At 62.4% G+C, this 55,916-nt stretch carries 57 protein-coding genes and 1 tRNA gene (2 of these 58 only partly in view); 31 read left to right on the forward strand and 27 right to left on the reverse strand.

The window, feature by feature from the left end; genetic code table 11:
- From NKI24_RS06180 to hisB, 14 genes are all read right to left on the reverse strand, one after another.
- Positions 1–570, reverse strand: partial view of a hypothetical protein gene (locus NKI24_RS06180; protein ID WP_352743926.1) — the 5' end (the start) only. Its footprint begins 864 nt before the window's first position; 570 of the gene's 1,434 nt are visible here — the first part of the coding sequence; the start codon lies at positions 568–570; its stop codon lies beyond the left edge, outside the window.
- A gap of 270 nt (positions 571–840) precedes the next feature.
- Complete coding sequence (locus NKI24_RS06185) at positions 841–2,415, reverse strand: hypothetical protein (protein ID WP_352743928.1); 1,575 nt, start codon at positions 2,413–2,415, stop codon at positions 841–843.
- Positions 2,405–2,800, reverse strand: coding sequence for a GtrA family protein (locus tag NKI24_RS06190; protein WP_023677541.1), 396 nt, complete (start codon positions 2,798–2,800; stop codon positions 2,405–2,407). The genes NKI24_RS06185 and NKI24_RS06190 overlap by 11 nt, the downstream gene beginning before the upstream one ends.
- Before the next feature lie 7 nt (positions 2,801–2,807).
- Entirely contained in the window at positions 2,808–3,578 is a 771-nt protein-coding gene (locus NKI24_RS06195; protein WP_352743930.1) for a class I SAM-dependent methyltransferase, read from the reverse strand.
- Positions 3,578–4,585 carry a glycosyltransferase family 2 protein gene (locus tag NKI24_RS06200; RefSeq protein WP_352454814.1) on the reverse strand — a complete coding sequence of 336 codons (1,008 nt, stop codon included), beginning with the start codon at positions 4,583–4,585 and terminating at the stop codon, positions 3,578–3,580. Before NKI24_RS06200 ends, NKI24_RS06195 begins: the two co-directional genes overlap by 1 nt.
- A 77-nt stretch (positions 4,586–4,662) precedes the next feature.
- A complete protein-coding gene (gene coaA / locus NKI24_RS06205; RefSeq protein ID WP_352451662.1) occupies positions 4,663–5,622 on the reverse strand; it encodes a type I pantothenate kinase in 960 nt (319 codons plus the stop codon).
- Positions 5,623–5,640: 18 nt separating this feature from the next.
- Entirely contained in the window at positions 5,641–5,967 is a 327-nt protein-coding gene (locus NKI24_RS06210; RefSeq protein ID WP_352576337.1) for a phosphoribosyl-ATP diphosphatase, read from the reverse strand.
- Positions 5,968–6,003: 36 nt separating this feature from the next.
- Complete coding sequence (gene hisF, locus NKI24_RS06215; RefSeq protein WP_023677537.1) at positions 6,004–6,798, reverse strand: imidazole glycerol phosphate synthase subunit HisF; 795 nt, start codon at positions 6,796–6,798, stop codon at positions 6,004–6,006.
- Positions 6,795–7,631 (reverse strand): arginase family protein, encoded by an 837-nt coding sequence (locus NKI24_RS06220; RefSeq protein ID WP_352743933.1) that lies wholly within the window; start codon positions 7,629–7,631, stop codon positions 6,795–6,797. Before NKI24_RS06220 ends, hisF begins: the two co-directional genes overlap by 4 nt.
- Before the next feature lie 3 nt (positions 7,632–7,634).
- A complete protein-coding gene (gene hisA, locus NKI24_RS06225) occupies positions 7,635–8,378 on the reverse strand; it encodes a 1-(5-phosphoribosyl)-5-[(5-phosphoribosylamino)methylideneamino]imidazole-4-carboxamide isomerase (RefSeq protein WP_352454816.1) in 744 nt (247 codons plus the stop codon).
- Positions 8,379–8,380: 2 nt separating this feature from the next.
- The gene (locus NKI24_RS06230) at positions 8,381–8,671 is read right to left on the reverse strand and encodes a DUF1330 domain-containing protein (protein ID WP_352743935.1); all 291 of its coding nucleotides are present in this window, start codon (positions 8,669–8,671) and stop codon (positions 8,381–8,383) included.
- A gap of 3 nt (positions 8,672–8,674) precedes the next feature.
- Positions 8,675–9,325 carry an imidazole glycerol phosphate synthase subunit HisH gene (gene hisH, locus NKI24_RS06235; RefSeq protein ID WP_352505976.1) on the reverse strand — a complete coding sequence of 217 codons (651 nt, stop codon included), beginning with the start codon at positions 9,323–9,325 and terminating at the stop codon, positions 8,675–8,677.
- Position 9,326: 1 nt separating this feature from the next.
- Complete coding sequence (locus NKI24_RS06240; RefSeq protein WP_352743937.1) at positions 9,327–9,800, reverse strand: DUF2628 domain-containing protein; 474 nt, start codon at positions 9,798–9,800, stop codon at positions 9,327–9,329.
- A 4-nt stretch (positions 9,801–9,804) separates the two neighbouring features.
- Complete coding sequence (gene hisB / locus NKI24_RS06245) at positions 9,805–10,404, reverse strand: imidazoleglycerol-phosphate dehydratase HisB (RefSeq protein ID WP_352454820.1); 600 nt, start codon at positions 10,402–10,404, stop codon at positions 9,805–9,807.
- Positions 10,405–10,630: 226 nt separating this feature from the next.
- Here hisB and hslV point away from each other — a divergent pair, with 226 nt between their 5' ends.
- From hslV to NKI24_RS06270, 5 genes are all read left to right on the forward strand, one after another.
- Complete coding sequence (gene hslV / locus NKI24_RS06250) at positions 10,631–11,182, forward strand: ATP-dependent protease subunit HslV (RefSeq protein WP_352743939.1); 552 nt, start codon at positions 10,631–10,633, stop codon at positions 11,180–11,182.
- Positions 11,172–11,714 (forward strand): GNAT family N-acetyltransferase, encoded by a 543-nt coding sequence (locus NKI24_RS06255; RefSeq protein WP_352743941.1) that lies wholly within the window; start codon positions 11,172–11,174, stop codon positions 11,712–11,714. The genes hslV and NKI24_RS06255 overlap by 11 nt, the downstream gene beginning before the upstream one ends.
- Positions 11,715–11,718: 4 nt before the next feature.
- Positions 11,719–12,315 carry a DUF2585 domain-containing protein gene (locus NKI24_RS06260; protein ID WP_023677528.1) on the forward strand — a complete coding sequence of 199 codons (597 nt, stop codon included), beginning with the start codon at positions 11,719–11,721 and terminating at the stop codon, positions 12,313–12,315.
- Between the two features lie 4 nt (positions 12,316–12,319).
- Complete coding sequence (gene hslU / locus NKI24_RS06265; RefSeq protein WP_352454824.1) at positions 12,320–13,633, forward strand: ATP-dependent protease ATPase subunit HslU; 1,314 nt, start codon at positions 12,320–12,322, stop codon at positions 13,631–13,633.
- A gap of 182 nt (positions 13,634–13,815) precedes the next feature.
- Entirely contained in the window at positions 13,816–14,775 is a 960-nt protein-coding gene (locus NKI24_RS06270) for a DUF1402 family protein (RefSeq protein ID WP_352743943.1), read from the forward strand.
- Between the two features lie 34 nt (positions 14,776–14,809).
- On the opposite strand, the gene NKI24_RS06275 is transcribed toward NKI24_RS06270, so the two are convergent.
- Genes NKI24_RS06275 through NKI24_RS06285 form a run of 3 tightly spaced genes read right to left on the reverse strand, consistent with a single transcriptional unit; the run spans position 14,810 to position 17,545 of the window.
- The gene (locus NKI24_RS06275; RefSeq protein ID WP_352744007.1) at positions 14,810–16,039 is read right to left on the reverse strand and encodes an NAD(P)/FAD-dependent oxidoreductase; all 1,230 of its coding nucleotides are present in this window, start codon (positions 16,037–16,039) and stop codon (positions 14,810–14,812) included.
- Positions 16,040–16,041: 2 nt separating this feature from the next.
- Positions 16,042–16,356 carry a MocE family 2Fe-2S type ferredoxin gene (locus NKI24_RS06280; protein ID WP_352472320.1) on the reverse strand — a complete coding sequence of 105 codons (315 nt, stop codon included), beginning with the start codon at positions 16,354–16,356 and terminating at the stop codon, positions 16,042–16,044.
- A gap of 40 nt (positions 16,357–16,396) precedes the next feature.
- Positions 16,397–17,545: a fatty acid desaturase family protein gene (locus tag NKI24_RS06285; protein WP_502901436.1), complete on the reverse strand. Its 1,149-nt coding sequence runs from the start codon at positions 17,543–17,545 to the stop codon at positions 16,397–16,399.
- 116 nt (positions 17,546–17,661) lie between these two features.
- Here NKI24_RS06285 and NKI24_RS06290 point away from each other — a divergent pair, with 116 nt between their 5' ends.
- The 7 genes from NKI24_RS06290 to NKI24_RS06320 all read left to right on the forward strand — a co-directional run bounded on the left by NKI24_RS06290 (position 17,662) and on the right by NKI24_RS06320 (position 25,234).
- On the forward strand, positions 17,662–18,693 hold the full coding sequence (locus tag NKI24_RS06290; protein WP_023677522.1) for a LacI family DNA-binding transcriptional regulator: 1,032 nt from the start codon (positions 17,662–17,664) through the stop codon (positions 18,691–18,693).
- 309 nt (positions 18,694–19,002) lie between these two features.
- Positions 19,003–19,944, forward strand: a complete 942-nt coding sequence (locus tag NKI24_RS06295) for a sugar ABC transporter substrate-binding protein (protein WP_352451673.1) — start codon at positions 19,003–19,005, stop codon at positions 19,942–19,944.
- A 114-nt stretch (positions 19,945–20,058) separates the two neighbouring features.
- Positions 20,059–21,135, forward strand: a complete 1,077-nt coding sequence (locus tag NKI24_RS06300; protein WP_352743946.1) for an ABC transporter permease — start codon at positions 20,059–20,061, stop codon at positions 21,133–21,135.
- A 2-nt stretch (positions 21,136–21,137) separates the two neighbouring features.
- Complete coding sequence (locus NKI24_RS06305) at positions 21,138–21,905, forward strand: ATP-binding cassette domain-containing protein (protein ID WP_352743948.1); 768 nt, start codon at positions 21,138–21,140, stop codon at positions 21,903–21,905.
- A 68-nt stretch (positions 21,906–21,973) separates the two neighbouring features.
- Complete coding sequence (iolG, locus tag NKI24_RS06310) at positions 21,974–22,975, forward strand: inositol 2-dehydrogenase (RefSeq protein WP_352743950.1); 1,002 nt, start codon at positions 21,974–21,976, stop codon at positions 22,973–22,975.
- A 23-nt stretch (positions 22,976–22,998) separates the two neighbouring features.
- Entirely contained in the window at positions 22,999–23,793 is a 795-nt protein-coding gene (locus NKI24_RS06315) for an SDR family oxidoreductase (RefSeq protein WP_352743952.1), read from the forward strand.
- Positions 23,794–24,142: 349 nt separating this feature from the next.
- Positions 24,143–25,234 (forward strand): 3-deoxy-7-phosphoheptulonate synthase, encoded by a 1,092-nt coding sequence (locus NKI24_RS06320; protein WP_352743954.1) that lies wholly within the window; start codon positions 24,143–24,145, stop codon positions 25,232–25,234.
- Between the two features lie 226 nt (positions 25,235–25,460).
- On the opposite strand, the gene NKI24_RS06325 is transcribed toward NKI24_RS06320, so the two are convergent.
- Positions 25,461–26,570 carry a Gfo/Idh/MocA family protein gene (locus tag NKI24_RS06325; RefSeq protein ID WP_352453015.1) on the reverse strand — a complete coding sequence of 370 codons (1,110 nt, stop codon included), beginning with the start codon at positions 26,568–26,570 and terminating at the stop codon, positions 25,461–25,463.
- Positions 26,571–26,723: 153 nt separating this feature from the next.
- On the opposite strand from NKI24_RS06325, the gene NKI24_RS06330 reads away from it, so the two are divergent.
- Positions 26,724–27,569 carry a MurR/RpiR family transcriptional regulator gene (locus NKI24_RS06330; RefSeq protein ID WP_023677514.1) on the forward strand — a complete coding sequence of 282 codons (846 nt, stop codon included), beginning with the start codon at positions 26,724–26,726 and terminating at the stop codon, positions 27,567–27,569.
- Here the strand turns inward: NKI24_RS06330 and NKI24_RS06335 are convergent.
- On the reverse strand, positions 27,566–28,456 hold the full coding sequence (locus NKI24_RS06335; protein WP_352743957.1) for an AraC family transcriptional regulator: 891 nt from the start codon (positions 28,454–28,456) through the stop codon (positions 27,566–27,568). The two genes, NKI24_RS06330 and NKI24_RS06335, sit on opposite strands and share 4 nt — an antisense overlap.
- 138 nt (positions 28,457–28,594) lie before the next feature.
- Between NKI24_RS06335 and NKI24_RS06340 the strand changes: the two genes are divergently transcribed.
- The 9 genes from NKI24_RS06340 to phnN all read left to right on the forward strand — a co-directional run bounded on the left by NKI24_RS06340 (position 28,595) and on the right by phnN (position 38,075).
- The gene (locus tag NKI24_RS06340) at positions 28,595–29,323 is read left to right on the forward strand and encodes an SDR family oxidoreductase (protein ID WP_352453013.1); all 729 of its coding nucleotides are present in this window, start codon (positions 28,595–28,597) and stop codon (positions 29,321–29,323) included.
- A 200-nt stretch (positions 29,324–29,523) separates the two neighbouring features.
- Positions 29,524–31,458, forward strand: a complete 1,935-nt coding sequence (locus tag NKI24_RS06345) for a bifunctional 5-dehydro-2-deoxygluconokinase/5-dehydro-2-deoxyphosphogluconate aldolase (protein ID WP_352743959.1) — start codon at positions 29,524–29,526, stop codon at positions 31,456–31,458.
- A 34-nt stretch (positions 31,459–31,492) separates the two neighbouring features.
- Positions 31,493–33,337: a 3D-(3,5/4)-trihydroxycyclohexane-1,2-dione acylhydrolase (decyclizing) gene (iolD, locus tag NKI24_RS06350; RefSeq protein ID WP_352743961.1), complete on the forward strand. Its 1,845-nt coding sequence runs from the start codon at positions 31,493–31,495 to the stop codon at positions 33,335–33,337.
- Positions 33,338–33,381: 44 nt separating this feature from the next.
- Positions 33,382–34,299, forward strand: a complete 918-nt coding sequence (iolE, locus tag NKI24_RS06355) for a myo-inosose-2 dehydratase (RefSeq protein WP_352743962.1) — start codon at positions 33,382–33,384, stop codon at positions 34,297–34,299.
- A 41-nt stretch (positions 34,300–34,340) separates the two neighbouring features.
- Positions 34,341–34,559: a DUF3329 domain-containing protein gene (locus tag NKI24_RS06360; RefSeq protein ID WP_352453009.1), complete on the forward strand. Its 219-nt coding sequence runs from the start codon at positions 34,341–34,343 to the stop codon at positions 34,557–34,559.
- 2 nt (positions 34,560–34,561) lie between these two features.
- Positions 34,562–35,374 carry a 5-deoxy-glucuronate isomerase gene (gene iolB / locus NKI24_RS06365; RefSeq protein WP_352743965.1) on the forward strand — a complete coding sequence of 271 codons (813 nt, stop codon included), beginning with the start codon at positions 34,562–34,564 and terminating at the stop codon, positions 35,372–35,374.
- Positions 35,375–35,522: 148 nt separating this feature from the next.
- Positions 35,523–36,230 carry a DUF1045 domain-containing protein gene (locus tag NKI24_RS06370; protein ID WP_352453007.1) on the forward strand — a complete coding sequence of 236 codons (708 nt, stop codon included), beginning with the start codon at positions 35,523–35,525 and terminating at the stop codon, positions 36,228–36,230.
- Positions 36,231–36,309: 79 nt separating this feature from the next.
- Positions 36,310–37,449 (forward strand): alpha-D-ribose 1-methylphosphonate 5-triphosphate diphosphatase, encoded by a 1,140-nt coding sequence (locus tag NKI24_RS06375; protein ID WP_352453006.1) that lies wholly within the window; start codon positions 36,310–36,312, stop codon positions 37,447–37,449.
- On the forward strand, positions 37,446–38,075 hold the full coding sequence (gene phnN, locus NKI24_RS06380; protein ID WP_352464731.1) for a phosphonate metabolism protein/1,5-bisphosphokinase (PRPP-forming) PhnN: 630 nt from the start codon (positions 37,446–37,448) through the stop codon (positions 38,073–38,075). The genes NKI24_RS06375 and phnN overlap by 4 nt, the downstream gene beginning before the upstream one ends.
- A 91-nt stretch (positions 38,076–38,166) precedes the next feature.
- Here the strand turns inward: phnN and NKI24_RS06385 are convergent, their stop codons facing one another.
- The 4 genes from NKI24_RS06385 to NKI24_RS06400 form a co-directional block, all read right to left on the reverse strand.
- On the reverse strand, positions 38,167–38,697 hold the full coding sequence (locus NKI24_RS06385) for a DUF2231 domain-containing protein (protein ID WP_352453004.1): 531 nt from the start codon (positions 38,695–38,697) through the stop codon (positions 38,167–38,169).
- Positions 38,698–38,850: 153 nt separating this feature from the next.
- Complete coding sequence (locus NKI24_RS06390; protein WP_023677502.1) at positions 38,851–39,846, reverse strand: ABC transporter permease; 996 nt, start codon at positions 39,844–39,846, stop codon at positions 38,851–38,853.
- Positions 39,847–39,869: 23 nt separating this feature from the next.
- Positions 39,870–41,414 (reverse strand): sugar ABC transporter ATP-binding protein, encoded by a 1,545-nt coding sequence (locus NKI24_RS06395; RefSeq protein WP_352453018.1) that lies wholly within the window; start codon positions 41,412–41,414, stop codon positions 39,870–39,872.
- A gap of 114 nt (positions 41,415–41,528) precedes the next feature.
- Positions 41,529–42,491, reverse strand: coding sequence for a sugar-binding protein (locus NKI24_RS06400; protein WP_352455994.1), 963 nt, complete (start codon positions 42,489–42,491; stop codon positions 41,529–41,531).
- A gap of 544 nt (positions 42,492–43,035) precedes the next feature.
- On the opposite strand from NKI24_RS06400, the gene NKI24_RS06405 reads away from it, so the two are divergent.
- Positions 43,036–44,058: a LacI family DNA-binding transcriptional regulator gene (locus NKI24_RS06405; RefSeq protein ID WP_352744011.1), complete on the forward strand. Its 1,023-nt coding sequence runs from the start codon at positions 43,036–43,038 to the stop codon at positions 44,056–44,058.
- 69 nt (positions 44,059–44,127) lie between these two features.
- Positions 44,128–45,270 (forward strand): alpha-hydroxy acid oxidase, encoded by a 1,143-nt coding sequence (locus NKI24_RS06410; RefSeq protein WP_352743968.1) that lies wholly within the window; start codon positions 44,128–44,130, stop codon positions 45,268–45,270.
- 46 nt (positions 45,271–45,316) lie between these two features.
- On the opposite strand, the gene NKI24_RS06415 is transcribed toward NKI24_RS06410, so the two are convergent.
- The 3 genes from NKI24_RS06415 to NKI24_RS06425 all read right to left on the reverse strand — a co-directional run bounded on the left by NKI24_RS06415 (position 45,317) and on the right by NKI24_RS06425 (position 48,160).
- A complete protein-coding gene (locus NKI24_RS06415) occupies positions 45,317–45,631 on the reverse strand; it encodes an antibiotic biosynthesis monooxygenase family protein (RefSeq protein WP_352453000.1) in 315 nt (104 codons plus the stop codon).
- Between the two features lie 649 nt (positions 45,632–46,280).
- Positions 46,281–46,357, reverse strand: a tRNA-Arg gene (locus NKI24_RS06420).
- A gap of 315 nt (positions 46,358–46,672) precedes the next feature.
- Positions 46,673–48,160 (reverse strand): ATP-binding protein, encoded by a 1,488-nt coding sequence (locus tag NKI24_RS06425; protein ID WP_023677495.1) that lies wholly within the window; start codon positions 48,158–48,160, stop codon positions 46,673–46,675.
- A 334-nt stretch (positions 48,161–48,494) separates the two neighbouring features.
- Here NKI24_RS06425 and rpmH point away from each other — a divergent pair, with 334 nt between their 5' ends.
- From rpmH to yihA, 5 genes are all read left to right on the forward strand, one after another.
- Entirely contained in the window at positions 48,495–48,629 is a 135-nt protein-coding gene (gene rpmH, locus NKI24_RS06430; RefSeq protein WP_008833937.1) for a 50S ribosomal protein L34, read from the forward strand.
- A 23-nt stretch (positions 48,630–48,652) separates the two neighbouring features.
- A complete protein-coding gene (gene rnpA, locus NKI24_RS06435; RefSeq protein ID WP_352539960.1) occupies positions 48,653–49,006 on the forward strand; it encodes a ribonuclease P protein component in 354 nt (117 codons plus the stop codon).
- A gap of 13 nt (positions 49,007–49,019) precedes the next feature.
- Positions 49,020–50,831 (forward strand): membrane protein insertase YidC, encoded by a 1,812-nt coding sequence (gene yidC / locus NKI24_RS06440; RefSeq protein ID WP_352743970.1) that lies wholly within the window; start codon positions 49,020–49,022, stop codon positions 50,829–50,831.
- A gap of 144 nt (positions 50,832–50,975) precedes the next feature.
- The gene (locus NKI24_RS06445; protein ID WP_352452996.1) at positions 50,976–51,614 is read left to right on the forward strand and encodes a CatB-related O-acetyltransferase; all 639 of its coding nucleotides are present in this window, start codon (positions 50,976–50,978) and stop codon (positions 51,612–51,614) included.
- Entirely contained in the window at positions 51,611–52,270 is a 660-nt protein-coding gene (gene yihA, locus NKI24_RS06450; RefSeq protein ID WP_352743973.1) for a ribosome biogenesis GTP-binding protein YihA/YsxC, read from the forward strand. The genes NKI24_RS06445 and yihA overlap by 4 nt, the downstream gene beginning before the upstream one ends.
- Positions 52,271–52,291: 21 nt before the next feature.
- On the opposite strand, the gene NKI24_RS06455 is transcribed toward yihA, so the two are convergent.
- Positions 52,292–53,041 (reverse strand): TetR/AcrR family transcriptional regulator, encoded by a 750-nt coding sequence (locus tag NKI24_RS06455; protein ID WP_352452995.1) that lies wholly within the window; start codon positions 53,039–53,041, stop codon positions 52,292–52,294.
- Positions 53,042–53,184: 143 nt separating this feature from the next.
- Here NKI24_RS06455 and NKI24_RS06460 point away from each other — a divergent pair, with 143 nt between their 5' ends.
- Both NKI24_RS06460 and NKI24_RS06465 read left to right on the forward strand, forming a co-directional pair.
- Positions 53,185–54,363: an HlyD family secretion protein gene (locus tag NKI24_RS06460; RefSeq protein WP_352743975.1), complete on the forward strand. Its 1,179-nt coding sequence runs from the start codon at positions 53,185–53,187 to the stop codon at positions 54,361–54,363.
- A gap of 67 nt (positions 54,364–54,430) precedes the next feature.
- Positions 54,431–55,916, forward strand: partial view of a DHA2 family efflux MFS transporter permease subunit gene (locus NKI24_RS06465; protein ID WP_352682680.1) — the 5' portion only. The gene runs 68 nt beyond the window's last position; 1,486 of the gene's 1,554 nt are visible here — the first part of the coding sequence; its start codon is at positions 54,431–54,433; the stop codon falls past the right edge of the window.

A 55,916-nucleotide genomic window follows, 5' to 3' on the forward strand; every position in this document is an offset into this window, starting at 1 on the left:
CACGAATTCCGGATGGATCAGCGTGACCGTGCTGAGATAGACAACGCAGATGCCGCCAATGACCCAGTGTTCCAGGGCGAAGATCGATTTCAGACTGCGCCGGCGCACTGCAACGACCAGCGCCGGCGCCAACACCATGATCGCATAGTAGGGCTTGACCAGCAGCAGAATGCTGCCCGACAGGCCGGCGAGTACAGCGAGCCCGGGGTCTGGTTGGGCAGCTGCATCTCTGCGCGCGCGCCAGGCATGAAGCGCAAGCAGCGGCATGAAAAGTGCCATGCCGATATGCTCCCGCTCACTGAAAGCATTTCCGGGGAAGACCACCAACATTGCGCAAAACGCTGGCCCCAGTGCAAACAATGATGCAGTTTCGGTGAAACCCGCACGCTTGACGATCACGCCCGAGAGCGAAAGTCCGATAAACACGGCAAGGTATGTCCAGGCCTCAACCAGGATTTCCGGGGCGGTGCCCAGCAATCTGGCCGCAGCCACTGGCGGCAGATAGAGCCAGACGCTGAATGGGGGATTGGTCTCGTAGATTTGCGAGTAAAGCCGCTCACCGGACAGCATACGCTCGCAGACCGTGATCAGCCAGCTAGTGTCGGGAACAGTCCCCCAACGTCGCTGCCAGAAGATCGAAAAGACGGTGACTGCGGCAATGGCCAGGACATTGCGGCTAGGAAGCAGCGACGCCGCAATATCCCGGTCGCGCCAGCGGCTCAAGCCGCCAATGTCGTTCGAGACGCTCATGCTGTTGCACCGAGGCTCTCGAGATCGAGCCATCTGTCGTCCAGCGGAGCGATTGGATCCAGCCGTGTCATGGGTTTCCGGGGCTCCTGCTCAATCGGTTTGGAGCGGCGCAGGCGCCGTGTAACGCAGATAGACAGTGATTTCCGGCTCGGCGTGCAGCAGACGATAGTCGGCCAAGGCGACCTGGATCCGCTTGTCCTGCAGCATCAGGGCAGTCCACGCGGGCGAGCCTGACAGCACGATATCGGGCTTCTTCGCTGATATCTCGGCGGCGTTTTCGCCGATCACCCGATCGCGGATGCTTTCAAGTTCCCGTCTCCGTTCGAGATCGCCGGTGACGCGGGCGAGCGTGTCCGCGTTGGAGACCGCCCAGGCGCTCGGATGGCGTGATATGAACCTGCCGCCAACCAGCCTGGCGAGGGGATGGGCAACCTGCATCTGGTCGGCAATCGACATGATGGTCGGGGTTTCGACCGTTGCGCGGATCGCGGCGACAGACCGGTCGATCGGGCCGTTATCCGTCGTCAGCGCCGCGTACTGTGCCCTGACCGCTATTTGCAGCACCAGCACGCAGCCGAAGATCAGGGCGGCCTTGCGAACGAAGCCTGCACTGCCGAATGTGCCGAACCGCACAAGCTGGATGCCAAATGCAAGTGTCGCAACAACGACCATCGGCAGCGCGTGATTGGGCCAACCCTTGCCCATGACGATGAAGGCCGGAATGAACCCCAGGGCGGTCAGGAGCGGAATCCTGACGTCCCAGTTCGTCTTTCTCAGGCCGCCGGCCGCAAGCACGGTGGCGGCGGCCAGAAGCAGCACCACTTTCGGCCAGTTTGCCAGCATATCGGCGGCAGAGGCCCTCAACGGAAGATAGACCTCCCTGACCAGGGGCAGGACGTCGCTGACGTAAGCGCGGTCGAAGAGCGCAATAGACGCGATATAGGCGGCCACGATCGCAGCGCCCACCAGGTTCTCTGCGACGAAGAGCGGTCTCAGCGACCGCCTTTCAAGCGCAAGACAGAGCGACGGCAACATGAAGGCCAGCACAAAATAGGGCGGCTTGACCATGACCACGACCGCCGCGCCAAAGCCCGCGACCATGTGCTCCAGGCGCGAGCCCGCGCTGAAATCCAGGTTCCGCTGACGTGTGCATTGCAACGCCACCCAAGGCAGAATGGCAATCAATGCGAAGTGCTCGCGTTGGCCGAATTGATCCGGCATGAAACACAGGATCAAAAACAGGGCCGCCGCTGCCGCCCACAGCGCATGGGGCTGCCGGTAGACCGGTTCATCGCGCGCGAGAATGCGGACGGAAACGGAAAGACTGGCCAGGCTCAGGCAAACGACGCCAAGCGTCAGCCAGAATTCCGCACGCATGCCAGTGAGCTTTTCCAGGAGCATGAACGGCATGTAGAGCCAGATCGAGAAAGGGGGGTTGGTCTCCACGATGTCGGTGTTGAGCCGCTCTCCGCCAAGCAGGCGGTCGCAGACGACCAGAAGCCACGACACGTCAACATTGGTCGGAATTGCAACGGTCGATAGCCAGACGGCGTATGTGACGACCAGACTGGCCAGCAGCAACGGAGCACCCGCTACGCCCACAAAGGGCGAGAAGCGGTTGGCGCCGGGCAGCAGTTCACTGAGGGATCGCGCGCTAGAGACCACGAAACACCCACCGCCCGAGGACGACATAGTTGATGACCGGCACGGCAATGCAGGTGAGCAGGATCGGGATTGCGGCAGGGACGCCGAGCATCTGGGTCAAAAGCCCCGGCAGGGCGATCGCGACGGCGAGGCCGGAAGCGGTGAGCAGGAGGAAGCGGGGCAATTCCATAGCGTGGCTGCCGCCCGAGGTGAACGTGAAATATTTATGCCCGGTGTAGGAGAACAGCGCGGCGACGGCGTAGGCCGCAAACGATGTGAGCGCCGCCGGCAGGGCCGCCGTTGCCTGTCCACGCGACAGCAGAAAAGCGCAAACGGCGTAGATCAGCGTCGACGCGATGCCAATCAGCGCAAAGCGCGATAGTCGACGATACGAGCCGGTGCCCATGACGCGGTCAAGCTGCCAATTTCTCGTCGAGGCGAGCGGTTTCGACGGCGCTGTCCTCGCGGAATACTGCCAGCAGCGAAACCCCGAAGGGCAAGCTTGCATTTGGTATGATGCGGCTTTCCGCCGAAAACACTGCCTTCATCGCCGCATTCAGTGGTTTTGGCGGCGTAGCATGGCCGGCTGGCAAGGCCGACTTGCGCAACCTGTCCACCAGTCGTGCCAGCGCCGCTACCGGGAAGAGCGCGGCATTTGTGTAGCTCAGCCGGTCGATCGCGAAACCAGCCCTTTCGATTCGTTCACGCAGCAGATTGCGTGAATAGCGCCGCATATGATGCAGCCCCACATCATGCGTGCTCCACAACCATTGGTGTGCGGGCACAGTGAGGACGACGCTGCCGCCCGGTTTCAGCACTTGGCGGATCGCGGCAAGCGACGCCTCGTCTTCGGCGACATGCTCCAGCACGTCGAACAGGCAGACGAGGTCGCAGCTTTGCGGCGCGACAGGAATGTTGTCCGGCAGATGTCCGGCGAGGAACTCGCGGCCGGTCTTTTCCCAGGCAATCCTGCGTGCGAGATCGCTCATCTCGACTGCCGTCACTGCGCCGAACTGCTCCAGCATCCGGATGTTGCCGCCGGTGCCGGCGCCGATCTCGACGATGCGCGCGTTTTCAGGCAGGCCGATGCTGCGAATGACCGCCTCGGCGATGGCGCGACGCCCGCAGAACCACCAATGCTCGTCTTCGGTGGCAGCCATCTGTCGGTAGGCGTCGATCTCCATCAGCTCATTCCCTCATATTTGCGGCGCACGATGTAGATCGGACGCTGCTTGATCTCGGCGTAGACCCTGCCGAGGTATTGTCCGATGATGCCGATGCCGAGTAACTGGATGCCGCCAAGGAAAAGAACACTGACCAGCAGGGAGGCGTAGCCGGGCACATCAACGCCAAAGATCATTGTCTTGGCGACGATCAGCAGGCCGTAGAGGAACGACAGCGCGGAAATCGTCGCGCCGACATAGGTCCAGATTTCAAGCGGAGCGGTGGAGAAGCTGGTGATGCCTTCGAGCGCGAAGTTCCACAGCTTCCAGCCGGAGAATTTCGACTGGCCGGCGATGCGCTGATCGCGGACATATTCGACGCTTGCGGTGCGGAACCCGACCCAGGCGAACAGGCCCTTCATGAAACGACGGCGTTCGGGCAAAGACCGCAGCGCCTGGATGACCTGGCGGTCGATCAAACGGAAGTCGCCGACATCGTGCGGGATCTTCTGCTGCGCGATCCAGTTGTGAACGCGGTAGAACATCGAGGCGGAGCGCTGCTTGAGAAAGCTGTCGCTCGACCGATTGGCTCGCTTAGCCAGAACAACCTCAAAACCCTCGCGCCACTTTTCCACAAGCAGCGGAATGACATGCGGCGGATCCTGCATATCGACATCCATCGGGATCGCTGCATCGGCATCGCAGCTGTCGAGCCCCGCGGTCATCGCGGCTTCCTTGCCGAAATTGCGTGAAAGGTCGATTACGTGGATGCGTGGATCGGTCTGTTGGGCTTCGATCAGCTTTTCGAGCGTCGTATCGCTGCTGCCGTCGTTGACGAAGATGAACTCGAGGGCAACGCCTTTGTCCTTCAGCGGCGCGGTGCTTTCGCATACCGCCTTCAGGAATGGAGCAATTGCGCCTTCCTCATTGTGGACAGGCACGATCAGGGCAATCGTTGCGCCGCCGCTGCCCGGACGTGCGATGCGGTCAGCTGCCGGCCGATCGATGTTTAGGAATGGCGCATTCATTTGTTTGCCGAGCCCGCAGATCAGGCCCGACAATAGAAAGACTGGGTTAAGATGACTTTAAGGAATGCCCCGGGATTTCACAGTTTCCTGAGCGCCACTTCCTCGACCAGATGGTTGGCGCCCTTGCGCAGGATGAGATCGGCACGGGCGCGGGTCGGCAATATATTCTCGCGCAGATTCTTCAGGTTGATGTTGGTCCACAGGCCCTCGGCGATGGCGCGGGCCGCATCCTCGGAAAGTTGCGAATAGCGGTGAAAGAAGGAGGCCGGGTCGCGGAAGGCGGTTTCGCGCAGCCGCATGAAGCGGGCGATATACCAGTGATGGATCAGCGCCTCCTCGGCATCGATGTAGATGGCAAAGTCGAAGAAATCCGACAGGAAAGGCACGATCTTGCCGTCCTTCGGCAGCTTACCCGGCTGCAGGACATTAATGCCTTCGAAGATCAGGATGTCGGGCCGGTCGATGGTCTGGAACTCGCCCGGAATGACGTCATAGGTCAGGTGCGAATAGACCGGCGCGCGGACGTTGCGCTGCGCCGATTTGATGCCGGACAGGAAGCGCAGCAGCGCGCCGACGTCGTAGCTGTCGGGAAAGCCCTTGCGCTCCATCAGGTTGTTGCGGCGCAGGACTTCGTTCGGCAGCAGGAAGCCGTCGGTGGTGACCAGGTCGACCTTGGGACTCGACGGCCAGCGCGCCAGCAGCTCCTTTAGCACGCGCGCCGTGGTCGATTTGCCGACCGCCACGGAACCGGCAATGCCGATGATGAACGGTGTCTTGGCCGCGTCCAGCGCGTTGAAGAAGGCCTGGCGTTGCCTGAACAGGAGTTGACTGGCTTCGACATGAGCCGACAACAGCCGCGACATCGAAAGATAGATGCGCTCGACCTCGTGGAGATCGACCGGATCGTTCAGCGACCGCAGACGACGGACCTCGTCCTCGGTGAGCGTCATCGGCGTATCGGCGCGGAACCGCGACCATTGCTCGGCCGAGAAGAAACGATAGGGTGAATACTTCTCGGTAGGAGCGAGCTGGTCCATCGAGTTCCTCCGCAGCGATCAGCCCCGGTCCAGCCGAGACGCCTTTTCGGCGATACCCGAACGACCGGTGCGGCGTTCAAGCTCGTTGAGCACATCGCTCAGCGGAATGTCCGCTATGCCGAGAACGACAAGCCAATGATAAATGAGATCGGCGCTTTCCGAAACAAGCGCGGCCCTATCGGCGCTGACGGCTGCGATCACCGTTTCGACCGCCTCTTCGCCGAGTTTCTGCGCTGCCTTGCTCATGCCGCGCTGAAAGAGCTTGGCCGTCCACGAATCCGGATCGCCGGAACGTGCGCGTTCGCCAATAATCTTCTCCAGATCGGAGAGCGAGAACTCGGTCATGACGGCGTTTACAGCCTCTTCTTAGCCGGAAAGGCTCTAGGACCGATTACCCGGCGAGTCCAGCCGCATCGGCAGTCCGGCCTGAGCCATGTGCAGCTTGGCTTCGGCGATGCTGTAGGTGCCGAAATGGAAGATCGACGCCGCCAGCACTGCGCCGGCATGGCCATCGCGAATGCCTTCGACAAGGTGGTCGAGCGTGCCGACGCCACCGGAAGCGATGACCGGCACGCGTACGGCATCGGCGACCGCGCGGGTAAGGGCTATGTCGTAGCCGGCCTTGGTGCCGTCGCGGTCCATCGATGTTAGCAGGATCTCGCCGGCGCCGAGATCGACCACTCGCCGAGCGAACTCGACGGCGTCGATGCCGGTCTTCTCGCGGCCGCCATGGGTGAATATCTCCCAGCGATCAGCCTCGCTCGCAGCGGACACTTTCTTGGCATCGATGGCGACGACGATGCACTGGTTGCCGAATTTGTCGGCAGCCTCGGCGACAAAATTTGGGGTCTTCACCGCCGCCGTGTTGATCGACACCTTGTCGGCGCCGGCCAGTAGCAGCTTCCTGATGTCGGCGACCTGACGGACGCCACCGCCAACGGTCAGCGGCATGAAACATTGTTCGGCGGTGCGGGCGATGACATCGAAAATGGTCTCGCGGTTTTCCGACGAGGCGGTGATGTCGAGAAAGCAGAGCTCGTCGGCGCCGGCCGCGTCATAGGCTTTTGCCGCTTCGACGGGATCGCCGGCATCGACCAGGTCGACGAAATTGACGCCCTTGACGACACGGCCGTTCTTGACGTCGAGACAGGGGATGACGCGGGCTTTCAGCATCAGATCCTCTCGATCGCCGCAAGAAAGTCGACAAGCAGCTGGCCGACGACGGGCGGAACTTCGGACTGGGAATCAAAGGCCGGGTCGTAGGCCGAGAGCGTCACGCCGACGATTGGGATTGACCTGGCCAGTCCGCAGGCAAGCTGCCGTAGCTGTTCCGGACTCGGGCCTCCCGGGTGCGCGTAGCGGTTCACCTGCAACACATCCGGATCGAGGACATCCAAGTCGAGATGCAGATGCGCCCGCACAGTCCCTGTCGCCGTGAGCTTTCCGACCATATCGAGTGCACCGGCACATTCGGTGCGCACGATCGGCAAAGTTTCCAGCAGTCGCTTTTCGTCGGGATCGAGGTCGCGGGCATCGACCAGCATGCAGCGCGCCGGGTCTATCGGCCGGAACCCCGGAATTGCTGCCGCCATCGGATGCCAGCAGAGCCCGAGCGTCGCCGCCAGCGCCATGCCGTCGAGAAAGCCGTAGGAGGACGTCTCCGGCGTGTTGAGATCGCCATGCTGGTCGATCCAGATGATCGAATCCGCAACTTCACCGGCGACCGCACCGGCGGCGGTCAGGCAATTTCCAGCAAGGATAATGGGGAAGCGTCGTCCATCGCGGGCGAGGTTAGCCTTGGTCGCGACGGCGTTGCAGACGGCGAAGCCGGTTGCAATTTCGCGCCCCTGCTCGTCTCCGACCTTGCCGATATCTTCGACGGCGACGTCATGGCCAGCCACGGTCAGGGCTTCGACCAGCCCACCGCCGATGATGGCATCCGGCCCCTGGCCGCACCCTTCGTGATAGTGCCCGCTGTCGTAGGGAGCAACGATAATCGAGACCTTCACGTTTCACACCCCTGCCATCGGTTTGCCGCGCAGGATCGCCAATGCCTCGGCTGGGTCGATGCGGCCGTCGTAGAGGGCGCGTCCGGAGATCGCGCCTTCGAGCTTGCGGGCATCGGGCATGGTCATGCGCACGATGTCGGCGATCGAGGCGAGCCCGCCCGAGGCGATAACCGGGATCGACACCGCGTCGGCGAGATCGATGGTGGCGTCCCAGTTGATACCGGTCAACACACCGTCGCGGTCAATATCGGTGTAGATGATGGCGGCGACGCCGGCACCCTCGAATTTCCTCGCCAGTTCAATGACGCCGAGGCTCGAGGCTTCAGCCCAGCCTTCGACCGCGACCTTGCCGCCCTTGGCGTCGATGCCGACGGCGATCTTGCCCGGGAATGCCTTGCAGGCCTGCCTGACCAGATCCGGATCGCGCACCGCCACGGTGCCAAGAATGACGCGGGCCAGCCCACGGTCGAGCCAGTCCTCGATCTGCGCCAGGGTGCGGATGCCGCCGCCGAGCTGCACCGGATTGCTCGTCGCCTTCAGGATGGCGCCGACCGCGGCGCTGTTGACGCTCTGGCCCTTGAAGGCGCCGTTGAGGTCGACGACGTGCAACCATTCGAAGCCCTGCTCTTCGAAGGCGCGCGCCTGAGCGGCGGGATCGTCATTGTAGATGGTGGCGGTGGCCATGTCGCCATGCCTGAGGCGCACGCATTTGCCGTCCTTGAGGTCTATCGCCGGAAACAGAAACACCTTCAGGCGCCTTCGACGATGACAAAGTGGCCGGTCGAGCCGGCTAGCCTGTACTTCAAGGCCTCCTGGTATTCAGGCGAGCCGTAGCATTCCAGCGCCTTTTCATAGGATTCGAATTCCACCAGCACGTGGCGATTGCCTGCCGGTCCTTCCGGGCTGGTGTACCGCCCGGCGCGCACCGGGAACTTCGCGCCGTATTTCGCGAAAGCCGCGGCATTGGCCTCGATGTACTGCTTGTAGATCTCGGGATCGTGGACATCGACCATTGCCATCCAATAGCCCCTCTTGCTCATGGTTCAGGGCCTCCAGCCTAGGAAATTGGTGATCAGCGCCAGGCCCAGCGCCTGGCTCTTCTCGGGGTGGAACTGCGTTCCGGCTAGGTTGTCGCGGGCGACAGCGGCCGTTACCGGGCCGCCATAGTCGGCAACCGCCAGCACCTCATCCTCCTTCCGTGCATCGAGATGGTAGGAGTGGACGAAATAGGCGTGCAGTCCCTTGCCACCCGTCGCAATGCCGGAAAACAGCGGATGCTTGCGCTTCAGGTCAATCGTGTTCCAGCCGATCTGCGGGATCTTCAGTGTCGGATCGGCCGGCGTGATCTCCTTGACGTCGCCGGCGATCCAGCCAAAGCCCTTTGTGACGGTCTTTTCCAGGCCTCGCTCCGACATCAGCTGCATGCCGACGCAGATGCCGAGGAACGGCCGAGCCTTGGCGATCGCCACCTCCTCGACCGCTTCCCACATGCCGGCGACCGCACGCAGTCCAGCGGCGCAATCGGCATAGGCACCGACGCCGGGCAGGACGATGCGGTCGGCGGTCCTGACCCGCTCGGCATCGGCGGTGAGTTCGATCGCGGCGGCAATGCCGGCTTCATGCGCGGCACGCTCGAAGGCCTTGGTGGCCGAGCGCAGATTGCCCGACCCGTAATCGATGATCGCCACCCTCATCTCAGGGCTTTCCCGGAATATGGTTCAGCCCCAGCGCCAGGCCCATCTGCGCCGACCGGGCATGTGCTGCGTCTGGGACGATGCGTTGCACCGTCGGTTGTTCAGCCGACTGAGCATCGGCTTCCAACGCATAGCGGACGTCTGCGTCGTCGAGCCTGTCGGCCTCGACCACGCCCCATTCATGCCAGCCACGACGACGCAGGGCTGCGATCCGCAAGGCCTGCCCTTCCAGTCCGACAAAGAGCATGACAAGCAGGGATAAAAGCGAGCCGGCTGTTTCCAGGTCCAGCCTTTCGCCCAGCATCGAGAGCAGGCCCATGGCGACAAACGCCAATGCCGCCTCGACCCAGAGCCGGTGCCAGGCCAGCCACAGCGGCGGCACCAAGAAGCCGAGCCAGGCAAAGCCGTCACGGATAAAAGTAGTGTCCACGCTTTCGCTGCGGCCTGGCGGCTCCATCACGACAAAGATGGCCATGACGCTATCCTTTCAGGGATCCCTTGGTGGAGGGAACCGCGTCCGGCTGGCGCGGGTCGCGCTCAAGCGCCGAACGCAGCGCACGCGCCACGGCCTTGAAGCAGGTCTCGGCGACGTGGTGGTTGTTGGCGCCGTAATGATTGGTGACATGAAGCGTGATGCCGGCATTCTGCGCCAGCGCGTGGAAGAATTCGCGCACCAGCTCGGTGTCGAACGTACCGATCTTCGGCGACGAGAATGAAACATTCCAGACCAGAAAAGGCCGGCCGGAGACATCGATTGCCGCCCGCGTCAGTGTCTCGTCCATGGCGAGATCGATCGAGGCGTAGCGCATGATGCCGCGCCGCTCGCCCAATGCCTTGGCCAGCGCCTGGCCGAGCGCAATGCCCGTATCCTCGACCGTGTGGTGGTCGTCTATGTGCAGGTCGCCCTTGGCCTTCACGGTCATGTCGATCAGCGAATGGCGCGACAACTGGTCCAGCATATGGTCGAAGAAGCCGACGCCCGTCGAAACGTCGGATTTGCCCGAGCCGTCGACCTGAACCGACACGGCGATGTCGGTTTCCCTGGTCTTGCGGCTTATCTCGGCGGAACGGGGCGCCATGACCTCATCCTTGTCTCAGATTTTGCACGATTCAGGCGTTCACATGCCTGAAAACGAAAGCCTTCTAGCAGCATGATCCGGCGATTGCCAGTTACCGCTGCGGAGCACAGTCCGGCCCGGCGGATGGCCGGTTTGCAATCGTCCGGCCTATGCATACATATGGCCGATCAAGTCACTCGTAACGCGCCGATCGCCTCGATGGGATCGGTGCTTATCGGAGCAGAAAATGTCGAATGAACTGACCATGCATGCCACGACCATCCTGACCGTGCGCAAGGGCGGCAAGGTGGTGATCGCCGGCGACGGCCAGGTCAGCCTCGGCCAGACCATCATGAAGGGCAACGCCAAGAAGGTGCGCCGCATCGGCAAAAGCGGCAACGTCATCGCCGGTTTCGCCGGCGCCACCGCCGATGCTTTCACGCTGCTTGAGCGACTCGAAGCCAAGCTCGAACAATATCCCGACCAGCTGACACGTGCCTGCGTCGAGCTCGCCAAGGACTGGCGCACCGACCGCTATTTGCGGCGGTTGGAAGCGATGATGCTGGTGGCCGACAAGTCGGTGTCGCTGGCGCTGACCGGCACCGGCGACGTGCTGGAGCCCGAATTTGGCATCATGGCCATCGGCTCGGGCGGCAATTACGCGCTGGCAGCGGCACGCGCGCTGGTGGACAGCGACAAGGGCGCAGAGGAGATCGCCCGCAAGGCGATGCAGATCGCGTCAGACATTTGCGTCTACACCAACAACAGCTTCGTCGTCGAAACCCTCGATGCCGCCTGAGCGGAGCCTCCGCTACGGTTTTCGGCCGGTGACCGAGAGGGACCTGCCGATGATCGCCGGCTGGCTTGCCGAGCCGCATGTTGCCGAGTGGTGGGACGATCCCGAGACCGAGATCGCGCAGATCCGCGAGCACATCGACAGCATTTCGGTCGAGCCGCTGATTATCGAGCTCGACGGCAAGCCCATCGGCTATTTGCAGAGCTACGATCCGCATCTGGAGGACGGCCATCCCTATAGCGACCAGCCGTTCGGCACGCTCGGCATCGATCTGTCGATCGGCGTGCCGGAGCTTGTCGGGGTCGGCCACGGCTCGGCGATCGTCCGGCAGTTCGTCGAGCAGCTTTTCGAGGAAGGTACGCCGCGCGTCATCATCGACCCAGACCCCGCCAATGCACGAGCTATCCGTGCCTATGAAAAGGCCGGTTTCACGGCTATCGATCGCAGGAAGTCGGAATATGGCGATGCCGTGCTGATGGCGATTGATGCCCCAGAGGGTGATGCCGGACAGGGTGACGCAAAAGAGGGGCAATAGCAGCATGAGTGTATCCAGCGACAAAACCGTCTCGGCCTACTACGACAGTTGGCGAATGGGGCTTCTGCTGGTTCTCGGCCTGGTCATCTTCCAGGCCGGGGTCCTTTACGGCATGGGGCGGACGCCGATCTGTACCTGCGGCTATGTCAAGCTGTGGCACGGCATCGTGCAGAGCTCGGAGAATTCCCAGCATATTTCCGACTGGTACAGCTTCTCGCACATCATTCACGGTTTCCTGTTCTATGCGCTGGCGTGGTTCCTTTTCCCGCGCTCGCCGATCGGGCTCAGGCTGGCCTTTGCGGTGGTTATAGAGGGCGGCTGGGAGCTGCTCGAGAACAGCCCTTTCATCATCGATCGCTATCGCGCCGGCACGATCTCGCTCGACTATTATGGCGACAGCATCATTAATTCGGTGTCGGACACGCTGGCCATGGTGCTGGGGTTTGTCATGGCGCGAAGGCTTCCTATATGGGTGGTCGTAACCCTCGCCCTCATCTTCGAATTCGGTGTCGGCTATCTCATCCGGGACAATCTGACACTCAACGTGATCATGCTGCTGCATCCGTTCGAGTCCATTCGGCAGTGGCAAAGTGGAATTTAGTGACATGAGCACCTTCTCTCCTCGCGAAATCGTTTCGGAACTCGACCGCTTCATCATCGGCCAGAAAGACGCCAAGCGTGCCGTGGCGATTGCCTTGCGCAACCGCTGGCGCCGCCAGCAGCTCGAGGGCCAGATGCGCGAAGAGGTGATGCCGAAGAATATCCTGATGATCGGCCCGACCGGCGTCGGCAAGACCGAGATTTCGCGCCGCCTGGCACGCCTTGCCGGTGCGCCTTTCGTTAAGGTCGAAGCCACCAAGTTCACCGAGGTCGGTTATGTCGGCCGCGATGTCGAGCAGATCATTCGCGACCTGGTCGAGATCGCCATCGGGCTGGTTCGCGAGAAGATGCGCGAGGACGTCAAGGCGCGTGCCCACATCAACGCCGAGGAACGGGTGCTCGAAGCGCTCGTCGGCAAGACGGCGAGCCCGGCCACCCGTGACAGTTTCCGCAAGAAGCTGCGCGACGGCGAGCTCGACGACAAGGAGATTGAGATCGAAGTGGCCGATACCGGCAATGGCGGCATGCCCGGCTTCGAGATCCCCGGCATGCCGGGCGCCAATATCGGCGTGCTCAACATCAACGATATGCTGTCGAAAGCGATGGGCGGCAAGAAGACCAAGTTGCGCAAGACGACCGTCAAGGAGTCCTACGGGCTATTGATCAGCGACGAGTCCGACAAGCTGCTCGATCAGGACGAAGTGGTGCGCAGGGCACTCGAATCGACCGAGAATGACGGCATTGTCTTCCTTGACGAGATCGACAAGATCGCCTCGCGCGAAGGCGGCATTGGTGCCGGTGTTTCGCGTGAAGGTGTGCAGCGCGACCTGCTGCCGCTGGTCGAAGGCACCACGGTTGCGACCAAATACGGACCGGTGAAGACCGACCACATCCTGTTCATCGCCTCGGGTGCGTTCCACGTCGCCAAGCCCTCCGATCTGCTGCCGGAATTGCAGGGCCGCCTGCCGATCCGCGTCGAGCTGCGGGCGCTGGAGAAGGGCGATTTCGTCCGCATCCTCACCGAGACCGAAGCCAGCCTGATCAAGCAGTATATCGCGCTGATGAAGACCGAAGGCGTCGACCTGGTCTTCACCGACGACGCCATCGATTCGTTGGCCGGCATCGCCGTGGACCTCAACGCCAGCGTCGAGAATATTGGCGCCAGGCGGCTGCAGACGGTGATGGAACGGGTGCTGGACGATATCTCCTATGACGCGCCGGACCGCAACGGCACCTCGGTGACCATCGATGCCGCCTATGTCGAGAAGCATGTCGGCGACCTCTCCAGAAACACGGACTTGTCGCGTTTCATCCTGTAGGAGACGCTTCACTCTCGAAGAGGGTCGGGGAATTGCTCCCGGCCTCCCCAATTTGGCCCAGCATTCCCGATGTGTGGCCAAATGGAAGCATCCGGCAAGCTTTCGTCCCGTCGGGTGCAGGCGTCTCTCGACTCCCGGTGGAGCATTACCTAGTTTGCCGGCGACTATTTGGGCGGCGGCGCATGAAAAAACTGATCCTCGTCATTTTGGGGCTGACGCTGGCGGCAGCCATGTTCGCCGCGCAAGCGGCAACGATGGTGCCGCCGGGCAACCGCAACACCGAGCAGCCCGACATACCGGGCGCTTCGAGCCGGCGCACCCAGGCGACCAACACCACCTTCCAGGCGAAATACCGCAAAGTCTTTGCGCTGCTCCAGAACGATGCCGAGCTGCGCGGTAAGATCAAGCAGGCAGCCGCGGCCTATGACATCGACCCAATCCATATCGTTGGAGCCATCGTCGGCGAGCATACCTATAATGTCGATGCCTATGACCGGCTGCAGACCTATTACGTCAAGGCGATCTCGTATCTGTCGAGCAAGCTCTCCTTTGCCTATGATGGCGAGGACATCACCGATTTCGTGCAACGGCCGCAATTTGCGAAATGCGCAGGGAAGTCCGACAGCTACGATCTGTGGGAGTGCCGCGAACAGGTGTGGAACCGGTCGTTCCGCGGCAAAACCGTCAACGGCGAGAGCTTTCCCAACGACCGCTTCGGCGCCACTTTCTTCCAGCCTTATTATGCCGGCCAGACTTTTGGCCTTGGCCAGCTCAATCCGCTGACGGCACTGCAGATGAGCGACCTCGTGCACAAGGTTTCCGGCCTGCCGGAACTCGACGTCGGCGACCCCAATGCGGTGTACAAGACAATCATGGACCCTGACCTGACACTGCCTTATGTCGCGGCGACGATAAGGAAGTCGATCGACGCCTATAAAAGCATTGCCGGCTTCGACATCTCAGGCAATCCCGGCATCACGTCGACGCTCTACAATGTCGGCAATCCCGAACAGCGCGCCTATGCGCTGAAAGCCGAGAACGACAAGCGCCGCGCTGCGGGCGAGCCGGAAAAGCTGCCCGAGGAAAATTACTATGGCTGGCTGGTCAACGACAAGCTGCCGGAGCTGAAAGCGCTGTTTTAGCCGAACGCGTTCGGTCAACTATCCACGCGGCGGATCAAGCCGCCAGCAGCGATTTTAATTTGACCGCCTGCGAGACTAGCGATTCCGGCGCCGGCCTTGCCTGCTTTGCAATCAGCATCTCGGCCAGCCTTATGTCGCGGGCGACCGCGTTGCCGGGGCCGATGCCGCTTGCCGCAACCAGCCTGCCGTCCTCGGCGAGGTGGAACAGGATGAAGGCGCCGTCGCCGAGGTCGCGGCGCACGATGCTGCGGCCTTCGTCCGACAGGCCGGCGATCTGCAAGGTCAGGCCGTACTGATCCGACCAGAACCACGGCACCGCCGCATGGGCCTCGCCGGCGCCAAGCATATTCCTTGCGGCGAGCGCGCCCTGCTCCTGTGCGTTGCGCCAGGCTTCGAGCCGCACGCGCCGGCCGCCATAGAGGGCGAGCGGAAACGAACAGCAGTCGCCGGCGGCAAAGATATCCGGGTCGCTGGTGCGAAGCTCGGCGTCGACGGCGACACCATTGTCGACGGTCAGCCCCGCCTCCGCGGCAAGTCCGGTCACCGGCACGGCGCCGATGCCGATCACGGCAAGATCGGCGACAATGTCGTGTCCACCGGCGAGCGCGATGCGCACTTCGGCGCCATCATCGGCAATGGCGGCGATGCCCTCGCCGCACAGGATTTTCACGCCTTCCGCTTCATGCGCCTGATGGATGACCTCAGCGATCTCGGCTGGCACGCCGCGCATCAAGATGCGCGGCTGCGCCTCGATGATGGTGACCGCGGCACCCAGTCTGCGTGCCGCCGCGGCAAGCTCAAGCCCGATGAAGCCGCCGCCGACTATGGCGATGCGATTTCCGGCGCTGAGATGGGCGCGAATGGCCAGCGCGTCGTTGAAGGTCCGGAGGTAGACGCAGCGCCCGCCAAGGCCCGGCATAGGCAGCTTGCGCGGCACCGAACCGGTCGCCAGCAGGAGCTTGTCGTAGGCCAGGGCGGAACCGTCCGAGAGGCGCACGACATGCGCCTCTCGGACGATCGCCACCGCCTGGACCGAATGGATATGCCTGATCGATCTTTCGGCCAGAACCGCCTCACTGGCGATCGCCTTGATCAGGGGCGCGTCGGCAACCATCGCGTCTTTCGACAGCGGCGGGCGCTCATAGGGCAGATGCGGCTCGTCGCCGACCAGCGTCACCGGGCCATCATAGCCGAGCTCGCGCAGCGCAAGGGCGGCGCGCCCGCCGCATTCGCCGGCGCCGATGATGACCATTCCCTTCGTCATCATCAACCGATCCGGACAAGGACTTTGCCGGCGTCGACTTTGACCGGATAAGTTCTTAGATCGACGCAGACCGGCGCGCCCCTGGCAGCCCCTGTCTTGTAGTTGAAGCGGCCATTATGCTTCGGGCACTCGATGACGTCGTCCATGACCAGCCCGTCCGCCAGATGCACCTTCTCATGCGTGCAAAGCCCGTCGGTGGCGAAATACCCGTCGTCGGGGCTGCGATAGATGGCAAAGGTGCGGCCGCCATGGTCGAAGCGCATCACGTCTTCTTCGTCGATGTCCTCGGCGTCACAGGCCTCGACCCAGTCGCTCATTTACGGGTCCCTCGATGTTTGGTGCGTTGGCATGGGCTTGTCATTCAGCAGCCACCGCAACAGCAGCGTTATCGCTGTGGAAATCCTCGCGATAGGGCCGCGCCGTCGGCGGCAGTTCGCGCTTTATGAAATAATCCTCATTGCGCAGCTGGCGCAGGAAAGCCGGTATCATCTCGCGGTAGCCGGCCAGGATGGATGGTGTCGGCGCCGGCAGATCGTGCTTGATCAGTTCGTGCAGCCTGGGCAGCGCGTGATAGGGCACCATGGGAAACATGTGATGCTCGACGTGGTAGTTCATGTTCCAGTAGATGAAGCGGCTTATCGGGTTCATGTAGACGGTGCGGCTGTTGAGCCGGTGATCGGTGACGTTTTCAGCCAGGCCGCCATGCTGCAGCAGGCCGACCATGACATGGTGCCACGCGCCGTAAAGCCTGGGCAGCCCGACCAGCATCAGCGGCAGGAACGAGCCCGTGTAGAGCGCCAGCGCAATGGTAGCGGCATAGATTGTCGTCCAGATGCGGGCAATGCGAATTGCCTTCGGCTGCTCCTGGTCGGGAATGAAGGTTCTTTCGGCCGGACTGACGATACCGGCTGCATTGCGCAGCATGTCGCTCATCGCATGCCAGGCGTCGAGAATGCCGACGAAGTTGAGCACCACGCGCAGCAGATCGGGCGGACGCATCACCGAGATCTCCGGATCGCGGCCGACTATGATGGTATCGGTATGATGTCGCGTGTGGCTCCAGCGCCAGGTCACCGGGTTGCGCATGACCATGAAGCAGGCGACCTGATAGACCACGTGGTTCATCCACTGCGTCCTGAAAGCGGTGCCGTGGCCGCATTCGTGCCAGCGTGAGTCGGTGGAGGAACCGTAGAGGACGCCGTAGACGAAGAAGAACGGCACGCACCACCAGCTGCCCCAGAACCAGGCGGCGCCGGCGCCGCTGAGGATCATGGTGCCGAGCCAGATGATGGTGTCGCGGATCGCCGGGCCGTCGGAGCGCTGCATCAGCTCCTTCATCTGCTTGCGCGGCACGTCGGTGTGATACCACTCGGCCGCCGCCAGCCCGCTCTCGACGGCAAGCTTCGCGTCGCGGCCGATCAGGCTGTAGTCGCGTCGGGACGCTGCTGCGGAGCTCGTATTCCCGGTTCGGAGTCCAATATCCACCATAGCGGAGGCCTCGATCATATTCGGTCAGCGTTCAAAATAACGCCGAGCCCTGATAGGCTCAATATCACAAAGATAGTTTCTATCATTTCCCATCAGAATGGTGTAAAAGGGCCAAACAGTGGAATGAGGCAGCGATGGCGAAACGGCCGACGATCACCGACCTGGCGCGCATTTCGGGGGTCAGCGTTGCCACCGTCGACCGGGTGCTGAACAACCGCTTGCCGGTGCGCGAGGAAACCGCGCGCCGCGTCTATGAGGCCGCGACCAGCATCGGCTATCACGCAGCCGGATTGATCAAGCAGCGGATGCGCCATGAATTGCCCGAATACCGGCTCGGGTTCCTGCTGTTGAGGCGGGAGGACGTCTTCTACAGCGAATTTGCCCGCGAGCTTGAACTGGCGGTATCGCAGTCGCCGCGCTTTCGCGGCGTGGCCACCATCGACTTCGCCGCTTCGCTGGCGCCGGACGAGATCGTCGAGCGGATGCGCAAGCTGGCCGCCAAATCCAGGGCCGTCGCCCTGGTCGGGCCTGATCACCCGACGCTGACGGTCGCCGTCGAGGCTCTCAAAGCCAATGGCGTACCGGTGTTCTCCCTGCTTTCCGACTTTGCGTCCGGTATTCGCGAGGGCTATGTTGGCCTGGACAATCGCAAGGTCGGCCGCACCGCTGCCTGGATGATCTCGAAGGCCGCGAAGAGACCTGGCAAGGTTGCCCTCTTCGTCGGCAGCCATCGCTTTCATGGCCATGAGCTTCGCGAGATCGGTTTTCGCTCCTTCTTTCGCGAGCAGGCGCCGGAATTCACTCTCCTCGAGACGTTGGTCAATCTGGAAGCGAACCAGATCACGCATGATGCAATGATCGAGCTTCTGGCCCGCCACCCTGATCTCGCCGGTTGCTATGTCGCCGGTGGCGGTATGGAAGGCGCGATCTCGGCGCTGAGGGAGGCAAAGCCGGCTGAGATGCCGGCGGTCGTCTGCAACGAGATCACGCCCGACTCCCGCGCGGCGCTGGCAGATAATTTCCTGACCATGGTGATCTCGACGCCACTGGCGGCGCTTTGCCGCGAGCTTGTCGGGCTGATGGCGCATGCCATCGAGACCGGCGCTGCGAATGCGCCGGGCCAGACCTTTCTGCCCTTCGACATTTATCTGCCAGAAAACATCTGACGTCGCGGTCATCGGCGGCAGACATGATGTAATCTATCAGAACGCTTTCAGGCCTCGCTTGCCTGAGCGTCCGTCCAAAAGCGCTCGAAATGCCGAAAATCCATTCCTCATGGCGAAATCTCGCTTGACGCCCACGCGAAATGGAATAAATATTTCACCATCTGAGCATTTTGGTTCTTTCGTTCCGGAAGATCTGTTTCAGGCAAATGCCTCTGGAACCAAAAATGGCAATCGGGAGAGAATTCCCTGCGAGATCGGGGATTCCGGGTAGATCGGTGCAGCCGGACACCAATGTGGAGGAGAAATAAAATGAAAAAACTGCTTTTGGGCGTCGCGTTCGCGGCGCTGATGAGTTCGTCCGCCTTTGCCGCCAAGATCGGCGTGTCGATGGCGTTGTTCGACGACAATTTTCTCACCGTGCTGCGCAACGGCATGATTGAACAGGCCAAGGGCATGGACGGCGTCGAGCTGCAGGTGGAGGATGCGCAGAACGACGTCGCCAAGCAACTCGACCAGATCAAGAACTTCGCCGCCTCAGGCGTCGACGCCATCATCGTCAACCCGGTCGACACCTCGGCGACCCAAGCAATGTCGGACGCAGCCGCCGCTGCCAAGATTCCACTGGTCTATGTCAATCGCGAGCCGGTCAACGTCGACACGCTGCCCGAAAACCAGGCCTTCGTCGCCTCGAACGAAGCCGATTCCGGCACGCTCGAGACCAAGGAGGTCTGCCGCCTCTTCAAGGAGGCCGGCAAGACTGAAGCCAATGTCTATGTGATCATGGGCGAGCTGTCGAACCAGGCAGCGGTGCAGCGCACCAAGGACATTGATGACGTGATCGCCACACCGGAGTGCAGCTTCATCAAGATCATCGACAAGCAGACGTCGAACTGGAAGCGCGAAGAAGCGCAGAACCTGATGACCAACTGGCTGTCGACCGGCAAGCCGTTCGACGGCGTCATCGCCAATAATGACGAAAGCGCCATCGGCGCCATCCAGGCGATGAAGGCCGCCAACATCGACATGAAGTCGGTTGTCGTCGGCGGGGTCGACGCTACCCAGGATGCGCTTGCCGCGATGCAGGCGGGCGACCTCGATGCGACGGTGTTCCAGGACGCGGCCGGCCAGGGTGCCGGCGCGCTTGACGCAGCGCTCAAGCTGGCGAAGGGCGAGAAGGTCGAGCACAAGGTCTACATCCCGTTCCAGCTGGTCACGCCGGCGAATATCGACAAGTTCCTGAAGAAGAACTGAGGCGGACCTGTCCGATACGGAGCGGCGCGCCAAAGTAAGACAGCGCCGCTCCGCTTTTTCCCTCTCGGCCTGAACAGCGCCGAGTGGAGACCGTGGCTGACGGAGGAAGCACGATTGGCACAGACATCTCACGGCGTCGGCGGGCTCAGCTATGATGCGAAGCGGCGCGCATGGCCGGCCGAATTCAACGTCTTCCTGGCGCTCGTCATCCTGGTCGGCGCTTTCGAGCTGATCGGCCGGGTCTTCCTGGGCGACAGCTTCCTTTTCAATACCCGCGACAATATCGATGCGATCTTCAACGAAGCGCGCCTGCAGATCATCATCCTGCAGGTGTCGATCGTCGGCATTATTGCCATCGGCGTGACGCAGGTGATCATTACCGGCGGCATCGACCTGTCCTCAGGTTCGATCGTCGGCGCCACGGCGATGATAGCCATGAGCTTCGCCCAGGTAGCGACGGTCAACGGCAACCCGAACCCCAAGGCGATGTTCATCGCCCAGGGCTGGACCGACCTGCCGGTGATCGTGCCCGTGCTGGTCGCGATCGGCTGCGGCCTGCTGGCCGGCCTGGTCAACGGCGCTTTGATCGCCTACACGCGCATCCCGCCGTTCATCGCCACGCTCGGCATGATGGTCACCGCGCGCGGCATCGCCAAATGGTGGTCAAAGGGGCAGCCGATCTCGTTTCCGACCGAGAGTTTCGCCGCCATCGGCAAGGGGCTGATGCCGGTCATCATTTTCATATCGCTCGCAGTGCTGTTCCAGCTGATCCTGAGTTACACCAAATTTGGCAAGCACTGCTATGCGATCGGCTCCAATGAGGACGCCGCGCGCATGTCCGGCATCAACATCGCCAACCACAAGATCCTCGTCTACGTCATTGCCGGCGTCCTCGCCGCGCTCGCCGCCGTGGTGCTGAGCTCCAAGAATCTCACCGCCCAAGCCGGCATGGGTGTAATGTACGAGCTCGATGCGATCGCCATGGCGGTTATCGGCGGTGTCTCGCTGTCGGGCGGCCGCGGTTCGATTATTGGGACGGTGATAGGCTCGCTGATCTTCGGCGTGATCATCTCCGGTTTCACCTTTCTGCGCCTCGATGCCTATTACCAGGAGATGGTCAAAGGCGTGATCATCGTCGGCGCAGTCGTTCTCGACCAGTGGCGCCAACGCCTGCGGGCAATGAGGGCTTGATCATGTCGGACATCGTCCTGAGGACCGAAAACCTGACCAAGTATTATGGCGGCGTCCATGCGCTGGAGGGTGCCAACTTCGAGCTGCGCAAGGGCGAGCATGTCGCCATCATGGGCGACAACGGCGCGGGGAAATCGACCTTCGTACGCCAGATCACCGGCGTCGAGCAGCGCACCAGCGGCAGGATGTGGTTCGACGGCAAGGAAGTGAATTTTGCCGGCCCCATCGAAGCCCGCGAGGCGGGCATCGAGACGGTGTTCCAGAACCTCGCGCTCGCCGACGACCTCGACGTGCCGTCGAACCTGTTCCTCGGCCGCGAGCGGGTGCTGTTCAATCTAGGGCCCTTCTCGATCCTCGATCGCAAGTTCATGCGCAAGGCGACCGAGGCAGCCTTGGTCCGCACGGCGGTCAAGATCCCCAATCTTTCCAATACTATCCGCCATATGTCGGGCGGCCAGCGCCAGTGCGTGGCAATTGCCAGAACAGCAACCTTTGCTTCCAAGCTCATCATCATGGATGAGCCGACGGCGGCACTCGGCGTGCAGGAGACGATGCAGGTCGAAAACATCGTCCGCACGCTGAAGGAAAATGGCGAACCGCTGATCCTGATCTCTCACAACATGCGCCAGGTGTTCGACCTGGTCGACCGCATCGTCGTTTTCCGGCGCGGCCGCATCGTCGCCAATTTGCGCAAGCAGGACACCGACGGCAACGATATCGTCTCCTACATCACCGGTGCCAAGACCGGGCAGGCGGAACTTGCGGCGTAACGGCCAACGCCGAGCCACAGGCGCTGACACGCCCTCCCTTCCGAACCATCCTCAAAGGAAAATTCTTCATGCCTCTTCGCTTTGCTCTTCTCGGTGCCGGCCGTATCGGCAAGGTTCATGCTCGCGCCGTTGGTTCCAATCCGCAGGCCAGGCTGGTTGCGGTTGCCGACGCCTTCGAGAAGGCGGCGACCGATCTGGCCTCTGCCTATGACGCCGAAGTGCGCAGCATCGATGCCATCGAGAAGGCCGGCGATATCGACGCGGTCGTCATCTGCACGCCGACCGACACTCATGCCGACCTGATCGAACGCTTCGCCAAAGCGGGTAAAGCGATTTTCTGCGAAAAGCCGATCGACCTCGACGCCGCCAGGGTGGAACGCTGCCTGGCCGTCGTCGACAAGGCCGACGCCACCTTGATGGTCGGCTTCAACCGCCGCTTCGATCCGCATTTTGCCGCCGTGCGCAAGGCGATCGACGACGGCGCCATCGGCACTGTCGAAATGGTGACAATCACCTCGCGCGATCCCGGCCCGCCGCCGCTCGACTATATCGGCCGCTCGGGCGGCATCTTCCGCGACATGACCATTCATGATTTCGACATGGCGCGCTTCCTGCTCGGCGAGGAGCCGGTGGCGGTCAGCGCGCATGCTTCGGTGCTGGTCGACAAGAAGATCGGCGAGGCCGGCGACTTCGACAGCGTCAGCGTCATCCTCGAAACTGCTTCCGGCAAGCAATGCGTTATCTCCAACTCACGCCGCGCCACCTACGGTTACGACCAGCGCATCGAGGTGCATGGCTCGAAAGGCATGATTGCGGCCGAGAACCAGCGGCCGGTGTCGATCGAACTGGCCAATGAGAAGGGCTATACGCGGCCGCCGCTGCACGATTTCTTCATGACCCGTTATCTCGACGCTTATGCCAACGAGATCGCTGCCTTCATCGCGGCAGCGACGTCAGGCAAGAAGGCGGCGCCGAGCGGCAAGGACGGGCTGGTGGCGCTCAGGCTGGCGGATGCGGCGCTGAAATCGGCCAAGGAAGGCAAGACCGTCCGCCTCGACAAAACAATCTGACTATCAAGCACAGGAGCAAGGCGATGAACGGTTCAGCCGGTCGCAATTCCGAAACACGCGCCATCGTCACCGGCGGCGCACAAGGCATCGGCTTTGCCGTCGCCGAAGCGCTGGCCGATGAGGGTTGCCGGGTGCTGGCGCTGATCGGCCGCTCGCAGGAGAAGGGCGACAAGGCTGTCGCCATCCTCAAGGGGGCAGGCGTCGATGCCATCTTCATCAGCGCCGACGTCTCAAAAGTGGCCGACTGCAAGCGTGCGGTCGAAACGGCGATTGGCCATTTTGGTACCGTCAACGCGCTGGTCAACGCCGCTGCCACCTCGGCTCGCGGCTCGCTGGTCGAGACCTCCGAGGATCTGTTCGACCAGATATTCCAGACCAATGTGCGCGGCCCGTTTTTCCTGATGCAGGGCGTGGTGGCGCATTTGCTGGCGCGCCAGGTACCGGGCTCGATCGTCAACGTGCTGTCGATGTCGGCGCATTGCGGCCAGTCGTTCCTGGCGCCCTATTCGTCGAGCAAGGGAGCGCTGGCGACACTCACCAAGAATGTCGCCAACGCCTATCGCGGCAATCGCATCCGCTGCAATGCGGTGCTGCCCGGCTGGATGGACACCGAGGGCGAGGCGATCGTGCAGAAGAAATGGCACGACGCGCCGGAGGACTGGTTGGAGAAGGCCGAAGCCGCGCAGCCGATGGGCCAATTGGTGAAGCCGGCGCAGCTTGCCCGGTTGATCAGCTATATAATCAGCCCGCAGTCCGGCGTCATGACCGGGTCGCTGGTCGACTACGATCAGAGCATCGCCGGGGCGTCACCGGAATAACGCCGGCAAGTCTAGCGGAACGCCGCCCATCACTTCGTCATCCACGGGCGAAGCAAGGAGCGCAGCGACGCGGCGCAGACCCGAGGATGACGAAGTTCGGGGGGCTTCAGCCAATCGCGAATGGGCTGGAGTAAACCTCCTCCTCACCAGGCACGTGACAAGCGCCTCCGCATCGACTATATCAGCCCTCATGATCCACCTGACCGCCACCTATTGGTACTTTAGCTACTCGCTGGCGGCGGGAGGATTGCGCTCGATCTGAAGATTGCAGCAACAATATCCGAACAGCCGCCAGACCTGGCGGCTTTTTTGTTTCAGCCGGCAGGTCTCCCAATCAGGAGCATAAGCCGTGTTGACGACCACAGACGATCTTCGGGTCAAGGAAATCAGAGAACTGAGCACACCCGACGAGGTGATGCGGGAAATACCGCGCACGCTGACGGCGACGCGCACCGTTGCCGCATCACGCAATGCCATCCACGCCGTGCTGACCGGCGCCGACGATCGGCTGGTGGTCGTCGTCGGCCCCTGTTCGATCCACGACCCGACCGCCGCCGTAGACTATGCCAGCCGTTTGGCATCGCTGCGTGAAAGCCTGTCGGACCGGCTGGAGATCGTGATGCGGGTTTATTTCGAGAAACCGCGCACGACGGTCGGCTGGAAGGGCCTGATCAACGATCCCGACCTCGACGGCAGCTTCAACATCGACAAGGGGTTGCGGATGGCCCGCAACGTGCTCTCCGCCGTCAACAATCTCGGCCTTCCGGCGGCCACCGAATTCCTCGACATGGCCACCCCGCAATATATTGCCGACCTCGTCGCCTGGGGCGCGATCGGCGCACGCACGACAGAGAGCCAGATCCATCGCGAGCTGGCGTCAGGCCTGTCCTGCCCGGTCGGCTTCAAGAACGGCACCGACGGCAATCTGCGGATTGCCGCCGAAGCCGTGAAGTCCGCCGCCCAGCCGCATCATTTCATGGCGGTGACAAAGGGCGGGCGCAGCGCCATCGCGACGACCACCGGCAACGAGGACTGCCACGTCATCCTGCGCGGCGGTATTGTGCCGAATTATGACGCGGCAAGCATTGCTGCTGCCTGCGCTGAGCTCGGCCGGATCGGCGTGGCGCCGCGGCTGATGATCGATGTCAGCCACGCCAACAGCAGCAAGAAGCCGGAAAACCAGCCGCTGGTGGCGGCTGACATGGCGGGCCAGATCGCGGCGGGCGACGAACGCATCGTCGGCATCATGATCGAGAGCAACCTCGTCGCCGGCCGGCAGGACGTCGTGCCCGGCAAGCCGCTCGTCTATGGCCAGAGCATCACCGATGGCTGCATCGACTGGGCAACCACCGAGACGGTGCTCTACGGCCTTGCCGACGCCGTCGAGCGGCGCCGGTCGGCGAGACGTGCCATGATCGCCGGCCGGCCAGGAGCCGCCTGAGGCGGCCAATGCCGGCCCTGACCCTTCTCCCCTTGTGGGAGAAGGTGGATCGGCGCGCAGCGCCGAGCCGGATGAGGAGTGCTGGAAGAAACTCGGCGTAAAATATTGAGGGATTTTAAGCGGTTATTTCTTCGCTGTAGCGATCCGTCCAACACCCCTCATCCGACCGAGCTTCGCTCGGCCACCTTCTCCCACAAGGGGAGAAGGGGAGACCAGCGCGGACTTACTACCGCACCTCCATCCAGCGCTGTTCTGCGAACGAGCGCGCCATCGCGTGTACCGTGCGCTCGATCTCCAGGCCTTCGTCGAAATCGATGATCCGCGCCGGCTTGCCGGCAAGCCGCGTCAACAGCTCCCGGCATTCGATGATCTTGAGATCATTAAAGCCAAGGCCGTGACCGGGCGCCGGCAGGAAGGCGTCATAAGGCTTATGATGCGGCGCCACCAGGATGGTGCGGTAGCCTTGCTCGGTCGGCCGGTCGGCCGTCAGATAGAGCTGGAACTCATTCATCCGCTCCTGGTCGTACAGGATCGAGCCCTTCGAGCCAAAAATCTGGATGGCGATCCGGCCTTTGCGGCCCCAGGCCGAACGGTTGACCAGCAGCGTGCCGGCGATGCCGTTTTCGAGATGCATCAGGATGCTGGCGATGTCGTAGGTCTCGACCGCGCGGCGCCCGCCCGAGGCGACGCGGCGGTCGGCATAGGGTTTGGCCATGTCGCACATGACACGGGCAACGCGGCCGAACAGTACGGCGATGAGCGACAGCGGATGCACGGCGAAATCGTCGAGCGCGCCGTAACCGGACGCCGCCTCGTGCTTCCAGAAGAACAGCGCCTCCGGATCGGCCATGAAGTCCTCGTCCATCTCGATACGCAGATGGTTGACCTCGCCGATGATCTTCTCGTCGAGCAGCGCGCCGATATGGCGGATCGCTGGGTTCTGAATATAGTTATAGCCGAGCGCGGCGACCTTGCCGGACTTTTGGGCCGCCGCGGCCATTGCTTGCGCCTCGGCGAAGCTCGGCGCCATCGGTTTTTCACACCACAGATGCTTGCCGGCTTCGAGGATGGCGATGGCCATTTCCGGGTGGAACTGGTTCGGCGTGGTCAGCGAAACGACATCGACTTCCGGGTCGTCGACGACGGCGCGCCAATCGCCGGAGGCCTTGGCGAAGCCGAATTCGCTGGCACGGCGTTTGGCAAGATCCTCGTTGACCTCGCCCAGATGGACCAGCCTTGGCTTGGCCACATCGGGAAAGACGGTGCCGACCGCGTTCCAGGCAATGGCGTGGCACTTGCCCATGAAACCCGTGCCGATAAGACCTACCCCGACCATCCGCTTGCCTCCCTGTGTGCAAAATTTGTGTGGATGAATTAGTCCATTTTGTCTGGAGATGGAACGCTTGTCTCATTTTTTATGGTGTTCTTGCACAGGCCCGCTATGATGGGGCACAGAGGGAACCAGACGATGAGCCTGGGCGGAGCGACGATGGACGAACGGGTGCCGCGCGATTTCGAGACGCTGCGGGCGACGATCCTGGAGCGGCGCCACAGCTTGCCGAAACGTATCGCCCAGATCGCCGCCTATGCGCTCGATAACCCAGACGATATCGCCTTCGGCACCGCTGCCAGCATCGCCGCTTCCGCCGGTGTCCAGCCTTCGACCCTGATTCGCTTTGCCCAGCAGCTTGGTTTTGATGGTTTCACCAGCCTGCAGTTGGTGTTTCGCGAGCGCCTGCGCGAGCGCAACTCATCCTATGATGAAAGGCTGGCGGCATTGCGCGCCAAGGCCGAGGAAGGCGCCGGCCACCGCGCGATTTTCGACGGTTTTGTTGCCGCAGCCAGTACCTCGCTCAACGACATTTCGCGCACGCTGAATGAAGACCATTTCGAAGATGCAATCACCGTGTTGGCCAAGGCCGAAACCATTTACGTGCTGGCCAAGCGGCGCTCCTACCCGGTCGCCTCCTATATCGCCTATGCATTGGGCAAGCTCAAGATCCGCAACCAGCTGATCGAATCGGCCGCCGGCCTCAATGCAGAGATGATCGGCTTTGCCTCTCCAAGGGACGCCGTGATCGCCATCAGCTTTTCGCCCTATGCCCCGGCCACCATCGAGGAGGCGCGCGTCATTTCGGAGCAAGGCGTGCCGATCGTGGCGATTACCGACAGCTCCTTTTCGCCACTCGCCCAATTCGCCAGGGTCTGGTTCGAGGTCGCCGAGGCCGATTTCGCCGGCTTCCGCTCGCTGTCGGCGACGATGGCTTTGGCTATGGCGCTGACCGTCGCGGTCGGCGAGAAGCGGCGCGATACTGGCAAGAAGCGCAAGCCTTAGATCACCTCTATTGCCGTTTCGCCTTCTGCCGAAAGCCGCGCTGCGTCGCGGGCAGGCGGCGACCCGAACTGGCGGGCATACTCCCGGCTGAACTGGGAAGCACTCTCATAGCCGACGGCGAAGGCGACACGTGCGACGTTGCCCGGCTGGGCAATCAGCAGATGGCGGGCTTCCAGCAAGCGGATTTGCTTTTGATACTGGATTGGGCTCATGGCCGTCGCCGCCTTGAAGTGACGATAAAACGCAGCACTGCTCATACGGGCAATCTCGGCCAGATCGCCGACCCGGACCGGCTGATGGGGATGCGAACGGATCCAGGCGATCGCCCGGCCAATCCGGGACAGATGGCCATCGGCGCGCGCAAGCTCACGAAGCTTTCCGCCTTGGGGGCCTTGCAGGAGCCGAAACAGCATCTCTCGCTCGATCATGGTCGCGAGCACGGGAATCTCCGCTGGCCGGTCAAGCAGCCGCATCATTCGACGCAACGCGTCGAGCAGATCGTCATCAGCGGGAGAGGTGGAGAAACTGTCGCCACTGAGGGCCGGCGCGTGCTCGACGAGGAGCCCGGCGACGGCCTGCAGGTCAAGGGTCAAGCCAATGGCCAGGTAAGGACGCGCCGCGCTCGCTTCGATTATCTGGCTGATGGTGGGCGTCTCGACAGTATAGATGAAATAGCTGGCCGGATTGTAACGAAGAGCCCGGTCGCCGATCAGAACCGTCTTCGCGCCCTGCAGTACGAATAAGATCCCCGACCCCCACACCCTTGGCATTGGCGCCGTGGCGACTTCGCTACGGCCTATCGAAATGCGGGGAACCGCCGTTCTTGTTCGTCGCCCGCGCGCATGGCGGCTGGCGATCTCGATCAACTCCTGCAGCGCTTCGCTCATTGCGCCAGCATCGCGCATTCGCACCGGCGGCGCAACAGCGCGAGAGGATTAGGCAAGAGCCGGAGAATTTCCGGCGCGCAACCCCCGCTGCCTCGCACCATTTGTGGGTCTTCCACAAGAAAAATGGAGACACCGATTATGAGAACATCGAAAAGCGCGCTGGTGACCGGCGCCAACAAGGGTATAGGCCGTGAAATCGCCCGGCGACTGGCGACCATGGGCTTCAAGGTCTGGCTCGGCGCCAGGAGCGCCGAACGCGGCATGGCGGCGGCGCAGGCATTGCGCGCCGAAGGCCTCGACGTGGAGTGGCTTGAGCTGGACGTCACGCGGGATGACAGTGTGAAGGCGGCAGCCGAGGCATTCAGGCAGGCCAGCCCCTGCCTCGACGTGCTGGTGAACAACGCCGGCGTCGCCATCAATTACGACCTGCCGCCGAGCCAGCAGCGGATCGCCGACATCCAGGCCACCTACGACGTCAATGTCTTCGGCCCGATCCGCGTGACCCAGGCATTCCTGCCGCTGCTGCTAGCAGCACCTGCTGCCCGGATCGTGATGGTGAGCAGCTCCACCGGGTCCATCGGCCGGGCGCTCGATCCCGCCACTGCGAACCACGCCGTTAACATGATGGGCTACGGCAGCTCCAAGACGGCCTTGAACGCCATCACCGTGGCCTTCGCCAGGGAGCTCGCGCCGCAAGACATCAAGGTCAACGCCGCGGCGCCCGGCTATACCGCCACCGATCTCAACGAGTATAGAGGTCACCGCACGGTGCAGCAGGCGGCCGAGATCGTCATTCACCTGGCGACCCTGGACGCCGATGGCCCGACCGCCGGGTTCTTCAACGATGATGGCCCGCTTCCTTGGTAAATCAGCTGGTTTCAGTGGTAGACACTTGACGTTCGTCTGACTTCAAAGTTTCTGAACGCGCGAGCCTTGCACAGCACTTTTCAGCCTTGGGAATGCTCGTTCCATATTGACTATGGATTGGAATTATTATTTCATATTGCCGGCGCCACGCTGCCGCTCGCGCGTGTTACCCAAGACAACAAAGCCGATGGGAGGTTCGAATGGGCGAAGCCGTGGAAGCGAGACATGCGCCGCTCGACATCATCACAATCGGCCGCGCTTCCGTCGATCTCTATGGTCAGCAGATCGGCTCGCGCCTCGAGGACATTACTTCCTTTGCCAAGTCGGTCGGCGGCTGTCCGGCCAATATCGCGGTCGGTACTGCCAGGCTCGGCCTGCGCTCGGCGCTGCTCACCCGCGTCGGCAATGAGCAGATGGGCCGCTTCATCCGCGAGCAGCTGACCCGCGAGGGCGTTTCGGTCCAAGGCCTCAAGACCGATCCGGAGCGGCTGACCGCCCTGGTGCTGCTGTCGGTCGAGGATGAAGGCGTCTCGCCGATGATCTTCTATCGCAGCGATTGCGCCGACATGGCGCTTTCGAAAGACGATATCGATGAGGCGTTTATCGCTTCGGCACGCGCGGTCGTCGTCACCGGCACGCATTTTTCACGGCCCAACAGCGACGCCGCCCAGCGCAAGGCGATCCGTGTCATGAAAGCCAAGGGCGGCAAGGTGGTGTTCGACATCGACTACCGCCCCAACCTCTGGGGTCTCGCCGGCCACGCCGAAGGCTTCGAGCGCTATGTGAAATCCGACCGCGTCTCGGCGCAGTTGAAGACGGTGCTGCCCGATTGCGATCTCATCGTCGGCACCGAAGAGGAAATCATGATCGCCTCGGGCGCAGACGATTGCCTGAGCGCGCTGAAAACCATCCGCTCGCTGTCGGCGGCAACCATCGTGCTGAAACGCGGCGCCATGGGCTGCATCGTCTATGACGGGCCGATCAGCGACGACCTCGAGGACGCTATCGTCGGCAAGGGATTTCCAATCGAGGTCTACAATGTGCTCGGCGCCGGCGACGCCTTCATGTCGGGCTTCCTGCGCGGCTGGCTCGGCGAGGAAGGCTTGGCGACGGCGGCGACCTGGGCCAATGCCTGCGGCGCCTTTGCCGTGTCGCGGCTGCTCTGCGCACCGGAATACCCGACTTTCGAGGAATTGCAGTTCTTCCTGAAAAACGGCAGCAAGCATCTGGCGCTGCGCAAGGACGAGGCGATCAATCACATCCATTGGGCGACCACGCGCCGGCGCGACATCCCCTCGCTGATGGCGTTCGCCTGCGACCACCGCGTCCAGCTGGAGGATGTCGCGGCAAAAGCCGGCGCCGATCCGTCGCGAATCCCAGCTTTCAAGGTGCTGACGGTCAAGGCTGCGGCCAAGGTTGCGGCTGGCCGCGCCGGCTACGGCATGCTGCTCGACGAAAAATACGGACGCGAGGCGATGTTCGAATTCGCCCACCATTCCTTCGCCTGGCTCGGCCGGCCGGTCGAGTTGCCGGGTTCGCGGCCGCTTCGCTTCGAGTTCTCGCAAGACATAGGTTCGCAACTGACCGAATGGCCGGTCGACCACTGCATCAAGTGCCTGTGCTTCTATCATCCCGACGATCCCGCGGCGCTGAAGAGCGAACAGCAGCAGAAACTGCGCGCTTTGTTCGAGGCCGCGCGGAAAGTGGGTAGAGAACTTCTCATCGAGATCATCGCCGGCAAGCACGGCAAGCTCGACGACATGACGATCCCGCGGGCGCTGGAGGAACTCTATGCGCTGGGCATCAAGCCCGACTGGTGGAAGCTCGAGCCGCAGGCTTCGGCCGGCGCATGGGCAAAGATCGAAGCGGTGATCCTGAAGCACGATCCGTGGTGCCGTGGAATTGTGCTGCTTGGCCTGGAAGCGCCGCAGGACGAGCTGGAAGCGGCCTTCGCCGCCACCGCCAAGGCGCCTATCGTCAAAGGCTTCGCTGTCGGCCGCACCATCTTCATTAACGCGGCCGAACAATGGCTTGCCGGCAAGATGTCGGACGAGGAGGCGGTGGCCGACATGGCATCGCGTTTCGAAAAACTGACCGAGGCATGGCTTGCCGCGCGCGGTCGCAAAGCGGCATAAGAAGGCGCGACATAAGCACTGCGGAGGAACCGACATGACCAAGACAATCCGCCTGACGATGGCGCAGGCGCTGACCCGCTTTCTTGCCCGACAGATGACCGAGATGCACGGCAAGAAAGTGCCGATCTTCGGCGGAGTCTGGGCGATCTTCGGCCACGGCAATGTCGCCGGCGTCGGCGAGGCGCTCTACCAGGTTCGCGACGAACTGCCGACCTTCCGTGCCCATAACGAGCAGGCAATGGCGCATGCGGCGATCGCCTACGCCAAGGCCAATTTCCGCCGTCGCTTCATGGCCGCGACCAGTTCGATCGGCCCCGGCGCGCTCAACATGGTGACCGCTGCGGCACTTGCGCATGTAAACAGGTTGCCTGTCCTGTTTCTGCCCGGCGACGTCTTCGCCAATCGCATTCCCGATCCCGTCCTGCAGCAGGCCGAGGATTTTTCCGACGGCACGGCGACGGTCAATGACTGCCTCCGCCCGGTGTCGCGCTATTTCGACCGCATCACGCGGCCGGAGCAGATCATGCCGGCGCTCAATCGCGCCATGCAGGTGCTGACCGATCCCGCCGAATGCGGCCCGGTGACGCTGGCGCTGTGCCAGGACGTGCAGGCCGAGGCTTATGATTATCCGGAGAGCTTCTTTGCCGAACGGGTCTGGACGCCGCGACGGCAGCGGCCGGACCGCAACGAACTGGCGGCCGCAGTCGCGGTACTCAAAGCGGCGAAAAAGCCGCTGGTGATCGCGGGCGGCGGCGTACTCTATTCGCAGGCGTCCGAGGATCTGGCAAAACTGGTGCAAGGCGCCGGCATTCCAGTTTGTGAGACGCAAGGCGGCAAATCCTCGCTCCCGGACGATCATCCGTTGAACATGGGCGCGGTCGGCGTTACCGGCACTTCGGCGGCCAACAGGCTGGCCGAAGAGGCCGACGTCGTGCTTGCCGTCGGCACCAGACTGCAGGATTTCACCACCGGCTCCTGGGCATTGTTCAAGCATGCCGGCAGGACCATCATCGGGCTCAACGTGCAGCCTTTTGACGCCGGAAAGCACCAGGCGCTGCCGCTGGTCGCCGATGCGGCGGAAGGGCTCGCCGAACTCGCTGCGGCGCTGAAAGGCTGGAAAGCCCCTTCAGGCTGGACCGACAATGCGATCGCGGGCAAGAAGAACTGGCAAGCGGATGCCGACAAGGTGACGGCGTCGACCAATGCCGCCTATCCGTCCGACGCGCAAGTGATCGGCGCAGTACAGCGCGCCATGGGCTCCGGCGTGGTACTGCTTCATGCGGCCGGCGGCTTGCCCGGCGAATTGCACAAGCTATGGCAGGCGGGCGCGCCCGGCTCCTACCACGCAGAATACGGCTTCTCGACAATGGGCTATGAAATCGCCGGCGGGCTTGGCGTCAAGATGGCCAAGCCGGACGAAGACGTCGTGGTCATGATCGGCGACGGTTCTTACCTGATGCTCAATTCCGAGATCGCGACCTCGGTGATGCTCGGCCTCAAGCTGACCATCGTGCTGCTCGACAACCGCGGCTATGGCTGCATCAACCGGTTGCAGATGGCGACCGGCGGCGCCAACTTCAACAATCTGCTGAAGGACACCCGTCACGAAACCTTGCCCGAGATCGACTTCGCCGCGCATGCTGCGAGCATGGGTGCGATTGCCGAAAAAGTGCCATCGATCGCCGGGCTGGAAACGGCGCTGGCGCAAGCGAGGAAGAACACGCGAACGACGGTACTGGTTATCGACACCGACCCGCTGGTTTCGACCGAGGCTGGTGGAAGCTGGTGGGATGTCGCAGTGCCGGAAGTCTCGGCACGGCCGCAAGTGAATGCGGCGCGCAAGAAATATGAGGAAGCGCTGAGCGGGCGGGTTCTTTAGCCATCCGCGAACGCGCCTCGAATGTCTGAAACTGGAGTGACGACTTGAAAGCCAAACTGGGCATGTCCCCCATTGCATGGTGGAACGACGATCTTGCCGAACTCAGCGATGATGTGTCGCTGGAGGAGTGCCTGCGCCAGTCGCGCTCGGCTGGCTTTACCGGAATGGAAATGGGCCGCCGCTTTCCCAACGATCCGCAAATCATGCTGCCGATCCTGAAAGAGGCCGACGTGACGCTTTGCGGCGGCTGGTTCTCGGGGACGCTGGTCGACGAAGACATGGCGAAGAACAAGGATCGTATCCAGCCGATGATCGACCTGTTCAAGGCGGTGAACGCGCCATGCATCGTCTATGGTGAAGTCGGCCGCTCCATCCAGGGCGACCGCTCGAAGCCGCTCGCCAGCAAGCCCAGGCTTTCGGACGAGGAAATGAAAGCCTACGCCCGGCGGCTCACGCAGTTCGGCGAATGGTGTGCAGAGCAAGGCATGCCGCTCTCCTACCATCATCATATGGCGGCAGTAGTTGAGACCGAGCCAGAGCTAGATGCCTTCATGCGCTATTCGGGAGAAGGCATTCCATTGCTGCTCGACGCGGGTCACCTGGCCTTTGCCGGCGGCGATGTGCTGCGCGCTATTGATAACCACCACCCGCGCATCAACCACGTGCATGTGAAGGACGTACGCATGGAGGTGATCCAAAAGCTGGATCGCAACACGCAATCCTTCCTCGACGCGGTGGCACTTGGCGCCTTCACCGTGCCGGGAGATGGCTCGCTGGATTTTGGCGCCATCGTCCAGAGGCTCGCCGACCATGGCTATGAAGGCTGGTTCGTGGTCGAGGCCGAGCAGGATCCGAAGAAGAACCCGCCGCTCAAGATGGCGCAGGTCGGCTACAAGGAATTGATGCGGGTGATGACAGCGGCCGGCTATACGGTGGAGACACAGGGCTTTCCCAATGCTTGAGGCTCGCGAGGAAGGGCTGATCCGATGCCGGGGGTGATCCGATGAAAGACTCCGAGCACCCGTTTTTCCGGCCGCTGTGGCGGCGCGTTGCCGTTGTCGCGGTCTGCCTGGTCTGGTCGGTGATCGAATTCGCCACCGGCACGCCGTTCTGGGGCGTGATCGCGCTCGGCTTCGCCGGCTATGCCGTCTGGCAATTCTTCTATCTCTACAAGCCGGCTGACGAGGACAAGTCATCGGCGGACGCCGAACCGAAGGAATGACCATGTCGAAGCTGCTCGTCAAAGCCAATAAGGGCCACGGCCGCGTCGCTCATGTGACGCCGCAAAACGCCGGCTGGACCTATGTCGGCTTCGATCTGCATCGGCTCAGGCCCGGCGAGAGCGCTTCCGGGCAAACCGCGGATCGTGAGGTCTGCCTGGTGTTCGTCACCGGCAAGGGCAAGGCCAAGGCCGGCGGCAAGGATCTCGGCTTGCTGGGCGAACGCATGTCGCCGTTCGAAGGCAAGCCTTGGTCGGTCTATGTGCCGCAGGGGTCGGAGTGGTCGGTGAGCGCCGATACCGATCTCGAACTTGCCGTCTGTTCGGCGCCAGGACTGGGCGGCGGTCTGCCGGTCCGTGTCATCGCGCCCGACGATCTCGGCCAGGAGGTTCGCGGCAAAGGCACCAACACGCGCTATGTCACCAACATCCTGCCGGAGGGCAAGCCGGCCGATTCCTTGCTGGTGGTGGAGGTCATCACACCCGGCGGCCACACATCGAGCTATCCGCCGCACAAGCACGACCAGGACAATCTGCCGGCTGAATCTTATCTCGAGGAGACCTATTACCACCGTCTCAACCCGCCACAGGGCTTTGCTTTCCAGCGCGTCTACACCGATGCCGACGAGAACGGTGCTCGTTCGCTCGACGAGGCGATGGCGATCGAGGACGGCGACGTCGTGCTGGTCCCCAAGGGTTATCACCCCTGCGCAGCCTGCCACGGCTATGATCTCTATTATCTCAACGTCATGGCCGGACCGAAGCGGACGTGGAAATTCCACAACGCGCCCGAGCACGAATGGCTGATGAAGGCCTAACCACTTCCCCTTCGCCCCAACCGCTGGTCCAAGCGAAAAATCGTCGGCTAACGACCCGGCTGTGTGGTTTTGTTACCGAAAACGCCGCAAAGCTTCGTCAATTCGTCATGGAAATCACCTATGGCAGCGGGGCTGACGAGGACTTTCGATGCGCTACGCGATCTATTTCACCCCCCGACAGGACGAACCGCTGGCACGGATCGCCGCCGACTGGCTCGGCCGCGACCCATTCGGTGCCGCCACAAAGCCGGTCGAGGCTGCGGGCGAGTTGTCGGCGGCAGAAGTTGCCTTCCATACCGCCTCGGCGCGCCGCTATGGCTTTCATGCGACACTGAAGGCGCCCTTCAGACTGGCCTCCAACGAGACGGAAACGTCGCTTCGTGCAGCACTCGACGATTTTGCCGAGGCGACGCCGGTGGTTACGATCCCGCGCCTCGTCGTCAGCCAGATCGACGGCTTCTTCGCGCTGTTGCCGGAAGCACCGCTGCCGGCGCTCAACCGCTTCGCCGACGACGTGGTGCGCGACTTCGACCGCTTTCGCGCGCCGTTGACGGAAGCCGAGATCGAACGGCGCAGCCCCGATTCGCTGAAGCCCGACGAGTTCCGCAATCTCTGCCAGTGGGGCTATCCCTATGTCTTCGAGACGTTTCGCTTCCATATGACGCTGTCCGGCCGGGTGTCGTCACAGGAAAGCCCTCGTCTTCGCCTAGCAATCGACAGCCTGTTTGCGGACGTGCTGCAACGGCCGGTGGCGGTGGACGCGCTGACGCTGTTTGTGGAAACTGAACCGGGCGCACCGTTCATGGTGCTGTCCCATCACGCGCTCGGGCGCCGCCCGGCCAGAAGAACTGCCTAAATGGCTATTTGCTTTAACCGCATGGTGCGAAGCCAATTCATTTTCAATTGGCTGCAAAATGCTGCAAGGACTGCCTGAAATGACTGCCGAGACCGTTCTTGACAATGCCCGTATTGTGCTGGCCGACCAGATCGTCGAAGGGTCGATCGTGCTGCGCGACGGCATGATCGCCGCCATCGATGCCGGACCCGGCCGCAGCGGCGAGGACATGGGCGGCGACTTCATCATCCCTGGCCTGGTCGAGCTCCACACCGATCATCTCGAAGGCCATTACGCGCCACGGCCGAAAGTGCGCTGGAACCCGATCGCCGCGGTGCTCGCCCATGACGCGCAGGTGGCGACCGCCGGCATCACCACCGTGCTCGACGCCTTGCGTGTCGGCATGGACGAGGATGCCGACCTGACGGCCGCCGACATACGCAAGCTGGCCGACGCGATCGAGGACAGCGTGCAGCAGGACCGGCTCAGGGCCGACCATTTCCTCCATCTGCGTTGCGAGGTTTCGGCGCCGGACTGCCTCACAGCCTTCGCCAATTTCGACGGCGACGAGCGGGTCAGGCTGGCGTCGCTGATGGACCATGCGCCCGGACAGCGCCAGTTCGTCAATTTGGAAACCTACGCCTATTACTACCAGCGCAAGCTGAAGCTGACCGATCGCGATTTCCAGAAATTCTGCGAAAAGCGGATGGCGGAATCGGCGAGGAATTCGAGCCCGAACCGCAGCTTCATCGCCGCTGCCTGCCAAGAGCGCGGCATCGTGCTCGCCAGCCATGACGACGCAACCGTCGGCCATGTCGACGAAGCGATCGAGCAAGGTGTGCGCGTCGCCGAGTTCCCGACCACCGAGGAGGCGGCGCGGGCTTCAAAAGAGGCAGGGCTCGGCGTATTGATGGGCGCGCCGAACGTCATGCGCGGCGCGTCGCATTCGGGCAATGTCTCGGCCCGCACGCTGGCCGGCGATGGCCTGCTCGATATCCTGTCGTCGGACTACATTCCCTTCAGTCTGATCCAGTCAGCCTTCTTCCTCGGCGACGTGGTCGAGGGCATTTCCTTGCCACAGGCGGTGGCGATGGTCTCGAAGAACCCGGCCGAGGCGGTCGGCCTCACCGATCGCGGTGTCATCGAGCCCGGCCGGCGCGCCGATCTGGTTCGCGTGCGCGTCGACGACCATGTCCCGGTCGTCCGCACGGTCTGGCGGCAGGGACGCCGAGTCGCATGATGGTGTCGGCATCGGTCGAGCGTGAATTGTCCGCTACGGGATTTCCGATCCGCGACGGTGTCTTCGTCGCCGTCGTCGGGCCGAGCGGTGCCGGCAAGGACACGGTGATCGGCTATGCGCGCGCCGTGTTTGCCGACGAGAGCCGGCTGGAGTTCGTGCGCCGGGTGATCACCCGGCCGAGCGATGCGGCCACCGAGGATCACGACACGCTCGCCGACGTTGCCTTCGTCGAGGCCGAAGCGGATGGCGCCTTCGCGATTTCCTGGGAGGCGCATGGCCTGCGCTATGGCATCCCGGCCGAAGTCGATTGGTCGGTCTCAAACGGCCGTGTCGCGATCGCCAACGTCTCGCGCGCGATCATCCCGGCGCTGCGGGAGCGCTACGCCAATCTGGCTGTCGTCGAGATCACGGCTACACCGGATATCCTGGCCGAGCGGCTGGCATTGCGCGGTCGCGAATCGCGCGGCGAAGTGCTGGCACGGCTGGCGCGCAGTGCCAATGTCGCGCTGTCCGGACCGGGTGTCACCTCGATCGACAATAGCGGCCCTCGTGAAGCCGCCGGCGAGCGCTTCGCCGAGGTGCTGCGCAAGGCCATGGCCTTCTCCGACATGTCGGGCCTTATCTAAAGTAGCGCCCATCCGATGCATTCGGTATGGGCGCTACTTGTCTAACCGATATCTTTTTGGAAACCGGTATCCACTTTTCGGGATTATGGCCTCATGCGGCGTGCCGGTCCCGACCAGCGTGACGAGTATCCGTGGCAGTGGTTGTCGAAGGCTTCGCTGGCGCATCCGCTGGTGTGTCCAGAACTGCAACGTGGTGCCGATACACCATCTCCCAGCCCTTCCAGCCGGTGAACAGCAGTATGCAGACCACTATGAACGACAAGAGCACACCCCATGGGCGGACCGCGGCTTCGGCGCCTTGCGCATAGCGAAGGTAGAAATTGATCAGTGCCACAACGACCGCGGTCAAGTTGCCTAGCATGTGGTACCAGGCGTCGGACAAGGCGCGAATGCGCGGCTCGTTGAGGAAGTCGATAAATCCGGCTGTCGCAGCGAGAAGGGCCATTACTATGGCTGCCCCGATCAGCCACATCGATGCCCGTGCCCAGAAGGCATCGGCAGTCCCCCAGAAAACCAGGTCGGTGACAAACGCACCGACAAGAAACGCGACAGGAAAAGGTATCAGCATCGGGTGGAGGGGGTGAGTTCCTACTTTGGCGGTACTAACTGGATTCGTGGGCATGGAACGCCTCCGCGTAGCAAAGCTTAAATAAACGCTCAGATACGGGTTTCGTTCCAAATAGAGACCGACCTGAACTGCTGTCGCGAAGCTCCGGCTGACTCTTTCACGCCACCTGCTATGGCCGTCGGCGTATTTCATCCAGCTATTTTTGCGTCACTCGGCGGCAGCACCCGCCACGCCCTTGCGTGTGGCTTCCAGCATCCGCCGCCGCGCCCTGAACACGCCCCATTGCTGGTCGACCAGCACGCCGATGAGGATCACCCCGCCCATGACGGCGAAGTTGAGCGAGGACGGGATGCCGAGCAGGTTGACGAGGTTCTGCAGCTCCTGCAGCAGCACGGTGCCGAGCAGGACGCCGATCAGCGAGCCTTCGCCGCCACGCAGCGAGAAGCCGCCGAGCACCGCGGCCGCGATGGCATAGAGCTCGTAGAACTGACCGTGGCTCGCCGGCGAGATCGAGCGTGTGTACATGGCGAAATAGATAGCTGACAGCGCCGTCAGCACGCCGCAGATAACATAGGCGGCCATGACGATGCGGCCGGTGCGGATGCCGGAATATTTCGCCGCTTCCTCGTTCTTGCCGATGGCATAGAGATAGCGCCCGAACACCGACCGGTGCAGCACCACCCACATGACGACGGCGATGACGATCAGCGCGATGAAGCTGTTCGGCACGCCCCAGGACCGCCCCGCCGTCAGGAACTCGAGTTCCGGGAAGTTCTGTCCGAAGGCAAAGCCGGCGGTGCCGTCGGCGGTGTAGAAGCGCGCCACGCCGCGATAGATCAACAGGCCGCACAAAGTCACCACGAAAGGCTGCAATTTGAGCCGGGTGATCAGCCAGCCATGCGCCAGCCCGATGATGCCGCCGAGCACCAGGATCAGCGGCAGGGCGACCGGCCAGGCCATGCCGCGCGTGGCGATGAAGTCGATGAACAGCACGCCGAGCAGCGCAACCACCGAGCCGACCGACAATTCGATGCCACCGGTGATGATGACGAAGGCTTGGCCAATCGACAGGATGCCGAACAACCCGATCAGGTTCGAGGTGTTGGCGAGATTGATCGGCAGCAGGAAGCGTGGGTTGATGATTGCCACCACCGCGCCGACCACCAGGATCAGGATCAGCAGGCCGAGATCTTTCTTGCTCATCGTCTTCTCCCAATGCCTGCGAACTACTTCGGCTGCTTGCCGACCGCCAGCAGCAGCACGTTTTCCTGGCTGAACCGGTCCTTGTCGAGAATGCCGGAGATCTGGCCTTCATGCATGACGGCAATGCGGTCGGAAACGCCGATCACCTCCTCCATGTCGCTGGAGATCATCAGCACGGCGACGCCGGCATCGGCCAACGCCCGCATCAGCCCGTAGATCTCGGCCTTGGCGCCGATGTCGATGCCGCGGGTCGGCTCGTCGAGGATCATCACCTTCGGCTTCATCGCCAGCCATTTGGCCAGCACGACCTTTTGCTGGTTGCCGCCCGACAGCGTGCCGGTGCGCGTCTGGACGGAGGGCGCCCTGATGCCGAGATTGGTCTTCTGCTTCTCGGCGGTGGCGGATTCCGCGCCGGCCGAGACCAGCGAGCGCCGCGAATGCGCCGGCAGATTGGGCAGCGAGATGTTCTGGGCGATCGAAAGGTCGAGCAGGATGCCGGTCAGCTTGCGATCCTCGGGGACGAGGAAAATACCGTTGGCCACTGCGTCCGCGGCCGAACCAAGAACCAGATCTTTTCCGTCAAGCTGGAACGAGCCGCCAAAGCTCTTGTCGATGCCGAACAGGACGCGCGCCAGCTCCGTCCGGCCGGAGCCGACGAGTCCGGCGAGGCCGAGGATCTCGCCATGCCTGACATCGAGGTCGACGGGCCGGTCGGGATAGGCAGCGGTGCGAATGGCCTTGACCGACAGCGCGACAGAGCCCGGGGGGCGCGCCGATTCCGCGGCCTTCTCGCGCTCCTTCAGCATGCGGCCGATCATCAGCTTGACCATCTGGTCGTGATTGATGGCGCTCTTCGGCAAGGTTCCGGCGAGCATGCCGTCCCTGAGCACGACGACGCGGTCGGCGACGCGCTCGACCTCGTGCAGGCGGTGCGAGATGAAAATGACGCTGATGCCGTCTGCCTTCAGCGCCTTGATGACACCGAGCAGCTTGTCGGTTTCGGCGATCGGCAGGCTCGAGGTCGGTTCGTCTAGGATAACCAGCCTTGCCTCGATCGACAGCGCCTTGGCGATCTCGACCATTTGCTGCTGCGCCAGCGACAGCGCCGACACCGGCGTATCGGCCGAGAAATTGGCGCCCACGCGTTTGAGCAGCGGCGCCGCCAGCGCTCGCAGCCTGGCGCGGTCGACCAGCCTGAACGGGCCGGCGCGCAGCGGTTCGCGGCCGAAGAAGATATTGGCGGCGACGTCGAGGTTCTCGAACAGGTTGAGTTCCTGGTGGACGAAGGCGATGCCCGAACCGATGCTGGCCTCGACGGTCAGACTGTCATGGGCGACGCCATCGACGGTGATGGTGCCGGTGTCCGGCCGGGTCACGCCGCCGAGGATCTTCATCAGCGTGGATTTGCCGGCGCCGTTTTCGCCGACCAGGCCGATGACCTCGCCGGGCCTTACGTCCATCGAGAATCCGTCCAGCGCGACGACGCCGGGATAGGTCTTGCGCACACCGTCGAGGCTCAGGAACGGAGCGTCCGTGGATGCAACGATGGATGGATCGGAATAATTCATCACGCCTGACAGCAGCCGGTGAGCCGTTTTGGCCTCAGACTGACGGGCCTTGCGAGGCGCGTCAATAGAATCGCCGGCTCAGGGCGAACCCTTGAGCCGGCGCAACCTATTCGCTCAGTTTCCCGACATCGCCTTGAGGTTGGCGGCGTAGGCGTCGACATCGTCCTTGCCGATGATCTTGGTCGGCACGATGATCAGGCCATCGGCGGGAACGCCCGACTTGTCGCCCTCGAGATAGGCGGCCATCAGCTTCATGCCCTGATAGGCCCATTCGAAAGGCTGCTGTACGACGGTAGCGGCGACGGTGCCTTCCTTGACGCCGCCCAGCGTGATCGGATCGTCGTCGAAGCCGACGACGGTGATCTGGCCGAGCTTGCCGGCATCGCGCAGCGCTTCATAGATGCGCGGCGTGTTGTAGGAGTAGAAGCCGACCATGCAGGTGACGTCGGGGCTGGCGACCAGCGCGTCCTCGACGTTCTTCTTGGCGCGGGCCTGGTCGATGTCGTCGCCACGCACGTCGACCAATTCGATCTTGGTGCCGGCGAGGCCGTCCTTCATGCCCTGGATGCGTTCCTTGGCATTGTCGGCGCCGAGCAGGCCAACGAAGCCGAGGCACTTGCCGCCGTCGGGCATTGCTTTCTTGGCGATCTCTGCCGCCTGCTTGCCGGCATCGACATTGGAAGAGCCGATATAGGCGACACGCTTAGTCTGCGGTGCGTCGCTGTCGGTGGTGAACAACGCCGTTTCCGAGGCGATCTTGTTCAGCCCGTCGGTCGACGTCTTGGGATCGACGGCCGAGACCATGATCGCCTTAACACCGGCCGTCACCAGATCGTCCATAAGGCGCTGCTGGATGGCGACCGAGGACTGCTCCGGATATTTGAGTTCGAGATTGTAATTGGGCAATTCGCCTTGAGCCTTCTTGACGCCGGCTTCGGCAGCCTTCCAGAAATCGGAAGCGCCGTTGACGACGAAGGCCAGTGTCGGCTTGTCGTCGGCCCGCGCAATTGCGCTGGCGGAAAGGCCGAGCAGCAGGGCCGCAGCGGCGACGGACGCATTTCGTATCACAGATTTCATATTCAACCTCCCATTTTGACTCAGTAATTTTCGCTGATGATGAACGTGCCGGCGCGGCTTGGACGCCCTCCTCCTCAAGGGTTTCCGGCAGCGAAGAACGACGCCATTCCAGCCGCTATCGTCGACTTTAGAGACTCATTCGCCGTTCGTAAATAGTCCGATTTGTCTGACATTTCCCGGAGCGGCAGGCAAGCTTCGACTGACGGGAACCGTCCGATACCAGGCTGACTTGCGTTCCGAACATGCGCGGTCCGACGTCGTCCGGGCATGATGGATTGACGTTATAGGGATGCCAGATATTAGTAAAGAGTATTAGTTTGGGTCGGGATTCTCGCCACAAACGAGAGAGGCCTCCCCAGTCGCAACCGTTTTGGATCGGGGACTAAATCGCCTAAGAAGGTCGATTATATCTATTAGTATCGCTTCGCCCTATAAATGCGAGATTCGAGGGACCAATGACATGAACGAACCACTGCGTGATCCGGTCCTTGAGGGTACCAGGCGGCGCAAGCTGTCCGGGAAAAACCCCAAGGGCCGCGTTACCATGATCGACATCGCCAGGGCCGCGGGCTGTTCGCAGGCGACGGTTTCGTTCGTGCTCAACAACACGCCGGGCATCAGGCTGTCGCAGCAAACCCGCGAGCGGGTGATCGAGACGGCGCGAACGCTGGGCTATTCGCCGCCCGTGTTTTCTGCCTTGCGAGCCCCGGTTGCCGCATTCGACGGGCTGGATGGCGTGATCGGCTTCGCCGTCGACCAGTTGGCGACCAGCCCGGAGGCGGTCGTCGCCATTGAAGGGGCGCGGCAAGCCTCGTGGAACGCCGGCAATGTGCTTTTGGTGGCGCAGACCATGGGCGACGAGGTGATGGAGCCCCGCGCCATCGCGGCACTGACCAAGCGGGGCATTTCGGCGCTGATCTACATGACCATTTTCACCCGCGAGATCGTCGCGCCGGACTATCTCTACGGCCTCGACATTCCGGTCATCCTGCTCAACTGCTACACCGCCGACTATGCCTTCCCCGCCGTGGTGCCGAGCGAGATCGCCGGCGGCCAGAGCTCCACCCGCCACTTGATCGGCCATGGCCACCGGCGCATCGCCACCATCACCGGCGAGCCCTGGATGCAAGCGGCGCAGGACAGGCTGAAGGGCTACCGCCGGGCGCTGGCGACGGCCGACATTCCGTTCGACCCGGCGCTGGTCGTCGAAGGCGACTGGTCGGCGAGCGCCGGCTATGCCGCGACCGTCAAGCTCTTGGCGCTGAAGGACCGGCCGACCGCCATCTTCTGCCAGAACGACCGCACCGCGATCGGCTGCTACGAGGCGCTAAAGGAGGCCGGGCTGCACATCCCCCGGGATATTTCGGTGATCGGTTATGACGACGAGGAGATCGCGCGGCATCTGTTCCCGCCGCTGACGACGTCGATCCTGCCGCATATGGCGATGGGACAATGGGCGATCGAGCAGCTCGAAGTCCCCGCTGCTCCCGGTCGTGGCCGCTATCCCATCACCAAGCTCGAATGCCCGCTGGTGGAGCGGGAGTCGGTTGGCGCTCTGGCGGGCTGAGGCGAGAGCGCCGGCGACCGACAATGGCACAGGCTTGACATCGGGCCCGGCATATACCCGATTGATTTCATGAGATTGCAAAGCTGCTACAATTTTCAGGACTTCCGCCGGCTGGCAAAACAGCGCCTGCCAGGTCCGATCTTCAATTATATCGATGGCGGCGCGGACGACGAGACGACGCTGCGGCGCAACACGGCGGCGTTCGAGGACTGCGATCTCGTCCCCAACGTCCTTGCCGGCGTCGGACAGGTCGACATGTCGGTCACCGTCATGGGCCAGAAGCTGGCGATGCCGGTCTATTGTTCGCCGACGGCTCTCCAGCGACTGTTTCACCATAGCGGCGAGCGCGCCGTCGCCGCGGCGGCGGAGAAGTTCGGCACGATGTTCGGCGTCTCGTCGCTCGGCACGGTCAGCCTGGAGGAAGTCCGCAAGCACAGGACGCCGCAGGTCTATCAGTTCTATTTCCACAGGGATCGCGGCCTGAACCGCGCCCTGATGGAGCGCGCCAAGGCGTCCGGCGTCGAGGTGATGATGCTGACTGTCGACAGCGTCACCGGCGGAAACCGCGAGCGTGACCTGCGGACCGGCTTTTCCATCCCCTTTCGGCTTACGCTCAGCGGCATGATGCAGTTCACGATCAAGCTGAGATGGGCTATCGACTATTTGACGCACGAAAAGTTCAGCCTGCCGCAGTTGGACGGCCATATCGATCTCGGCGGCGGAGCGCTTTCCATCAGCCGCTATTTCACCGAGATCCTCGACCCGTCGCTGGACTGGAAGGACGTCGAAGACATGGTCCGCTTCTGGAACGGCCAGTTTTGCCTGAAGGGGATCATGAGCGTCGCCGATGCCAGAAAGGCGGTCGACATCGGCTGCACCGGTATCGTTCTGTCAAATCATGGCGGCAGACAGCTGGACGGCTCGCGCAGCCCCTTCGACCAGCTGGCGGAGATCGTCGACGCGGTGGGCGACAAGATAGACGTGATCATCGACAGCGGCGTCCAGCGCGGCACGCATGTGCTGAAGGCCCTGTCGTTGGGCGCCAAGGCCGTCGGCCTCGGGCGCTACTATCTCTTCCCGCTGGCCGCCGCCGGACAGGCCGGCGTCGAACGGGCGCTCGGCCTGATGCGAACCGAGATCGAACGCGACATGCGGCTGATGGGATGCCGGTCGGTGGCAGAGCTTTCCAGGGGGAATGTGCGGTTTAGGTGATAGAGCCGGGAAGTGGCGCACGGCATAAGCTTTTCGAAGTGCGAAGCTATACCGACCTGCCGCTGCTCCTGCCGTCCGTCTCGAAGACAGCCTCGCCGGAAACAGCATCCGTATATCCGCCCTCAAGCTGCTGCAACGCATGCCGGAACCGATCAAGATTGCCCAGCATTTTGGGCCGGGCATCGACCATGTGCTGAAAAGTGTCCCACTCTCCAATCGAGAAGAAGGCGCCATCTCCCGATTTGATGAGAGCCATTTTTCGCAATCCCTCGAAATTGCGCGGAGCGCTGCTGAACAGTTCGACGAATTCGTCTTCACTACCCGGCTTGACCCGGAAGCGGACGCTGTTGAATGCCGTCATGTACGTTCCCCCGTGAAAGAACTGAAAACCTCGAGTATGCGAGGCCCTAACGCACCTCGAACCCTTCGAACAGGTGTACAGGAAAATCGGAAGGTTGGCTTCAGTCACCTCTGGCCGAAAGCCCCGTTTCTGGCGCTATTTTGCAAGGAAGAGGACGACGCTCGATCGCAATCGGTACGCCCTTCCAACCGGCAATGAAACGCGCTGTTAACGCCGTTCGCGGGGTGACAGGATGTTGGCCGCAGTTCGAAGGTATAATCTGCGTCTCGCTGTCAGTTGCGGAGGCGAAAATGAATTTGGTTCGGATTGCGCTCTTGTGCACGGCCATGATCGACCTTGGAATGCCGGCCGTTCGCGCTGAGGATCGGCCTGTGCCGCAGAACAATAAAGCCGCAACAACGCAGCCGCCCGTTCATTGTGAAGGCCAAAATTGTCTCCCGCCGGCGAAAGATCCCGTGCAGGAATGCACTGGCCAGGATTGCACGCCAGGCCCGCCGACTGAACCGGGCCCGGAGATTAAGCAGGCCGACTGAGCAGCATTAGCTGACGATCCCCGTTTTGGCATGGATGGCGCTCAGCCCTCGCGACTTTCCGGCCACCGGTGGTAGATTCTGTTACCTATGTTCCCGGGTTGGACAAATGAGTTTAATGGCGCGCCCGAAGAGATTCGAACTCCTGACCCCCAGATTCGTAGTCTGGTGCTCTATCCAGCTGAGCTACGGGCGCGCAACAGGCCATGCTTTGCATAGCCCCGCGATCCGATCCTGGCGACCGGCCGCGAATGTGAGCTGTTCCCTAGCGACTGAATTTGCGAAAAGCAAGCCGATCCTGGCCAAAAGTTTTGCCGTCATGTTTTGCCGTCATGCGCCGGCCGGCGAAGGCAAGATCGCGTCACGCGGCGGCCGAGCCGATAGGTCGTCAGTCATTTGCCAATCGGAACGGCCCGTAACGAAACACGCCGTTGCACGGCGGCCGAGCCGATGGCTCGTAGTCTCGGACCAACCATTTGCGAATTGAAACGGTCCGTAACGAAACGGTTCGTTACGCCGGGCGGCGCAGACCGTTGCGGGCTTGGTCGAGCCGGACCGGCTGGTCGGGAATGGTGACGGCGAATGTGGTGCGGCCGCCGATCGATTCGACCAGCTCCACCGTGCCGCCATGGGCGCGGATCAATTCATGGGCGATCGCCAGGCCAAGGCCGGTGCCGCCGCTGCGGGCCGAGCCGCGAAATGCCGCGAACAGGTTTTCTCGCGCCTTTGGCGGCAGGCCGGGGCCGGTGTCGGTGACGACGATGCGGCTGACGCTGCCGATGCGCTCGGCCGATATGGTCAAGCGGCGCACCACGGCGCTCTCGGTGTCGGCCGCCATCGCCTGCACGGCGTTGCGGCTAAGATTGGTGAGCACGCGGAACAGCTGGTCGGAATCGGCGTCGACCTCGAGCACCGGATCGACGGCGTTGACGAATTCGATGCCGCATTCGATGTCGAGCAGGCCCTGGACGTCCTCGACCAGCTGGCGCAGCCGCAGCCTGCGGCGCGACGGCGGCGGCTCCTGGGTGCGGCCATAGGCCAGCACGCCCTCCGAGTAGGACACCGCACGGTCGAGCGCGCGCAGCAGTTTTGGTGCGAAGGCCTGCACGGTCGGGTCCTTGACCTGGCGCAGGCGGTCCGACATCAGCTGCGCCGAGGCGAGGATGTTGCGCATGTCGTGGTTGATCTTCGAAACCGCGAGGCCGAGATCGGCCAGGTGCTTCTGCTCGGTCAGCATCTTCTGCAGCCGCTCCTGCATCTGCGACAGCTCGCGTTCGGCGACGCCGATCTCGTCGGCCCGGGCGGCGGGGTGAATGATGCGGCCGGGATCGTCGGGCGCCTCGGAAAAGGACAGCATCGAGCGTGTCATCGTCCTGATCGGGCCGATCATGATCAGGTCTATCGCGGCGTAGACCAGCATGGCGGTGAACAGCGAGATCAGCAGCGAGACGAAGGCGACGTTGCGCGAATAGATCAGCATGGCATTGCGCAGGCGGTGGTCGGGCATGATCAGCTCGAATTCCTTGTCGCTGTCGCCGACCGGCCCGAAAACGCGCAGCATCCGCTTGCCGCCGAAAAACAGCGTGTCCAGCGCGCCGGTCATACCCTTGATCATGCCGACATTGGCGATATCGATATGCTCGTCGACCTGCGGCGGCATTTCGGCCACGACCAGAAGCCGCGAGACGCCGCCGTCGCGCACGGCGATCGCCTTGGCGCCGATCGCCATCAGTACGTCGTTCTGGGCGGCACGCGACAGCGAGGCAGGTTCGCCCTGCACCAGGACGATGGAAACCGCGGCGGCGGTGCTCAGCCTCTCCTTCAGCCAACTCAGCCTGTAGCTGGCGATCCAGGGCACGAAGATGAGGATTTCGGCCAAGAGCACGAAGACGATGGTGAGCAGCAGCAACTTGGTCGACAGGCCGCGCGCCAGCGGCACCCTGCGGGTGGCCGCCTTCGCCTGGGCGATGCTTTCGTCGGTTGCTGGGACTTCACTCATGCTCGTCGTCACGGCTGCCTGTCATCACGGCTGCTTGTCTTAGGGACTGCTCGTCTTCACGATCGCTTGATCGGGTGAGATTAGGCGATTGCGGCTTTTTTGCCAAATTCATCCTTGGTCGAAGCCGGACAAAGGGCCGCAAGACTTCGATGCCGGTCCGACAATGCCGGCCCGACACGCTGGATTGACTTCCAAAACCCTTCTTTCTATAAGCCCGCTCACGCTCGGGCCATTCGTCCCGGCGCGGTTTCGATCGCGCCAAAACCGGCCCGGCAAAGCTCCTGTTACAAAGTGACAGAATCAAGAAGGGCCGCACCCCGCGGTATTTAAACAAATGAAGCGTACTTACCAGCCGTCCAAACTCGTCCGCAAACGCAGGCACGGTTTCCGCGCCCGCATGGCCACCAAAGGTGGCCGCGGCGTCGTCGCAGCCCGCCGCAACCGCGGCCGCAAGCGTCTCAGCGCCTGAGCACCAAGCGAGAGACAAGATCGTTGCCCGCAACCGGCAAGCCAACGGGTGCCCATCCCAAGCGGCTTCTGAAGCGCGCGGAATTCCTGGCTGTCCGCCGCGGCGAAAAGCGCCGCGGGCGGCTTTTCCTCGTCGAGGTCCTGGGCCGCGGCGACAGCGAGGCGCCGCGCGTCGGCTACACCGTCACCAGGAAGGTCGGCAACGCCGTCGTTCGCAACCGCATCCGGCGGCGGCTCAGAGAGGCCGTGCGCACACATGCCGCGGATGACATGGCGCCAGGCAATGATTATGTCATTGTCGGGCGCGAAGACGTGCTTACCACTCCGTTCGGCCAGTTGAAGGCCGAACTCTCCCGCAGATTGCGTGGAACACGATAGGCCAAGGGCTTCGATGGAAAACAACCGCAACTTCTTCATCACCATCGCACTGTCGGTGCTGATCCTGGCGCTTTGGCAATATTTGTATGTGATGCCGCGCAGCGAGATGCAGCGCGAAGCCGCCCGCATCGAAGAGCAGCGCGTGGCGGAGCAGAAGAAGGCCGCCCAAGGCACCAGCCCGGGCGCCAGCGAAACACCGGTGCAGCCGGGCACCATTCCGAACGCGCCTGGCGGCAACGCGGTGACGCCGGCCGGCCGGGAGCAGGCGATTGCCTCGACCAGCCGCGTCAAGATCGACACGCCGAGCCTCGAAGGCTCGATCAACCTCACCGGCGCGCGTCTCGATGATCTCAAGCTCAAGCACTACACGGAGACGGTCGACAAAAACTCACCCAAGATCGCGCTGCTCAATCCTGAGTCGCTGCCGAACGGATATTTCGCCGAGATCGGCTTTGTTGGCGAAGACAAGGCGGGAACGCTGCCGGGACCCAAGACCGTTTGGAACGTCGACGGCAATCCGACGCTAACGCCGGCTACACCAGTGACGCTCACCTTCACCAACGACAAGGGCCTGACTTTCAAACGCACATTCTCGGTCGACAACGACTACATGTTCACCGTTTCCGACACCGTGCAGAATTCCGGTAGCAGCCCTGTCTCGCTGTTCAATTACGGCCGCATCACCCGCTTCGACAAGCCGGCGGTCGCCAGCATCTATGTGTTGCACGAAGGCCTGATCGGCGTCACCGGCAGCGAAGGCCTGCAGGAACACAAATACGCCGATCTCGAGAAAAACAAGCAGTACACACCGAGCAAGTCCAAGGACGGTTGGCTGGGCATCACCGACAAATACTGGGCGGCGACGCTGGTGCCGACAGAGGCGCAGGAGTTTCAGCCAAACTTCGCTTATTACGAGGACGGCCGTCATCGCTATCAAGCCGACTTCCGCACGGACGCGATTGCGCTGCAGCCCGGCGAATCCAAGACCATTGAATCGGAGATCTTTGCCGGCGCAAAGGAAGTCAACAAGATCAATGCTTACGAGAAAGATCGCAAGATAAGGCTTTTCGAAAAGCTGATCGATTGGGGCTGGTTCTGGTTCATAACTCAGCCGATGTTCTCGCTGATCGACACGCTTTACAAATTCTTCGGCAATTTCGGTCTGGCGATCCTCGCCACCACCGTCATTGTCAAGGCGCTGTTCTTCCCGCTCGCCAACAAGTCCTATGCGTCGATGGCGAACATGAAGAAGGTGCAGCCCAAGATGCTCGAGATCCGCGAGAAATACGCGGACGACAAGATGAAGCAGCAGCAGGCGATGATGGAGCTCTACAAGACCGAGAAGATCAATCCGCTCGCCGGCTGCTGGCCGGTGGCATTGCAGATCCCGGTGTTCTTTTCGCTCTACAAGGTGCTCTACATCACCATCGAGATGCGGCACGCGCCGTTCTTCGGCTGGATCCAGGATCTGGCGGCGCCGGACCCGACGTCGATTTTCAACCTGTTCGGGCTGATCCCCGTTACCTTGCCGCACATGCTGATGATCGGCGTCTGGCCGCTGATCATGGGCGTGACGATGTTCCTGCAGATGCGCATGAACCCGACGCCGCCGGACCCGACGCAGGCGGCGATCTTCACCTGGATGCCCGTGATCTTCACCTTCATGATGGCGGGTTTTCCGGCCGGCCTCGTCATCTACTGGGCCTGGAACAACACGCTGTCGATCCTGCAGCAGGGCGTGATCATGAAGCGGCAGGGCGCCAAGATCGAATTGTGGGACAATCTGGTCGCGCTGTTCCGCAAGAAACCGTCGCCGGCGGAATAGCCGGCGCTCCGATAGTGCGAAACCAGAAAGCCCCGGTTCGTCCGGGGCTTTTTGCACAGGCTGCCGGTCTGGATTAAGCGATTGGTACTGCCGGACGGATCGCGCTATTTTGACCTGGCTGGCAGTTGCTCGACGGAGCTCGATATGACCGGACCCAATCCATCGATCAAGCATCCGATCCCGTTGCACACACGCGTCGGCTTTCTGAAACCGCTGGTGACGGCGCCGAATATCGAGATCGGCGACTTCACCTATTATGACGACCCTGACGGACCCGACAAATTCGCCGAAAAATGCGTGCTGCATCATTATCCGTTCATCGGCGACAGGCTAGTCATCGGCAAGTTCTGCGCCATTGCCGAGGGTGCGCGCTTTATCATGAACGGCGCCAATCACGCCATGTCCGGCTTTTCGACCTATCCGTTCAACATCTTTGGTCACGGCTGGGAGGAAGGTTTCGACCCGGCGACATGGTCGAAGGAGGTGCGTGGCGACACAATCGTCGGCAACGACGTCTGGATCGGCATGGAAGCGGTGATGCTGCCGGGCGTGAAAATCGGCGACGGCGCTATCGTCGCGGCAAAGTCGGTGGTGACGCACGATGTGCCAGCCTATGCAATTGTCGCCGGTAATCCGGCCAAAGTGGTGAAGATGCGCTTCGATGACAGGACCATCCGGCGGCTGCTGGCGCTAGCGTGGTGGCACTGGCCGGTGGAAAAGATCAGCCGCAATCTCGATGCCATTCGTGGCAGCAACATTTTTCTTCTGGAGGCAGCGGTTTGAACGCGTTGAACAAGACCACGATCGGTATCGAATTGTTCACGCGAGCCTGGATCTTCATCCGCGGCGTGCCGGCGATGAAATTCCTGCCGCCGGAGGGACCGCCCGAGATCGCCTTTGCCGGCCGCTCCAATGTCGGCAAATCGTCGCTGATCAACGCGCTGGTCAACCAAAAGGGGCTGGCGCGCACCTCCAACACGCCGGGCCGCACGCAAGAGCTCAACTATTTCGTGCCTGGCGGATTTTCGGGAGAAGGCGCCGATCTGCCGCCGATGGCGCTGGTCGACATGCCAGGCTATGGCTACGCCACGGCACCGAAGGAAAAGGTCGACGAGTGGACGAAGCTCGTGTTCGACTATCTCAAGGGCCGGGTGACGCTGAAGCGCGTCTACGTGCTGGTCGATGCCCGCCATGGCATCAAGGCCAAGGACGACGAGGTGCTGTCGCTGCTCGACAAGGCGGCGGTGTCGTATCAGATCGTGCTGACCAAGACCGACAAGATCAAAGCGGCGGGGGTACCGCGGCTGATCGAGGAAACGCTCCAGAAGATCAAGAAACGCCCGGCGGCATTTCCCTTCGTGCTCGCCACGTCGTCGGAAAAGAGCGAGGGCCTCGAGGAATTGCGTGCGGCGATCGTGCTCGCCGCCAATGGCGGATAGGCCACCGACCCTGGCAGCCTGTCAGGCGGGGCTGGAGGCCCGTTCCTGCTCTGCCAGCTGTTCGGTGCCGTAGGCCTTCAGGAACACGTCGACGCCCGACCTGACGATGTGTTCGATCTCGGCCGCACTTGGCGCCTTGGTGCGATAGGCGAATATGCACTGGCGGAAAAGACCGGCCAGACACAGCTCGGTGAACTGATAGGCGGCAAGTTCGACGTCGTCGATCTTCAGCAGGCCGCGTTCGATAGCCATGTTGAGGAAAACGACGACCCTGTCATGGCCACGCTTCGGGCCGCGTTCGTAGAACCGGGCACCAAGCTCCGGAATGCGTTCCGACGCGCCGATCACCGTCCGCTGCGCCAGGATGACCCTCGCCGAAGTGATCTTCATGGACAGCACGACGCCGAACTTCACCAGCGTCTGGCGAAGGTCGCCAATCTGGTCGAGCACTTCATACATGTTCTTGAAAATCGTGCCGCGCTCTTCCTCGATCAGCGCTTCGAACAGCTCTTCCTTATTGGCGAAGTAGACATAGATGGTGCCCTTGGACACGCCGGCCTCGCGCGTAATGTCGTTCATCGACGCGGCTTCGAAGCCCTTGTCGATGAAGACACGGCGCGCACCCTCGATGATCTGGCTGCGCTTGACCGGGTCTTGCCCCGCGGCCGGGCGGCCGCGCGGCAGACTGTCCAGCAGATCGCACTGGTCCTTGCCGGCGCTGGGCAATGGGCCTGAATCAGGCAAAGGAGCGGCCTTGGGGGCTTCGGCCATAATGTCACACCTCGTAAAATAATTCGAACCATCCGGTTCGATTGCTCTTGATATGGGCCTCTTTAAGCGCTAAGTCAACGTCGAGATCGAACCGAACGGTTCAGTCTGACGAAATTCAGCGCCAGTTAATTTAGAGAGATATCATGTCCTCGAACGCGCCCACCAGTGCCGAAGTCCGCCCGTTCCCCAGTGCCAAGGTCCAGCCTGCGATCGAAGCGCCGGAAGCCCCTCTCAAGCCCGCCGACGTCACCCCGCTGGCTCCCGCCAAGAAGAAGCGCTCGATGCGCTCGATGTTGCTGCCCATCATCGGCCTGGCCCTGCTGGGCGCCGGCGCCTGGTATGGCTATGATTACTGGACCGACGGGCGCTTCATGATCACGACCGACGACGCCTATGTCCAGGCCGACACGGCGTTCATCTCGCCAAAAATCTCGGGTTATGTCGATCAGGTCAAAGTGACCGAGAACCAGCAGGTGAAGGCCGGCGACCCGCTGCTGATTGTCGATGACGGCGACTACAAGATAGCCGTTGCCCAGGCCGAGGCGCAGATCGCCACGTTGAGCAAGACGCTCGACCGCATCGATGCCCAGACCGAGGCGGCGCGCGCCTCGCTCAAGCAGGCGCAGGCGCAGAAGACCGCCGACCAGGCCGCGGCCGATAATGCGAAGCGAGCTCAGGTTCGTGCCGCCCAGTTGCTCAAGACCCGCGTCGGTACTCAGGCCCAGTTGGACGATGCCCAGACGGCGGTCGAGCAAGCCAATGCCGCACTAGCCGGCGCCGACGCGCAGATCGCGGCGGCTCAGGCGAATATCGGCGTGCTCCAGGCGCAGCGGGCGGAATCGGCAAGCACGCTGGCCTCGCTGCAGCTTGCCCACGACAAGGCGGTGCGGGATCTGTCCTTCACCGTGCTGCGCGCACCCTATGACGGCGTGGTCGGCAACCGCTCGGTCGAGCAGGGCGACCTGATCAGCCCCGGACAGAAGCTCGCCGTCATCGTGCCAATGGACAAGCTCTACATCGTCGCCAACTTCAAGGAGACCCAGCTTGCCCGGCTGGTGCCTGGTGAAAAGGTCAGAGTGTCGGTCGACGCGATCGACGGTCAGGACATCGAGGGTATCGTGTCGTCGCTGGCCCCGGCTTCGGGAGCAGTGTTCTCGCTGCTGCCGCCGGAGAACGCCACAGGCAATTTCACCAAGGTGGTGCAGCGTGTTCCGGTTCGCATCGACGTGCCCGCGGATGTGCTGAAGACGGGCAAGCTGCGCGCCGGCCTGAGCGTCGTCGTCGCCGTCGACAGCCGCACGGCGCCTGCGGCATCGAAGTAAAGCGGAACCGGGAGCAAAGGTCATGGCGACCGCAACCCTAACTGCAGGATCGGCGCCGACGCCAGCCATGCCGGCGCCGGTTGACCACATCTCGACACGCCGCGTCATCGCCTTCCTGGCAATGGTGTTCGGCATGTTCATGGCCATCCTGGACATCCAGATCGTCTCGGCCTCGCTGGCCGAGATCCAGGCGGGGCTGAGCGCCAGTTCGGACGAGATTCCGTGGGTGCAGACGGCGTATCTGATTGCCGAGGTGGTGATGATCCCGCTGTCGGGCTTCCTCAGCCGGATGCTGTCGACGCGGGTGCTGTTCACAATCTCGGCGGCAGGTTTCACCGCGGCCAGCGCGCTGGCGGCGACCGCAACCAATATCGACCAGATGATCGTCTACCGCGCCGTGCAGGGCTTCATCGGCGGCGGCATGATCCCGAGCGTCTTTGCAGCCGCCTTCACCATCTTCCCGCCGTCGCGTCGCGCCATCGTCTCGCCGATGATCGGCCTGGTAGCGACGCTGGCGCCAACCATCGGCCCGACCGTCGGCGGCTATATCAGCCATGCCATGTCCTGGCACTGGCTGTTCCTGGTCAACGTCGTGCCCGGCATTCTGGTGACGACGGCCGCCTGGTCGCTGATCGACTTCGACAAACCCAATCTCAAGCTGTTCAGCAAGTTCGACTGGTGGGGGCTTGCCGGCATGGCCGCCTTCCTGGGCTGCATGGAATATGTGCTGGAGGAAGGTCCCAACAACGACTGGCTGCAGGATCAGGCGGTGTTCATCTGCGCCGTCATCATGACCTTCGGCGCGGTGCTGTTCTTCTGGCGCGTGTTCACCGCCGAGGAGCCGATTGTCGATCTGAGGGCTTTCAGCAATATCAATTTTGCCTTCGGCTCGCTGTTCTCCTTCGTCGTCGGCATCGGCCTCTACGGTCTGACCTATCTTTATCCGGTGTTCCTGGGGCGGATCCGCGGCTACGATTCGATGATGATCGGCGAGGCGCTGTTCGTCAGCGGCCTAGCCATGTTCTTCACTGCGCCGATCTCCGGCATCCTGTCGAACAAGATGGACCCGCGCATCATGATGATGATCGGCTTCTTCGGCTTCGCCACGGGGACCTGGTGGATGACGCATCTCACCGCCGACTGGGATTTCTATGAACTGCTGATCCCGCAGATCCTGCGCGGCTGCTCGATGATGCTTTGCATGGTGCCGATCAACAACATTGCGCTCGGAACCTTGCCGCCGGAGCGGCTGAAGAATGCGTCTGGCCTGTTCAACCTGACCCGCAATCTCGGCGGCGCCGTCGGCCTGGCAGTCATCAACACCGTGCTGATCGACCGCAATGCCTTCCACTACGCCAGGCTCTCCGAGCACGTGCAATGGGGAAGTGCCGCTGCACAGCAGAAGCTGCAGAACATGACGCTCAACTTCGAGCAGACCGCCGGGCTCGACGCCTCCAAGGCGGCCATCTCCAAACTGTCAGGCATGGTCCAGCAGCAGGCGTCGCTGCTGTCGTTCATGGACGTATTCTTCATGCTGACGGTTTTGTTCGCGA

It is taken from the genome of Mesorhizobium sp. M0701 (assembly GCF_040320365.1).
Lineage (GTDB): Bacteria > Pseudomonadota > Alphaproteobacteria > Rhizobiales > Rhizobiaceae > Mesorhizobium.

Coding starts and splice junctions, on each gene's coding strand:
- NKI24_RS06190 (WP_023677541.1), bottom strand. CDS start 2,800: ATGGGCACCGGCTCGTATCGTCGACTATCGCGCTTTGCGCTGATTGGC.
- NKI24_RS06195 (WP_352743930.1), bottom strand. CDS start 3,578: ATGGAGATCGACGCCTACCGACAGATGGCTGCCACCGAAGACGAGCAT.
- NKI24_RS06200 (WP_352454814.1), bottom strand. CDS start 4,585: ATGAATGCGCCATTCCTAAACATCGATCGGCCGGCAGCTGACCGCATC.
- coaA (WP_352451662.1), bottom strand. CDS start 5,622: ATGGACCAGCTCGCTCCTACCGAGAAGTATTCACCCTATCGTTTCTTC.
- NKI24_RS06210 (WP_352576337.1), bottom strand. CDS start 5,967: ATGACCGAGTTCTCGCTCTCCGATCTGGAGAAGATTATTGGCGAACGC.
- NKI24_RS06230 (WP_352743935.1), bottom strand. CDS start 8,671: ATGAGCAAGAGGGGCTATTGGATGGCAATGGTCGATGTCCACGATCCC.
- hisH (WP_352505976.1), bottom strand. CDS start 9,325: ATGAGGGTGGCGATCATCGATTACGGGTCGGGCAATCTGCGCTCGGCC.
- NKI24_RS06240 (WP_352743937.1), bottom strand. CDS start 9,800: ATGGCCATCTTTGTCGTGATGGAGCCGCCAGGCCGCAGCGAAAGCGTG.
- hisB (WP_352454820.1), bottom strand. CDS start 10,404: ATGGCGCCCCGTTCCGCCGAGATAAGCCGCAAGACCAGGGAAACCGAC.
- hslV (WP_352743939.1), top strand. CDS start 10,631: ATGTCGAATGAACTGACCATGCATGCCACGACCATCCTGACCGTGCGC.
- NKI24_RS06255 (WP_352743941.1), top strand. CDS start 11,172: ATGCCGCCTGAGCGGAGCCTCCGCTACGGTTTTCGGCCGGTGACCGAG.
- NKI24_RS06260 (WP_023677528.1), top strand. CDS start 11,719: ATGAGTGTATCCAGCGACAAAACCGTCTCGGCCTACTACGACAGTTGG.
- hslU (WP_352454824.1), top strand. CDS start 12,320: ATGAGCACCTTCTCTCCTCGCGAAATCGTTTCGGAACTCGACCGCTTC.
- NKI24_RS06270 (WP_352743943.1), top strand. CDS start 13,816: ATGAAAAAACTGATCCTCGTCATTTTGGGGCTGACGCTGGCGGCAGCC.
- NKI24_RS06275 (WP_352744007.1), bottom strand. CDS start 16,039: ATGACGAAGGGAATGGTCATCATCGGCGCCGGCGAATGCGGCGGGCGC.
- NKI24_RS06280 (WP_352472320.1), bottom strand. CDS start 16,356: ATGAGCGACTGGGTCGAGGCCTGTGACGCCGAGGACATCGACGAAGAA.
- NKI24_RS06285 (WP_502901436.1), bottom strand. CDS start 17,545: ATGATCGAGGCCTCCGCTATGGTGGATATTGGACTCCGAACCGGGAAT.
- NKI24_RS06290 (WP_023677522.1), top strand. CDS start 17,662: ATGGCGAAACGGCCGACGATCACCGACCTGGCGCGCATTTCGGGGGTC.
- NKI24_RS06295 (WP_352451673.1), top strand. CDS start 19,003: ATGAAAAAACTGCTTTTGGGCGTCGCGTTCGCGGCGCTGATGAGTTCG.
- NKI24_RS06305 (WP_352743948.1), top strand. CDS start 21,138: ATGTCGGACATCGTCCTGAGGACCGAAAACCTGACCAAGTATTATGGC.
- iolG (WP_352743950.1), top strand. CDS start 21,974: ATGCCTCTTCGCTTTGCTCTTCTCGGTGCCGGCCGTATCGGCAAGGTT.
- NKI24_RS06315 (WP_352743952.1), top strand. CDS start 22,999: ATGAACGGTTCAGCCGGTCGCAATTCCGAAACACGCGCCATCGTCACC.
- NKI24_RS06325 (WP_352453015.1), bottom strand. CDS start 26,570: ATGGTCGGGGTAGGTCTTATCGGCACGGGTTTCATGGGCAAGTGCCAC.
- NKI24_RS06330 (WP_023677514.1), top strand. CDS start 26,724: ATGGACGAACGGGTGCCGCGCGATTTCGAGACGCTGCGGGCGACGATC.
- NKI24_RS06335 (WP_352743957.1), bottom strand. CDS start 28,456: ATGAGCGAAGCGCTGCAGGAGTTGATCGAGATCGCCAGCCGCCATGCG.
- NKI24_RS06340 (WP_352453013.1), top strand. CDS start 28,595: ATGAGAACATCGAAAAGCGCGCTGGTGACCGGCGCCAACAAGGGTATA.
- NKI24_RS06345 (WP_352743959.1), top strand. CDS start 29,524: ATGGGCGAAGCCGTGGAAGCGAGACATGCGCCGCTCGACATCATCACA.
- iolD (WP_352743961.1), top strand. CDS start 31,493: ATGACCAAGACAATCCGCCTGACGATGGCGCAGGCGCTGACCCGCTTT.
- NKI24_RS06360 (WP_352453009.1), top strand. CDS start 34,341: ATGAAAGACTCCGAGCACCCGTTTTTCCGGCCGCTGTGGCGGCGCGTT.
- iolB (WP_352743965.1), top strand. CDS start 34,562: ATGTCGAAGCTGCTCGTCAAAGCCAATAAGGGCCACGGCCGCGTCGCT.
- NKI24_RS06370 (WP_352453007.1), top strand. CDS start 35,523: ATGCGCTACGCGATCTATTTCACCCCCCGACAGGACGAACCGCTGGCA.
- NKI24_RS06375 (WP_352453006.1), top strand. CDS start 36,310: ATGACTGCCGAGACCGTTCTTGACAATGCCCGTATTGTGCTGGCCGAC.
- phnN (WP_352464731.1), top strand. CDS start 37,446: ATGATGGTGTCGGCATCGGTCGAGCGTGAATTGTCCGCTACGGGATTT.
- NKI24_RS06385 (WP_352453004.1), bottom strand. CDS start 38,697: ATGCCCACGAATCCAGTTAGTACCGCCAAAGTAGGAACTCACCCCCTC.
- NKI24_RS06390 (WP_023677502.1), bottom strand. CDS start 39,846: ATGAGCAAGAAAGATCTCGGCCTGCTGATCCTGATCCTGGTGGTCGGC.
- NKI24_RS06395 (WP_352453018.1), bottom strand. CDS start 41,414: ATGAATTATTCCGATCCATCCATCGTTGCATCCACGGACGCTCCGTTC.
- NKI24_RS06400 (WP_352455994.1), bottom strand. CDS start 42,491: ATGAAATCTGTGATACGAAATGCGTCCGTCGCCGCTGCGGCCCTGCTG.
- NKI24_RS06405 (WP_352744011.1), top strand. CDS start 43,036: ATGATCGACATCGCCAGGGCCGCGGGCTGTTCGCAGGCGACGGTTTCG.
- NKI24_RS06410 (WP_352743968.1), top strand. CDS start 44,128: ATGAGATTGCAAAGCTGCTACAATTTTCAGGACTTCCGCCGGCTGGCA.
- NKI24_RS06415 (WP_352453000.1), bottom strand. CDS start 45,631: ATGACGGCATTCAACAGCGTCCGCTTCCGGGTCAAGCCGGGTAGTGAA.
- NKI24_RS06425 (WP_023677495.1), bottom strand. CDS start 48,160: ATGAGTGAAGTCCCAGCAACCGACGAAAGCATCGCCCAGGCGAAGGCG.
- rpmH (WP_008833937.1), top strand. CDS start 48,495: ATGAAGCGTACTTACCAGCCGTCCAAACTCGTCCGCAAACGCAGGCAC.
- yidC (WP_352743970.1), top strand. CDS start 49,020: ATGGAAAACAACCGCAACTTCTTCATCACCATCGCACTGTCGGTGCTG.
- NKI24_RS06445 (WP_352452996.1), top strand. CDS start 50,976: ATGACCGGACCCAATCCATCGATCAAGCATCCGATCCCGTTGCACACA.
- NKI24_RS06455 (WP_352452995.1), bottom strand. CDS start 53,041: ATGGCCGAAGCCCCCAAGGCCGCTCCTTTGCCTGATTCAGGCCCATTG.
- NKI24_RS06460 (WP_352743975.1), top strand. CDS start 53,185: ATGTCCTCGAACGCGCCCACCAGTGCCGAAGTCCGCCCGTTCCCCAGT.